Source organism: Streptomyces sp. NPDC005263, assembly GCF_042872365.1.
Taxonomy (GTDB): Bacteria; Actinomycetota; Actinomycetes; order Streptomycetales; family Streptomycetaceae; genus Streptomyces.
In genome coordinates this window covers 1-56,721 of record NZ_JBIAKJ010000007.1, presented here as the reverse complement: position 1 = coordinate 56,721, position 56,721 = coordinate 1, and the positions used below count along the sequence as shown (strand labels likewise).

The 56,721-nt window shown below is 70.3% G+C and carries 51 protein-coding genes and 2 pseudogenes (1 of these 53 only partly in view); 29 read left to right on the top strand and 24 right to left on the bottom strand.

What is annotated here, in order from left to right; all coding sequences use genetic code 11:
- The 3 genes from ACFYRY_RS28890 to thrS all read right to left on the bottom strand — a co-directional run.
- A protein-coding gene (locus ACFYRY_RS28890) for a hypothetical protein (RefSeq protein WP_389151799.1) crosses the window boundary here: on the bottom strand, window positions 1–162 show its 5' portion. 216 nt of this gene lie to the left of the window's left edge; 162 of the gene's 378 nt are visible here — the first part of the coding sequence; the start codon lies at window positions 160–162; the stop codon falls past the left edge of the window.
- Between the two features lie 258 nt (window positions 163–420).
- Window positions 421–1,383 (bottom strand): nucleoside hydrolase, encoded by a 963-nt coding sequence (locus tag ACFYRY_RS28885; RefSeq protein ID WP_389151796.1) that lies wholly within the window; start codon window positions 1,381–1,383, stop codon window positions 421–423.
- Between the two features lie 125 nt (window positions 1,384–1,508).
- Window positions 1,509–2,732 carry a threonine--tRNA ligase gene (gene thrS, locus ACFYRY_RS28880; RefSeq protein ID WP_389151793.1) on the bottom strand — a complete coding sequence of 408 codons (1,224 nt, stop codon included), beginning with the start codon at window positions 2,730–2,732 and terminating at the stop codon, window positions 1,509–1,511.
- A 338-nt stretch (window positions 2,733–3,070) separates the two neighbouring features.
- On the opposite strand from thrS, the gene ACFYRY_RS28875 reads away from it, so the two are divergent.
- Entirely contained in the window at window positions 3,071–3,850 is a 780-nt protein-coding gene (locus ACFYRY_RS28875) for a hypothetical protein (protein ID WP_389151790.1), read from the top strand.
- A gap of 177 nt (window positions 3,851–4,027) precedes the next feature.
- Here the strand turns inward: ACFYRY_RS28875 and ACFYRY_RS28870 are convergent, their stop codons facing one another.
- On the bottom strand, window positions 4,028–4,864 hold the full coding sequence (locus ACFYRY_RS28870; protein WP_389151787.1) for a GAF and ANTAR domain-containing protein: 837 nt from the start codon (window positions 4,862–4,864) through the stop codon (window positions 4,028–4,030).
- A gap of 194 nt (window positions 4,865–5,058) precedes the next feature.
- A complete protein-coding gene (locus ACFYRY_RS28865; RefSeq protein WP_389151784.1) occupies window positions 5,059–6,402 on the bottom strand; it encodes a tetratricopeptide repeat protein in 1,344 nt (447 codons plus the stop codon).
- A 130-nt stretch (window positions 6,403–6,532) separates the two neighbouring features.
- Here ACFYRY_RS28865 and ACFYRY_RS28860 point away from each other — a divergent pair, with 130 nt between their 5' ends.
- Window positions 6,533–6,721 carry a hypothetical protein gene (locus tag ACFYRY_RS28860; protein WP_389151781.1) on the top strand — a complete coding sequence of 63 codons (189 nt, stop codon included), beginning with the start codon at window positions 6,533–6,535 and terminating at the stop codon, window positions 6,719–6,721.
- An 88-nt stretch (window positions 6,722–6,809) separates the two neighbouring features.
- Here ACFYRY_RS28860 and ACFYRY_RS28855 read toward each other — a convergent pair whose 3' ends face one another.
- A complete protein-coding gene (locus tag ACFYRY_RS28855; protein ID WP_389151778.1) occupies window positions 6,810–7,355 on the bottom strand; it encodes a tellurite resistance TerB family protein in 546 nt (181 codons plus the stop codon).
- A gap of 112 nt (window positions 7,356–7,467) precedes the next feature.
- On the bottom strand, window positions 7,468–8,895 hold the full coding sequence (locus ACFYRY_RS28850; RefSeq protein WP_389151776.1) for a hypothetical protein: 1,428 nt from the start codon (window positions 8,893–8,895) through the stop codon (window positions 7,468–7,470).
- A gap of 218 nt (window positions 8,896–9,113) precedes the next feature.
- On the opposite strand from ACFYRY_RS28850, the gene ACFYRY_RS28845 reads away from it, so the two are divergent.
- Both ACFYRY_RS28845 and ACFYRY_RS28840 read left to right on the top strand, forming a co-directional pair.
- Window positions 9,114–9,599: a hypothetical protein gene (locus tag ACFYRY_RS28845; RefSeq protein ID WP_389151773.1), complete on the top strand. Its 486-nt coding sequence runs from the start codon at window positions 9,114–9,116 to the stop codon at window positions 9,597–9,599.
- A gap of 393 nt (window positions 9,600–9,992) precedes the next feature.
- Window positions 9,993–10,889, top strand: a complete 897-nt coding sequence (locus tag ACFYRY_RS28840) for a hypothetical protein (protein WP_389151770.1) — start codon at window positions 9,993–9,995, stop codon at window positions 10,887–10,889.
- Here the strand turns inward: ACFYRY_RS28840 and ACFYRY_RS28835 are convergent.
- Window positions 10,795–12,135: a PLP-dependent aminotransferase family protein gene (locus tag ACFYRY_RS28835; protein ID WP_389151767.1), complete on the bottom strand. Its 1,341-nt coding sequence runs from the start codon at window positions 12,133–12,135 to the stop codon at window positions 10,795–10,797. The two genes, ACFYRY_RS28840 and ACFYRY_RS28835, sit on opposite strands and share 95 nt — an antisense overlap.
- 99 nt (window positions 12,136–12,234) lie before the next feature.
- On the opposite strand from ACFYRY_RS28835, the gene ACFYRY_RS28830 reads away from it, so the two are divergent.
- Window positions 12,235–13,029 (top strand): alpha/beta fold hydrolase, encoded by a 795-nt coding sequence (locus ACFYRY_RS28830; protein WP_389151764.1) that lies wholly within the window; start codon window positions 12,235–12,237, stop codon window positions 13,027–13,029.
- 10 nt (window positions 13,030–13,039) lie between these two features.
- The gene (locus ACFYRY_RS28825) at window positions 13,040–13,996 is read left to right on the top strand and encodes an endonuclease/exonuclease/phosphatase family protein (RefSeq protein WP_389151761.1); all 957 of its coding nucleotides are present in this window, start codon (window positions 13,040–13,042) and stop codon (window positions 13,994–13,996) included.
- Between the two features lie 71 nt (window positions 13,997–14,067).
- Here the strand turns inward: ACFYRY_RS28825 and ACFYRY_RS28820 are convergent, their stop codons facing one another.
- Window positions 14,068–16,164, bottom strand: coding sequence for a PhoX family protein (locus tag ACFYRY_RS28820; protein WP_389151758.1), 2,097 nt, complete (start codon window positions 16,162–16,164; stop codon window positions 14,068–14,070).
- Window positions 16,165–16,423: 259 nt separating this feature from the next.
- On the opposite strand from ACFYRY_RS28820, the gene ACFYRY_RS28815 reads away from it, so the two are divergent.
- The 3 genes from ACFYRY_RS28815 (at window position 16,424) to ACFYRY_RS28805 (ending at window position 20,775) form a co-directional block, all read left to right on the top strand.
- Window positions 16,424–18,328, top strand: coding sequence for a VWA domain-containing protein (locus ACFYRY_RS28815; RefSeq protein ID WP_389151755.1), 1,905 nt, complete (start codon window positions 16,424–16,426; stop codon window positions 18,326–18,328).
- A gap of 140 nt (window positions 18,329–18,468) precedes the next feature.
- Complete coding sequence (gene metG / locus ACFYRY_RS28810) at window positions 18,469–20,184, top strand: methionine--tRNA ligase (protein WP_389151752.1); 1,716 nt, start codon at window positions 18,469–18,471, stop codon at window positions 20,182–20,184.
- Between the two features lie 114 nt (window positions 20,185–20,298).
- Window positions 20,299–20,775, top strand: coding sequence for a hypothetical protein (locus ACFYRY_RS28805; RefSeq protein ID WP_389152954.1), 477 nt, complete (start codon window positions 20,299–20,301; stop codon window positions 20,773–20,775).
- Between the two features lie 64 nt (window positions 20,776–20,839).
- Here the strand turns inward: ACFYRY_RS28805 and ACFYRY_RS28800 are convergent, their stop codons facing one another.
- Complete coding sequence (locus ACFYRY_RS28800) at window positions 20,840–21,676, bottom strand: helix-turn-helix domain-containing protein (RefSeq protein WP_389151749.1); 837 nt, start codon at window positions 21,674–21,676, stop codon at window positions 20,840–20,842.
- A gap of 112 nt (window positions 21,677–21,788) precedes the next feature.
- On the opposite strand from ACFYRY_RS28800, the gene ACFYRY_RS28795 reads away from it, so the two are divergent.
- The 3 genes from ACFYRY_RS28795 (at window position 21,789) to ACFYRY_RS28785 (ending at window position 24,727) form a co-directional block, all read left to right on the top strand.
- Entirely contained in the window at window positions 21,789–22,385 is a 597-nt protein-coding gene (locus ACFYRY_RS28795; protein ID WP_389152951.1) for an NADPH-dependent FMN reductase, read from the top strand.
- A 584-nt stretch (window positions 22,386–22,969) separates the two neighbouring features.
- On the top strand, window positions 22,970–23,830 hold the full coding sequence (locus ACFYRY_RS28790; RefSeq protein WP_389151746.1) for a helix-turn-helix domain-containing protein: 861 nt from the start codon (window positions 22,970–22,972) through the stop codon (window positions 23,828–23,830).
- A 15-nt stretch (window positions 23,831–23,845) separates the two neighbouring features.
- Window positions 23,846–24,727, top strand: a complete 882-nt coding sequence (locus ACFYRY_RS28785; protein ID WP_389151743.1) for a hypothetical protein — start codon at window positions 23,846–23,848, stop codon at window positions 24,725–24,727.
- A gap of 90 nt (window positions 24,728–24,817) precedes the next feature.
- Here ACFYRY_RS28785 and ACFYRY_RS28780 read toward each other — a convergent pair.
- A pseudogene (locus ACFYRY_RS28780) lies at window positions 24,818–25,009 on the bottom strand (MFS transporter); the annotation flags it as partial.
- A 130-nt stretch (window positions 25,010–25,139) separates the two neighbouring features.
- Between ACFYRY_RS28780 and ACFYRY_RS28775 the strand changes: the two are divergent.
- Window positions 25,140–25,751 carry a hypothetical protein gene (locus ACFYRY_RS28775; protein WP_389151741.1) on the top strand — a complete coding sequence of 204 codons (612 nt, stop codon included), beginning with the start codon at window positions 25,140–25,142 and terminating at the stop codon, window positions 25,749–25,751.
- Between the two features lie 215 nt (window positions 25,752–25,966).
- Here the strand turns inward: ACFYRY_RS28775 and ACFYRY_RS28770 are convergent, their stop codons facing one another.
- The gene (locus ACFYRY_RS28770; protein ID WP_389151738.1) at window positions 25,967–27,313 is read right to left on the bottom strand and encodes a polysaccharide lyase family 1 protein; all 1,347 of its coding nucleotides are present in this window, start codon (window positions 27,311–27,313) and stop codon (window positions 25,967–25,969) included.
- Window positions 27,314–27,516: 203 nt separating this feature from the next.
- Between ACFYRY_RS28770 and ACFYRY_RS28765 the strand changes: the two genes are divergently transcribed.
- Window positions 27,517–27,882, top strand: coding sequence for a PH domain-containing protein (locus ACFYRY_RS28765; protein ID WP_389151736.1), 366 nt, complete (start codon window positions 27,517–27,519; stop codon window positions 27,880–27,882).
- 46 nt (window positions 27,883–27,928) lie between these two features.
- Here ACFYRY_RS28765 and ACFYRY_RS28760 read toward each other — a convergent pair whose 3' ends face one another.
- The gene (locus ACFYRY_RS28760) at window positions 27,929–28,111 is read right to left on the bottom strand and encodes a DUF397 domain-containing protein (RefSeq protein WP_389151734.1); all 183 of its coding nucleotides are present in this window, start codon (window positions 28,109–28,111) and stop codon (window positions 27,929–27,931) included.
- Between the two features lie 2 nt (window positions 28,112–28,113).
- Window positions 28,114–28,962, bottom strand: a complete 849-nt coding sequence (locus tag ACFYRY_RS28755) for a helix-turn-helix domain-containing protein (RefSeq protein ID WP_389151732.1) — start codon at window positions 28,960–28,962, stop codon at window positions 28,114–28,116.
- Window positions 28,963–29,169: 207 nt separating this feature from the next.
- On the opposite strand from ACFYRY_RS28755, the gene ACFYRY_RS28750 reads away from it, so the two are divergent.
- A complete protein-coding gene (locus ACFYRY_RS28750; RefSeq protein ID WP_389151730.1) occupies window positions 29,170–29,586 on the top strand; it encodes an ATP-binding protein in 417 nt (138 codons plus the stop codon).
- A gap of 85 nt (window positions 29,587–29,671) precedes the next feature.
- Here ACFYRY_RS28750 and ACFYRY_RS28745 read toward each other — a convergent pair whose 3' ends face one another.
- Window positions 29,672–30,091, bottom strand: coding sequence for a hypothetical protein (locus tag ACFYRY_RS28745; RefSeq protein ID WP_389151728.1), 420 nt, complete (start codon window positions 30,089–30,091; stop codon window positions 29,672–29,674).
- Between the two features lie 187 nt (window positions 30,092–30,278).
- On the opposite strand from ACFYRY_RS28745, the gene ACFYRY_RS28740 reads away from it, so the two are divergent.
- Window positions 30,279–31,715 (top strand): FG-GAP repeat protein, encoded by a 1,437-nt coding sequence (locus ACFYRY_RS28740; protein WP_389151725.1) that lies wholly within the window; start codon window positions 30,279–30,281, stop codon window positions 31,713–31,715.
- A gap of 80 nt (window positions 31,716–31,795) precedes the next feature.
- Here ACFYRY_RS28740 and ACFYRY_RS28735 read toward each other — a convergent pair whose 3' ends face one another.
- The 3 genes from ACFYRY_RS28735 to aspS form a co-directional block, all read right to left on the bottom strand.
- Entirely contained in the window at window positions 31,796–33,139 is a 1,344-nt protein-coding gene (locus tag ACFYRY_RS28735; protein WP_389151723.1) for an MFS transporter, read from the bottom strand.
- A gap of 164 nt (window positions 33,140–33,303) precedes the next feature.
- Window positions 33,304–34,254, bottom strand: a complete 951-nt coding sequence (locus ACFYRY_RS28730) for an intradiol ring-cleavage dioxygenase (RefSeq protein WP_389151720.1) — start codon at window positions 34,252–34,254, stop codon at window positions 33,304–33,306.
- Window positions 34,255–34,371: 117 nt separating this feature from the next.
- Entirely contained in the window at window positions 34,372–36,135 is a 1,764-nt protein-coding gene (gene aspS / locus ACFYRY_RS28725) for an aspartate--tRNA ligase (RefSeq protein WP_389151718.1), read from the bottom strand.
- Window positions 36,136–36,340: 205 nt separating this feature from the next.
- Between aspS and ACFYRY_RS28720 the strand changes: the two genes are divergently transcribed.
- Window positions 36,341–38,572, top strand: coding sequence for a SpoIIE family protein phosphatase (locus ACFYRY_RS28720; RefSeq protein WP_389151715.1), 2,232 nt, complete (start codon window positions 36,341–36,343; stop codon window positions 38,570–38,572).
- Here ACFYRY_RS28720 and ACFYRY_RS28715 read toward each other — a convergent pair.
- Window positions 38,569–39,600: pseudogene (locus ACFYRY_RS28715) on the bottom strand (AI-2E family transporter); the annotation flags it as partial. The gene ACFYRY_RS28720 and the pseudogene ACFYRY_RS28715 overlap by 4 nt on opposite strands.
- Window positions 39,601–39,763: 163 nt before the next feature.
- Between ACFYRY_RS28715 and ACFYRY_RS28710 the strand changes: the two are divergent.
- A complete protein-coding gene (locus ACFYRY_RS28710; RefSeq protein ID WP_389151712.1) occupies window positions 39,764–40,705 on the top strand; it encodes a Bro-N domain-containing protein in 942 nt (313 codons plus the stop codon).
- An 85-nt stretch (window positions 40,706–40,790) separates the two neighbouring features.
- Here ACFYRY_RS28710 and ACFYRY_RS28705 read toward each other — a convergent pair whose 3' ends face one another.
- Together ACFYRY_RS28705 and ACFYRY_RS28700 are read right to left on the bottom strand one after the other, a co-directional pair.
- Window positions 40,791–41,762 carry a pirin family protein gene (locus ACFYRY_RS28705; protein ID WP_389151710.1) on the bottom strand — a complete coding sequence of 324 codons (972 nt, stop codon included), beginning with the start codon at window positions 41,760–41,762 and terminating at the stop codon, window positions 40,791–40,793.
- Window positions 41,763–42,002: 240 nt separating this feature from the next.
- Window positions 42,003–42,473, bottom strand: coding sequence for an SseB family protein (locus ACFYRY_RS28700; protein WP_389151707.1), 471 nt, complete (start codon window positions 42,471–42,473; stop codon window positions 42,003–42,005).
- Between the two features lie 153 nt (window positions 42,474–42,626).
- Between ACFYRY_RS28700 and ACFYRY_RS28695 the strand changes: the two genes are divergently transcribed.
- The 6 genes from ACFYRY_RS28695 (at window position 42,627) to ACFYRY_RS28670 (ending at window position 48,793) form a co-directional block, all read left to right on the top strand.
- Window positions 42,627–44,468 carry an acyl-CoA dehydrogenase gene (locus ACFYRY_RS28695; RefSeq protein ID WP_389151704.1) on the top strand — a complete coding sequence of 614 codons (1,842 nt, stop codon included), beginning with the start codon at window positions 42,627–42,629 and terminating at the stop codon, window positions 44,466–44,468.
- A 273-nt stretch (window positions 44,469–44,741) separates the two neighbouring features.
- Window positions 44,742–46,067, top strand: coding sequence for a M18 family aminopeptidase (locus ACFYRY_RS28690; protein WP_389151701.1), 1,326 nt, complete (start codon window positions 44,742–44,744; stop codon window positions 46,065–46,067).
- A gap of 99 nt (window positions 46,068–46,166) precedes the next feature.
- On the top strand, window positions 46,167–46,412 hold the full coding sequence (locus ACFYRY_RS28685) for a DUF6458 family protein (RefSeq protein WP_356775742.1): 246 nt from the start codon (window positions 46,167–46,169) through the stop codon (window positions 46,410–46,412).
- Between the two features lie 422 nt (window positions 46,413–46,834).
- Window positions 46,835–47,887, top strand: coding sequence for a glycosyltransferase (locus tag ACFYRY_RS28680; protein WP_389152948.1), 1,053 nt, complete (start codon window positions 46,835–46,837; stop codon window positions 47,885–47,887).
- A 45-nt stretch (window positions 47,888–47,932) separates the two neighbouring features.
- The gene (locus ACFYRY_RS28675) at window positions 47,933–48,097 is read left to right on the top strand and encodes a hypothetical protein (protein ID WP_389151699.1); all 165 of its coding nucleotides are present in this window, start codon (window positions 47,933–47,935) and stop codon (window positions 48,095–48,097) included.
- A 186-nt stretch (window positions 48,098–48,283) separates the two neighbouring features.
- Window positions 48,284–48,793, top strand: coding sequence for an LURP-one-related/scramblase family protein (locus ACFYRY_RS28670; protein WP_389151696.1), 510 nt, complete (start codon window positions 48,284–48,286; stop codon window positions 48,791–48,793).
- A 26-nt stretch (window positions 48,794–48,819) separates the two neighbouring features.
- Here the strand turns inward: ACFYRY_RS28670 and ACFYRY_RS28665 are convergent, their stop codons facing one another.
- Window positions 48,820–49,593 carry a carbon-nitrogen family hydrolase gene (locus ACFYRY_RS28665; RefSeq protein WP_389151693.1) on the bottom strand — a complete coding sequence of 258 codons (774 nt, stop codon included), beginning with the start codon at window positions 49,591–49,593 and terminating at the stop codon, window positions 48,820–48,822.
- A gap of 181 nt (window positions 49,594–49,774) precedes the next feature.
- On the opposite strand from ACFYRY_RS28665, the gene ACFYRY_RS28660 reads away from it, so the two are divergent.
- The gene (locus tag ACFYRY_RS28660; protein WP_389151690.1) at window positions 49,775–50,599 is read left to right on the top strand and encodes a maleylpyruvate isomerase family mycothiol-dependent enzyme; all 825 of its coding nucleotides are present in this window, start codon (window positions 49,775–49,777) and stop codon (window positions 50,597–50,599) included.
- A 128-nt stretch (window positions 50,600–50,727) separates the two neighbouring features.
- Here the strand turns inward: ACFYRY_RS28660 and ACFYRY_RS28655 are convergent, their stop codons facing one another.
- Complete coding sequence (locus tag ACFYRY_RS28655; RefSeq protein WP_389151687.1) at window positions 50,728–52,038, bottom strand: nitrate/nitrite transporter; 1,311 nt, start codon at window positions 52,036–52,038, stop codon at window positions 50,728–50,730.
- Window positions 52,035–52,685 carry a GntR family transcriptional regulator gene (locus tag ACFYRY_RS28650; RefSeq protein WP_389151684.1) on the bottom strand — a complete coding sequence of 217 codons (651 nt, stop codon included), beginning with the start codon at window positions 52,683–52,685 and terminating at the stop codon, window positions 52,035–52,037. Before ACFYRY_RS28650 ends, ACFYRY_RS28655 begins: the two co-directional genes overlap by 4 nt.
- A 246-nt stretch (window positions 52,686–52,931) precedes the next feature.
- Here ACFYRY_RS28650 and ACFYRY_RS28645 point away from each other — a divergent pair, with 246 nt between their 5' ends.
- The 4 genes from ACFYRY_RS28645 to ACFYRY_RS28630 form a co-directional block, all read left to right on the top strand.
- Window positions 52,932–53,834 (top strand): D-alanyl-D-alanine carboxypeptidase family protein, encoded by a 903-nt coding sequence (locus tag ACFYRY_RS28645; RefSeq protein ID WP_389152945.1) that lies wholly within the window; start codon window positions 52,932–52,934, stop codon window positions 53,832–53,834.
- A gap of 153 nt (window positions 53,835–53,987) precedes the next feature.
- Window positions 53,988–54,641 (top strand): class I SAM-dependent methyltransferase, encoded by a 654-nt coding sequence (locus ACFYRY_RS28640; RefSeq protein WP_389151681.1) that lies wholly within the window; start codon window positions 53,988–53,990, stop codon window positions 54,639–54,641.
- A 41-nt stretch (window positions 54,642–54,682) separates the two neighbouring features.
- Window positions 54,683–56,263: a PQQ-binding-like beta-propeller repeat protein gene (locus tag ACFYRY_RS28635; RefSeq protein ID WP_389151677.1), complete on the top strand. Its 1,581-nt coding sequence runs from the start codon at window positions 54,683–54,685 to the stop codon at window positions 56,261–56,263.
- A 367-nt stretch (window positions 56,264–56,630) separates the two neighbouring features.
- A partial coding sequence (locus ACFYRY_RS28630; protein WP_389152943.1) for a helix-turn-helix domain-containing protein occupies window positions 56,631–56,721 on the top strand: 91 nt, incomplete at its 3' end.

Below are 56,721 nucleotides of genomic sequence, written 5' to 3'. Positions count from 1 at the left end.
CGCATCCAGCGCTCCGCCCATCTCCCCCGGAGCGATCGGGGACTGGAATGCCCGCACCCTGCCCCGCAGTCCGTCCTCATGACGCAACCAGTCCCTCAAAGAGCGCAGTTCGTCTTCCGAACCTGATACGCGCAACCACAGTTCCCGTTCGCCTTCGCTCATCACAAGTCCATCCTGGCCCATGTTCCGTCCCGTCAGTCCCGGACTACGGAAAAGTGGATCAGCGAGGTCGGAGGGTGGACATACGGGCCAGGAACTGTCCACGACCGGGCGACGCTTGATCCCGGCGTGCCCCTCAAAGACGACTGCGGTCCGTACACGGCTGCGACTTCGCCCCGTGCGCCGTGATCATCACGCGATTCCGTCTCTTGCCGGCCGCCATGAACACCAGGCCCCGCAAGGGCGGCTAGCGGGGTGTGTCTAGGCCCCTTCCACCGTCGTCAGCCACAGCTTCACGTAACGTTCCACGTCGACGCCCAACGCCACGTCCACCAGGGGCTGTTCGCGGTGGCCCTCGTGGATCTCGGACTCGCCGGGGCGTGGGCGGCGGTCGACGATGGTCTGGCCGCGGGCGGGGCCGGAGGTCAGGTTGACCTCGACCGGGAGGGGTTCGGTGGTGATGCCCGCCGGGTCGACGACCGAGCAGACCGCGCCCGCGTCGCCGAGGCCGCCCGTGGGGGTGGGGTCGCCGGAGGTGGCCGGGTCGCGGTGGGCGAGGAGTTCGCCGGCCAGCCGGAGCCGGGGTTCCGAACTGGCGCGCAGCCGCTGGACGTCGGCGGCCGGGACGAGAACCTGCTTGAACACGTCGAGGCCGTACATGGTGATCGGTACGCCCGCGGTGAGCAGGACCGCCGCCGCCTCCGGGTCGTGCCACACGTTGAACTCCGCGACCGGTGTGGCGTTCCCGGTGGCCACCGCGCCGCCCATGAACACGATCCGCTCGATGTTGCGCACCACCTCGGGGTGGGTGCGCAGCAGGAGGGCGATGTTCGTCAGGGGCGCCGTCGGGATGAGCGTGACCGGGCGCGGGGAGGCGAGGATCTCGCGGCGCAGCAGCGTCACCGCGTCCACGTCCACCGGGACCCGGGTCGGCGCGGGCAGCCCCAGGTCGCCCATCCCGTCCTCGCCGTGCACATGCCGGGCCGTGCGGAGGGGCTCGATCAGCGGGCGTTCGGCGCCCCGGGCGACCGGTATCCCGGGGGCACCCGCCTGTTCCAGCACGGTCAGGGTGTTGCGGACGACCCCGTCCACGTCGGTGTTCCCGGCCACGCAGGTCACCGCGCGCAGGTCGAGCGCGGGGTGCCGTACGGCGAACAGGAGGGCCAGGGCGTCGTCGACACCGGTGTCGCAGTCGATGATCACCGGGATGGGCTGACCGGTCATGGCTGGATCCTCTCGCCGGGCTGGAAATCCGACCTTACGCAGCCGAACTCACGCAGCCGAACTCACACAGCCGACCTTACGCAGCCGAACTTACGCGCCCCACGTCCGCGACCGGGGGCCCGGCCTTACGCGGCGTCCGCCCACAGTTCCGCCCCGCGATCACCGACCCGGGCGGCGATCCGGTCCAGCAGCTCCTGGACGGGCACCGCTCCGGGGCGCCTGCCGTCCCTCAGCCGTACGGCGGCCAACGCGTCGTCGGCCTCCCGTTGCCCGATCACCGCCTGGTACGGCACCAGCCGCGCCGCGCGGATCCGGGCGGCGAGAGTGCCCTCGCCGGGGCTGTGGAGTTCCGCCCGCAGCCCCCGGGCCACGGCCTGCCGTACGACCTCGTCGGCCTGCTCCTCCTGCGCCTCGGCCACCGGCAGCACCGCCAGCTGCACGGGGGCCAGCCAGGCCGGGAACGCACCGCCGTGTTCCTCGATGAGGTGCGCGACCGCCCGTTCCACGCTGCCGATGATGCTGCGGTGCACCATGACGGGCCGGTGTTTCGCCCCGTCGGCGCCGATGTAGTGCAGGTCGAAGCGTTCGGGCTGGTGGAAGTCGATCTGGACGGTGGAGAGGGTGGACTCACGGCCGGACGGATCGGTGATCTGCACGTCGATCTTGGGGCCGTAGAAGGCGGCCTCACCCTCGACGGCCTCGTACTCCACGCCGGACGCGTCGAGCACCTCCCTCAGCAACGCGGTGGCCCGCTGCCACAGGTGCGGGTCGGCGACGTACTTGCCGCCCTCGCCGGGGAGGGAGAGGCGGTGGCGGGCGGCTCGGATGCCGAGGTCGGCGTAGGCCCGGCCGATCAGCTCCAGGGCGGCCCCGGCCTCCGCCACGGCCTGGTCCAGGGTGCAGAAGATGTGGGCGTCGTTGAGCTGGATGGACCGCACACGGGTCAGGCCGCCGAGCACCCCGGACGGCTCGGAACGGTACATGCCGCCCAACTCCGCGATCCGCAAGGGTAGTTCGCGGTAACTGTGGGAGCGGGAACGGTAGATGAGCGCGTGGTGGGGACAGAGGCTGGGCCGCAGCACGACCTCCTCCGCGCCCAGCGCCATCGGCGGGAACATGTCGTCGCTGTAGTGGGACCAGTGGCCCGAGATCTCGTACAACTCCCGCTTGCCGAGGACGGGCGAGTACACGTGCCGGTACCCGGCGGCGCGCTCGGCCTCCCGGACGTACTCCTCCAGGGCGTGCCGTACGGCGGCCCCGTCGGGCAGCCAGTACGGCAGCCCCGCGCCCATCAGCGGGTCGGTGTCGAACAGGTCGAGATCACGGCCGAGTCGTCGGTGGTCGTACACGGTGGGCTCTCCTCACGGTCGCCCGGACCGAGCACCCACACGACAAAGCCCCGGGGCACTCGCCCCGGGGCTCGGAAACTGACTCGTTGATCAGCGCGCCGGGACACTGTCCGGCGTCGTCGTGGAAGACGGGCGTACTGCGTGGGCGCGCTGCATGCGGGGACGGTAACAACGGGGCGGGGGCCCGGCAACGGGATTTCGGCCCACCTCGGGCTCCCCGTCGGGGCAGCGGGCCGGTCCCTCACCCGGACGGCCCGGCTCGCTGGTGGAGCGTCGGCGGGGGTGGTGCCGTAAGAGGGCGTACTCGACCTTGGACGCCGCCCCAAGGAGGCACCCCCGTGACCCCGTCCCCGGCCCGCGCCCGCTCCCTCGCCGCCTCCGCTCTCGCCCTGGGTGCCCTCCTCGGCACCGCCTCCTGCGACGCCCTCAGCACCCCGCCCACCGCAGAGAAGCCCGACTACGCCGCCACGACCGCCGCGCCCACGGCGTCGCCGGGCGGCACCCCCGCGCTCACCCAGGCGCAGGCGCAGGCCGCCCTCGTCACGGCGGCCGACCTGGGGGAGCAGTGGACGCCCACGCAGGGAGTGGCGACCTGGCACGACGGGTTGCTGAAGGCGACGGCCCAGCGGCCCGACTGTCGGCGCCTGCTCGACACCCTCTACGCCGAGGACCTGTTCGGCGCGAACACCCGCGCCCATGCGGTGATCGGCCTCGACGACGTCTGGAACGGCTCCCAGCTGCGCTATCAGGTCGTCACCCAGAGCCCGGCCGACGTGGACCGCACCGTGGCCTGGCTGAAGACCCTCCCCGCGAAGTGCGCCGAGTTCACGGTGACCACGGCCCACGGCACTGTGCAGAACGTCCAGGTCACCGACGCGGGCCTGCCGGGGGTGGGGGACGCGCGGCAGGGGCTGCGGATCACCCTGTCGGGCGCGACGTTGAACGACGAACCGGTTCTGCTCACCCTGGACGTCGCCGTCGTCCGGGTCGGCGACGACGCGATCGGGCTCACCCACGGCGGCCTCGGCGACGTCTCGCCCGACGTCACCCAGGCTGCCGTACAGCTGGGGGCCCAGCGCCTGGCGGAGGTCCGCAAGACCGGACGGGCACAGATCTGATCCCGGCCGGCGCCAGCGCCGGGGTCTGTCGCAGCAGATACTCACGATTCACCGTCGATGCTCGCGATCCCCCGTCGATGCTCGCGATTCACCGTCGACACTCGCGGTCGCCCGTCGATGCTCGCGATTCACCGTCGGCACTCGCGGTCGCCGGTCACCGGTTATGGCGGTCGCCCGTCACCAGTCCCGGTCGAATCTCTCCCGGTGCGCGACCACGTCGCGCGCCGCCTCCAGGGCGGTGCGGTCGTGCGCGAAGGCGTGGGCCCGCAGCCGGGCCAGCGCCTCCTCCGAGGCGACACCGAGCTGCGCCATGATCATGCCGATGGCCTGGTGGACCTCGTCATGCTCGGTGGCCAGGCCGCTCAACCAGGGTTCCTCTCCTCCATAGCCGTTCTCCTCCCCCCGGGGCAGCGCCATCAGGGCCGCCGTCATGACGTCGGCGACGAGCTGAGCGGTGCGCACTTCCTCGGCGGTGAGCCCGCCCGGGGCACGTCGGTAGAAGTCGATCGTTCCCACGCACACGGCGTCCTGTGAGAGGGGGAGCGAGTACACGGCCTGCACCCCGGCGGCCGTCGCCTGTTGGGCGAAGACCGGCCAGCGCAGGGCGTCCCGCCCGTCGGTGAGGTCGGCGGCGAGCACCGGGGCGCCGGTCTCGGCCGCGTACGTGCAGGGTCCCTCGCCCAGGGTGGCCTGGACCTCCGAGAGGTGGGCGGCCTGGTCGCTGCTCGCGCTCAGCTGGATGGGCATGCCGTCACTGCGCAGCGACACGCTCGCGCCGACGACCGGCAGCAGCTCGACCGCGACCTCGCACAGCCGTCCGGGGATCTCCACGGGTGCCGCGCCCCGCACGCATCCCGCGATCGCGTCGGCCGCCCCCACCTGCTCATGTTCCCGGCCCTGTTCCGGTGCACGGTTCTGCTCGTGAGGGGCGTGGGGGTCGGTCTGCCCGGGATCGCCGCCGCTCGACGCGCCGGACGGACCGGGCTCGTCGCCCTCGGGGGTCCTGGGCCGCACGCCCACCGCCTCCTTCGATCAGCGCGGCCATCGTCGTCCGTGGTCTCCCGCTGCGGGCGCATCCGAGGCAGGGTCACCAGTCGTGGCGCCCGCGCGGGGCGCAGCCCGACTACCCTTCGCCCGAGGGGCGAAACACACCGCGCGCACGGTGAGCCGCGGGCCGACGGGACGGGCTGTGCGCCGTCCCGGTCATGTCACACCGAAGGCTGCGCGGGCGCGGGTCCCAGGGTGGTCGTCCCGGGGGCCGTACGGTGCCCCAGTCCCGTCCGGTAGGCGTCCAGCGCCGCCTCCACGCGTCCGGTACGTCGCAGCAGGTCTCCCAGCAGCCGGCACAGGTCCGCCAGGTCACCGGCGGCGCCCGCGCGTTCCAGCAGGCTGAGCGCGCGGACGTAGTGCTCCTCGGCGGCGTCGGTGTCCCGGGCGTCCTCGGCGATGATGCCGAGGAGACGATGGGCGGCGGCGGAGTGCAGGGCGCCGCGTTCGGGGCTGAGGTCGCTGAGCACGTCGTGCAGCAGGGCGGAGGCCTCCTCGGACTTGCCGCGCCGGTGCAGTACGTCGGCGAGCTCGACGGCGGCCTGGCTGGAGTAGAGGGCGGCGCGGCGGGCCGAGAGCATGGTGAGCGCCTGCCTCAACTCGTCCTCGGCGCGCTCCAGTTGGCCGTTCTGCGCGTACACGTAACCGCGCATCCAGTGGCAGTTGGCCAGCTCGGTACGGAGTTGCAGCTGCCGGTACAGCTCGGCGGCCTTGGCCAGTGAGGCGTCGGCCTCGGCGACCCGGCCCTCGGCGATCAGGGTGCGGGCGACGGCGCGGTGCATCCGGGCGACCAGGGCGGGGTCGCCGGACTGCGGGGCGAGGGCGAGGGCGAACTCGGCGGCCTGGGCGGCCCGGGCGTGCGCGCCCATGTCCATGTACGGGCCGATGACGCTGGCGTAGAGGAGGAGCAGGGCGTCCGGGTCGTGCAGGCCGGTGCGGTTGAGCTCGTCGATCGTGGACTCCAGCAGGTAGACCGAGTACCGGAGTTCACCCGCCAGGTAGTGCGACACGGCCCGGCCGCGCAGGGCCGGGACGCGGACCGGTAACGGGACGTCCCCGAACGCCTCCCCGGCCCGCTCGAAGTAGCGGCGCCCCTCGTCCAGCTCGCCGGTCTCCAGGGCGCATTCGCCGAGCCCGAGCAGGGCCGCGGCGCGCATCTCCCCGAGGTCGAGCGACTCGGCCTCGGCGAGCAGGCGGGCGTACTGCTCGGCGGCGGCCTCGGCCTCCCCGGTGGCGAGGGTGCGCTGGGCCTCGGTGAGCCCGAGCCGCATCTCGGTCACCAGCCGGGCCGGCCGACCGGTCGCCAGTTCCTCGAAACCGACGCCGAGCCGGTCGGAGAGATGCCGGAGCGCGTCGTCGGAGGGGCGGACCCGGCCGGCCTCCAGGGTGGAGATGTACGCCGGGGTGTAGGCGGGCTCGGCCAACTGTTTCTGGGTCAGCCCGCGTTCCACGCGCAGCAGCTGCACCCTGCGCCCGATCTTCACCGGGTCGTCGCGCTCCGACATCGCCCAACTCCCCTTGTCCCTCTTGCCGTTCACCTCTGACAGCCCCTAGGTTAAACGGCGTATTAAGCGTGCTTAAGTTGTCGCTGAGCTGTTCTGCGCTGTTGTGAGCTGTCGTCGCTGCGAGGTCGCCGTGCTTGAACGCCCCAGCACCACCCGGCGTTACACCCGAGGCGTGGCTGCGGCCGTGATCGCGGTCGCCGCCCTGGTCCTGGCGGCGAACGCCGGCCCGGCGCGGGCGGTGGAGCCGACGCAGGTCCAGGGACAGCATGCCGCCCCTGACACGGACCCGTCCGCCCGTTCGACAAGTCAGCGGTCGTAATCGGTTCTTTCACCGAGCCCGGGCCCAGATCTGAGCCCGGGCCCGGGCCCGGGCCTGGCCTGCCGGGCCTCGACCGCCGTGGTACGGATCAGAGCTGGAACTCCGCCGGCGACACCCCCAGTGCCGCGCAGGCCTCCCTGAGGACCGTCTGCTCGGCCTGGGAGAGGTGGCCGTCGGCGCCGGCGATGACGATGCCGGTCTGGATCACCGCGCGTGCCTCGGTCGGCTTCTTGGCGGCCTTGGCGATCTCCTGCATCGCCTCCGCCCTGCCCTGCTGGAAGTCCCGGGTGAGCTGGCTGACGTGCTTGTGGAAGCGCTGCCGCAGCTGCTCCGGCGGGAAGTTCTGCAGCACCTCGTTGCGGAGGATCAGCGACTCCACCTGCTGCTGCTCGGTCGCGTCCACGTGCCCGTCGGCGGCCGCGACCAGCGCGCACATCGCCATGCTCGCGTCCCGGTAGGCGCCGCTCTTCAGCTCGGTCTTGAGCGTGCCGAGCTGCGTCTTCAGCACTCCGACCAGCTGGGCGCGCGAACCGCCGGACCCCGCGCCGCTCCGCCCGCCGGTCGTCGGGCCGCGCCCGCCCTGAGACTGCTGCAGTGTCTTGGCCTGGTCCTTGAGCTTGTCCCACAGCGGCATTGCCGTCACCTCGGTCGTAGTCGGAGCCATCACCCGACCAACGGCCGCCCCAAGGTAAAGGTTCCACAAAGCCCGCCCGTTCCTCCCGAAGGGTGACCGGCGCCGGGCCCTGCTAACTCTGTGTCTGCAGCTGCCGCAGCTGGCGGTGGATGTTCTCCAGCGCGCCCTGCCGACGCCCGGGCACCCGGCCCCGCAACTCCGCGAGCAGGGAGCCGAGTTCACGAGCGGCCGCCAGGTCGCGGATCTGGCTCCACTGGTGGTGGGCCCGGTCGACGGCCGCCTCCACGGCAGGCGAGTCGGACGTCTGCCCAGCGGTCAGCCGAGCCCCGGCCACCGCCAGCCAGGTACGGCAGCTGCGCACCGGATCACCGGCGAACATCGCCAGGTCCGCCCGCACCTCCGCCCAGTGCAGGGCCTGCTCGGAGCCGGGCCCATGCGCACGCACGGCGGCCTGCTCGTGCTCGGCGGCGAGCGCGTCGGCGTCATGGTGCCGACCGGACTGGACGGCTTCGGTGATGTAGGCGTGGGGGTCGTCGTCGGCCGTTCCCGGACGACGGTCGGGGGTTTTCGGCGCGGCGTCGGGGTCCGGGCGCCGGTCGGGTGCTTTCAGCTGGTCGTCAGTGACGGGGGGCGGGGCAGAGGCAATCAGCCCGTCGTCAGCGTCCGATCGCCGGTCCCGGTCCGCTGCCCGCAGCCCGTCCTCAGCATCCGGTCGCCGGTCAGGTGCGGTCACTTCCAGCCCGTCCGGCGTTTGAGGACGAGGCCGTTCAGGCCGATACGGGGGTCTGGGGGCGGAGCCCCCATAGGCCGGCACCACAACCTGCGGCGCCGCAGGTGAAACGGGCACCTCGCCCGCCGGGGCCGGCACCACAACCTGCCGCACCGGAGGAGGAACCGGCACCCCGCCCCCAGGAACCGGCACCGTCACCACCAGGTCCCCGTACGCCTCGCTGCCCAGCCGGGCCAACGCCTGCTGATGCAGCTCCAGCAGGTCGGGCCGACGCCCGCTGCGCAGGATCGTCGCGATCGCCTTCATGTACGCCGGCGCCGCCACCGTCCGCCGTGACGGCGGCGGCGCGATCCGCCCGTACACCGCGATGCCCCTGCCGCAGTCCAGGGGGTTGGCCCGCAGCCACGCCCAGGTCTCCGCGTCCGCGTGCAGATCGAGGAACAGGGCCGTCGACCCGGGCGCGCGCAGCCGCAGTTCCTCGCGGATCCAGTGCCAGGGGAAGGCGGTGTAGCGGGCGGTGGACGTGGTGGTGCGGGCCAGCGCCAGGTGCGGCAGGTGCTGACGGCGGTCGAGCAGGAGCTGGCCGGTGAGGAACACGGTCAGCGGTCCGGGCGCGGTCGCGGCGGCCCGCAGGCGGGTGAGGACGGCCTGCGGTTCCAGCGGGTCGGCGAGCTCGACGACGTTCGCCGTGTCGGTCCCCGACAGCACCGCGGGCGACACCGCCGCCAGAACGGGAAGCACGGACGCCGCGTCCACCAGACAGCCCTTGCCCACCGGTGCGGCGGCGAGCAGCAGCACGGTCCCCGGCATCGGTCCCTCCCCATCCCCCGTCGATCACGTACCTCAGCACCGTAACCGCTGCGGCTGCAAAGGAGGACCTCAGGACTGCAAACGTCCCTTTCGGGCGGTCTCCCGCCGGACGTCAAGCCGGCCGCTTCCCCGAATTGAAGCGTCCCGCCGACTTGCCAGCGCCTGTCTCCAGGTGTGCTCTGGAAAGGCGGGCGGGGCGAGGAGAGAGGAGCCCCCTCATGACTCATGCGGCACCCGCGTCCGGCGGCACGCGCGGAACACTCAGCATCCGCAGAGCCCACGCGAGGAACCGGATGGTCAGGCCGGTTCACACGCCCGACGTCTTCGACGAGCGGGTCCACCGGATCGCACGGGTCGCGATCCCGGTGGCGCTCGGACTCGTCTACGGCTACTGGGCCGCGGCCAACCGACGCGCCGGCGGCCCCATCACCGGCTGGAACATCCTGTTCGGCTTCATGACCGCTCTCGCGTTCATCGTGCTGTGCCTGGCGGTGGCGACCTGGGCCCCGCTGCTGAAGCGCGAACTGCACTCGGGCGTGAAGTCCGCTTTCGCGGGCGCGTCCATCGGCTTCCTCTACAGCCAGAGCGGCGACAGTGTCCTGCGCTCCGCGGTCCTGGGCCTGCTGGTCGGCGCGGCCATATACGTCGTGTTCTTCTACCGCTACTACACACGCGAGGACGCGGAGGGCAACCGCGTCCGCTGACTGGCGCTGTGCCCCTGCAACACGACGTGAGGCAAAACCACGTTGGTCAACACCACGTTGGTCGACACCACGTGGGCCAACACCACGTAGAGCAACGCCACGTGGACCCCGGCGATACGGCCGGGGCCCACGTGCTTCCCTCATCCCTCCACTCACCGGCCGACCAGGACCAGGTCCCGGCCACCCGACGAGGTTCCGGCGACGCTCTCACGGGGCCACTTTCTTCCCCTCACATCCAGGAAACACCCGTTCGGGCGAACCCTCCACCGGAGGGCGGACTCCCCAGCTCCGCCAAGGGTCGTGGCGGGCCACCGGCCCGTTCGGGGCGCGCTCCGCACCCCGGATGCAGTCACCCGGCTCGCGGCTCACGTGCCCCGGGTCTTGCCTGGAAGGGTGCTCATACCTCTCCGCAACGCCCTGTCGGCCGCGCTGATAGCCGTGGCCTGTCTCCTCGTGCCGTTCGGCGCGCTGGCCGCCTGGGCGACGTACGGGCTGGCCGACACGGGCCGGTACGTCAGCGCGATGGCGCCGCTCGCCTCCGACCCGGCCGTGCGGGACGCCGTCGCGGACGAGGTCGGCGCCGAAATCACCCACGAGGTACGCATAGCCCGGTCGATGCGCCCCTTCGTCAAGGACGCGGTCCGCTCGTTCACCCGCACCGAGGCCTTCCGGACGGTCTGGGACTCGGGCAACCGGGCCGTCCACGACGCGGTGCTGCGGGCGGTGCGCGAGGGCGACGAGCACGCGGTGATCGTGGACCTCGCTCCCGTCACCGCGCAGGTGAAGGAGCAACTGGCCGACGCCAACATGCCGTTGGCGCGGCGCATCCCGGTCCGCCACACCGAGGTCGCGGTGCTCCCCGCCGCGGACCTGGCCCGGCTCCGGAAGGGGTACGACGTGCTCGACGTCGCCGCTTTCTGGCTGCCCGCCGGGGCGGCCGTCCTCGCCGTCGCCGGGATCGCCGTCGCGGCCTGCCGCCGTCGCGCGGTCACCGCGACCGCGCTCGGCACCGCGCTCGGCGGCGTGCTCCTCGGCGTCGCGGTCGCGATCGGCCGCCGGCTCACCCTCGCCGACCTGCCCGATCCGGCCCACCGGCCGGCTGCCGGCGCGATCTACGACGCCCTGACGGCCACCTTGCGCACGGTCTCCTGGCTGCTGATGGCGCTCGGCCTCACGGTGGCCCTGGCCTGCTGGCTCACCGGCCGCTACGGCCTCGTAGCGCGACGTCGGCGAGCGTCCGCAGCGCTCGCCGCAGATCCGGCTCGGCGGCCGACCCGAGTGCGAGCCTGACCGCGTCCGGGGTGCGGCTGGGATCCACGGCGAAGGCGGGCCCCGGGGTGACGGCGATCCCGTGCGCCGCCGCGGCGGCCGTGAAGGTGTCCGCGCGCCACGGGGCGGGCAGCTCCCACCAGGCGTAGTAGGCGCGCGGATCGGACCGTATCCGGAAGCCGTGCCCGTGCAGCTCCCGGGCGAGGATCCGCTGCCGGTGCGCCGCGTCCGCCCGCTTCGCGGCGACCAGCCGGGTGACCGTGCCGTCCCCGGCCCAGCGCACCGCCGCCTCCAGCGCGAACCGCCCCGCGCTCCACCCGCCGGACCGCACGGCGGCGGCCACCGCGTCCACCCGGTGCGGCGGTACGACGAGGAAGCCGACGGTGAGGCCGGGCGCGACCCGCTTGGAGAGACCGTCGACGACATGGGTGAGAGCGGGCGCGTGCACGGCCAGCGGGGTGCCCGGACCGGCTAGGAAGGACCAGACGCGGTCCTCGACGACCGGGATCCGCAAGGCGACGATCGTGGCCGCGAGGTGGCGCTTGCGCTCGTCGCTCGTGGTCAGGGACGTCGGGTTGTGCAGGGTCGGCTGGAGGTAGAGGGCGGACAGCGGCGTGGCGCGGTGGGCGGACGCGACGGACTCCGGACGGACACCTTCCGCGTCCGAGAGCAACGGCACCAGCGTGATGCCGAGCCGGGCCGCGATCTCCTTGACCATGGGATACGTCAGCGCCTCGACGCCGACCCGGCCGCCCGGCCTGACCAGGGAGGCCAGGGCGGCGGCGATCGCCTGACGGGTGTTCCCGGCGAACAGGAACTGGTCGGGCGCGGGACGCCAGCCGGGTCCGGTCAGGACATCGGCGGCGGCCTCCCGGGCGGCGCGGATGCCGGTTGCGGCGGCCGGACGGAGCGCCTCGGTCAGCACGTCGGGCCGGAGCAGGGGCGCGAGCGTCGGGGCCAGCAGTTCCGACTGGCCCGGCGCGGACGGGTAGTTGAGCTCCAGGTTGACCGGAGCGGACGAGATCGGTTCGGTCAGCGCCCGGCCCGTGGGCGCGGCCGGAGCCGCCCGCACGAATGTCCCGCGCCCCACCTCGCCGACGACCAGTCCCCGGCGCACGAGTTCGCCGTAGACCCGCCCGGCCGTGGACCCGGCGATCCCGCACCGACGGGCGAACACCCGCTGCGGGGGCAGCCGTTCACCGGGCGCGAGCCGTCCGGCGGCGATGTCGTCGGCGAGCCGGTCGGCGATATGCCGGTAGTCGTTCATCAAGTCCCCTCATGTCCCCCGTGGAGCTGTCCCGGCTGATTGCACCGAGAGCAAAGATCTTATTGCACCGAGGAGTTGGGGCGCCCTAAGGTCACTCACATGACCTCTTTCCAGGAGTTCCTCGCATATGACGACAAAGGCTCCGATTCCTCCCTGGCTCCCCTGGTTCTGGTCCACGGTCATCCCTTCGACCGCACGATGTGGGCCCCGCAGATCGCGGAGTTCTCCGCCACCCGCCGGGTGATCGCCCCCGACCTGCGCGGCTACGGCGCCTCCCCGCACACCCCAGGCGTCACCCGCTTCACGCACTTCGCCCAGGACATCGAGGAGTTGCTGGACCACCTCGAGGTGGAGACCTTCGTCCTCGCCGGGCTCTCCATGGGCGGCCAGATCGCGATGGACGGCTACCGCCGGTTCGGCGACCGGGTCCGCGGTCTGGTCCTCGCGGACACCTTCCCGGCGGCGGAGACCCCGGACGGCAGGCGAACGCGCAACGCGATGGCGGACCGTCTCCTCGAGGAGGGCATGCGGGGGTACGCCGACGAGGTCCTGGACAAGATGGTCGCCCCGTACGCCGATGCCGAGGTCAGGGCCCACGTCCACCGCATGATGACGTCCGCGCCCCCGCGCGGCGCCGCGGCCGCCCTGCGGGCCCGCGCCGAACGCGCCGACCAGCGCGACCTGCTGACCCGGGTCACCGTCCCCGCGCTGGTCGTGGTGGGCGCCGACGACACCTACACCCCGGTCTCCGACGCCCAGGACATGCACGCGGCCCTCCCCCACTCCACGCTCCGGGTCATCGAGGGCGCGGCCCACCTGCCGAACCTGGAGCGCCCCGCGGAGTTCAACGAGGCGCTACGGGAGTTCCTGGCGCGGGTGGACGCCACCTCGTAGCCTCAGGACGGTGAACGACCAGCGGGGACGGCGACTCGGCGGCTGGACCGCCGCCCTGCTGTTCGCCGGGGTCAGCGTGGTCGTCGGGTGCCGGGCCGCCGACACCGACGGCATCACCCCCGTCCCCCAGCTCCTCGCCTTCCTCCCCTGGCTGCTGGCGCCCGCCGGACTGGGTCTGGCCCTCGCGCTGCTCGCCCGGTGGTGGACCGGGGTGGTGTGGGGGGTCGTGGTCCTGGGAGCGCTGGCCTGGTTCATCGAGCCGTACGGCAAGACCTCCGTCCCCGGCGGACCACCACTCGCCACGTTCCGCGTGCTCACCTCGAACGTCGAGTTCGGGCGGGCCACCACCGCCCTGGTCGCCGCCGTCCGCCGTGAGCGGCCGGACGTGGTGTTCGTGGAGGAGTGCGAGTACACCTGCGACGCCACCCTGCGGCGGGACCTCGCCACCGCCTACCCCTACCGGCGGGCCGCGGCCGCGGGCGGCTCGAAGGGCTCCGTCATCCTCAGCCGCTTCCCCCTGGAGGGCACCGACGGCGTGCCCGGCACCATGGGCATGCCCGGGGCCCTCGCCGACGTGAACGGGCACCCCGTACAGCTGCAACTCGCGCACCCCATGCCCCCGCTGCCCGGCCAGCTCGACCTCTGGCGGCGGGAGCTGGGCGCCCTGCGCGACTTCGCCGCCGACCGCGCGGACACCCCGACCGTCCTGGCCGGCGACTTCAACGCCTCCCAGGACCACGCCGCCTTCCGCCGCGTCCTCGACACCGGCCTGCTTGACACCGCCCGCCTCGCCGGAGCCGACCGCACCGCCACCTGGCCCGCCCGCACCGCGCCCACCCTCGGCGCGCAGATCGACCACGTCCTGGTGTCCGAGGACTTCTCCGCACGCGACGCCCGCCTCCTCGACCTGGCCGACACCGACCACCGGGCCCTGATCGTCGAGGTCACGCTGCACGGGCGGCAGTGAAAGAGAGGTTGCACGGGCGGCAGTGAAAGAGAGGGGGCGGCCCCACGACGGGCGCCACCCCCTCTCGCACGTCACACGCCGATGTCGTCACCGTCCGCGCGCCACACCGCCACCACCGCGGGGCGGACGATCTTCCCGGGGCCGTCGGGCCAGGCGCTGGCCGGCTTCTCCACGGTGGCGCCGCTGATCTCACCCGGGTGCTGTACGGACACCAGCACCCGCCGGTCCTGGACGATCGGGCCGCAGGTCTCCGCGCCGACCGGCATGGTCAGGAACTGCTTGAGCTCACCGCGCCGTTCGCCCTTCGTGGCGACACCGAAGAGGCCGTCGTGGGAGCCGAGCTGGGCGCCGTCGGTGGATATCCACAGGTTGCCGTGCGGGTCGAAGGCCACGTTGTCCGGGCAGGAGATCGGGGAGACCTTGTCCTTCGGGAAACCGGCGAAGTACGTCGCCGGGTCCTTCGGGTCGCCCGCCACCAGGAACAGCGTCCAGGCGAACCGGGTGCTGTCGGCACGGTTCCAGCGTTCGGTGAGCTCCAGGATGTGCCCGTGCTTGTTGGCGTTGCGAGGGTTCGCCTCGTCGACGGGGGCGTTGGCACCGACACCGCGGTTGGTGTTGTTGGTGAGGGCGACGTACACCTTGCCGGTGTGCGGGTTCGGCTCGATGTCCTCGGGCCGGTCCATCTTGGTCGCGCCGACCTTGTCACCGGCGAGCCGGGTGAAGACGAAGACCTCGTCGGCGGTCATGCCCTTGACGTGCGAGACGGCACCCTTGCTGGTCGCGGTGGCCAGCGGGATCCACTCACCGCCGCCGTCGAACTCCCCGTCGGCGGGCAGCTTGCCGCTCCCGTCGATCTCGACGGCGGGGGAGTCGCCGGTGAGCCGGGCGACGTACAGCGTCCCCTCGTCGAGCAGGGAGAGGTTGTGCTCGCGCACCGCCCTGGACGTCCCGTGCTTCATCTTCTTGCTGCCGACGAACTTGTAGAAGTAGTCGAAGCGCTCGTCGTCACCGGTGTAGACGACCGGACGCCCGTCGTGCGTGAGCCGCACGGTCGCGCCCTCGTGCTTGAACCGGCCCAGCGCGGTGTGCTTGCGGGGCGTGGAGTGCGGGTCGTACGGGTCGAGCTCGACGACGTACCCGAAGCGGTGCGCCTCGTTCGGCTCCTGGGCGACGTCGAACCGCTTGTCGAACCGTTCCCACTTGCGCTCGCTCGCGCCCGTACCGATGCCGTAGCGCTTGTCCGTGTCCCGGCTCGCGTTGGCGAAGTACTGGTTGAAGTTCTCCTCGCCGTGCAGGGTCGTGCCCCACGGGGTGGTCCCGCCCGAGCAGTTGTTGAGGGTGCCGAGGACCTTGCGGCCGGTCGGGTCGGCGGACGTCCTGAGCAGCGCCGACCCGGCGGCGGGCCCGGTCAGCCGGAACTCGGTGGTGGCGGTGACGCGCCGGTTGAGGTGGTGCCGGGGCACGGGGGTGAGCCGTCCGCTCCTCCGGTCCTCCTCCACGACGACGGCGGACAGCCCGTGAGCCGCCCAGGCGATCTCGACCTGCTCACGGGTCGGGGCGGCGGCGTCGTACCCACGGAACATGAGCACCTCATCGGTGTACTCGTGGTTCGCGACGAGCACCTGCCGTCCACGCTCGCCCGGCAGCGGCAGCAGCGCGAGGAAGTCGTTGTTGTACCCGAACTGACCGGCCTGGGCGGCGGCGGTCTGCTTCTGCGGGTCGAACGCGGGCGCACCGCGCAGGATGGGCTCGCCCCAGCGGATGACCACGTTCTGCCGGTAGCCGTCCGGGATGGTCACGGCATCGGCGGTGTTCGGCGCGACGGCGGTGAACCGCAGCCCACGCGCGCCCTTGCTTCCCTTGCTGCCCTTGCTGCTGTTGGTGCCGCTGGTGCTGTTGGTGCCGCTGCCGCTTTCGGCCGCCGCGACCGGCGAGGCGAGAGCGGCCCCCGCCGCACCGGCCACGGTGACGACGGCGGCGCCCCGCATCATCGAGCGACGGCTCAGCGCACCGGCGATGACATCGCCCACGTACGGGTTGGCGGAGGTGTTGGGCGCCGGATGGAAACAGGCGTCACCACACCGGAAACGGCACGTCAGGGCGGACCGCCCGCCAGGATGCGCATCGGACGACGTGGAGTTCGTGATCAACGGCAACTGCCTACGCACTTTGCTCTCCCCTTGCTTCCCCTTGAATCCAGCGTTACGGACGGTAGGGGCGCGTCCGTGCGGGAACGGGGCGTGGCGATGAACGACGGGTGAACCTGAGGTGGCTGTAGGTCGGTCGCCGGTGACCGGATGTGAGCCTTGACGCCGGCGGCACCATGTGGGCGGACCCGGCCTAAGATCGGCCACAAGGGCCGCTAACCTTACGTGTCCGTCCTGGCCAGGGATTGACGGGCTACAACTCACGCGAAGGGTTGCGCACATGGGCATTCTCACTCTCCTGCGGAATGCGTTGGGCAGGTCCCGCAAGGGGCGGACCGCCGATGCAGAGGGTGCGGAACGGACTCCTTCGCAGGAAGCCGAGCAGATTTCCGCACCGGAGGCGGACCGGGCTCCGTCCCAGGAGACGGTGCCTTCAGCGCCGTCTCCGGCGACCGACCCGGCCCCCGAGCAGCGGCCGACGGCCGCCACGACGACACCGGCACCGAAGCCGGCGGAGCCCCGCAGGTCCCGGCTCACCGCGCAGGAAGAGCACGACCTGGTCGCCGCCGCCTTCGACAACGTCGCCGTCCCGAAGCAGGACGCCCCGACGCCGGCCACCCAGGCACCCTCCGCCGACCGGCCGACGCCGACGAAGACAGCGACCTCCGAGGAAACGCCCGCGGAGAAGCCGGACACGGCGGAGCCGACGGCGAAGGCGGAGCCGGTCGCCGAGGCGGAAGCGAAGGCTGAGCCGGAGCCGGTCACCGAGGCGGAAGCCAAGCCCGAGACGAAGCCCGCCGCCGAAGCGGAAGCAAAGGCCGAGACGAAGCCCGCCGCCGAAGCGGAAGCAAAGGCCGAGACGAAGCCGGAGCCGGTCGAGGCAGAACCGGCGGCAGAGCCGGTCGCCGAGGCGAAGCCCGAGCCCGTGGCCGAGACGAAGCCGGAGCCGGAGCCTGAGCCTGAGACGGAGCCCGCCGCCGAGACGGAAGCCAAGGCCGAGACGAAGCCGGAGCCGGTCGAGGCAGAACCGGCGGCAGAGCCGGTCGCCGAGGCGAAGCCCGAGCCCGTGGCTGAGACGAAGCCGGAGCCGGTCGAGGCAGAACCGGCGGCAGAGCCGGTCGCCGAGACGAAGCCCGTGGCCGAGACGAAGCCGGAGCCGAAGGCTGAGACGAAGCCCGCCGCCGAGGCGGAGCCGAAGGCCACCGCCGAAGTCGCTCCTCAGCCCGAGCCCGAGCAGAAGGCAGCGGTAGAGACCGCCGCCGAGCCTCCGGCCACCAAGGACGCGGAGCAGCCGCAGCCGCAGGAGTCGAGCGCCGAGGTCACCGCGGAACCGACCCCCGAGCCCGCAGCCGCGGCCGCCGACGGCGAGGACGCCCCACAGGGGCCACCCGCAGCCGACGACGAACCCGTCACGGGTGGTGCGGGTGGGAACACCCCGGCCGAAGGCGAAGCCGAGGCCCCGGCCGAGCCCGCAGCCGCGGCCGCGGCCGCCGACGGCGAGGACGCCCCACAGGGGAACACCCCCGCCGAAGGCGAAGCCGAGACCGTCCCCCCAACCCTCCGCACCGCCTACACCGCCGCCGCCACCACCCTCACCGCCAAGAAAATCACCGGCACCACCGCGAAGGTCTACCTCGTCCTCGACCGCTCCGCGTCCATGCGCGGGTACTACAAGGACGGCTCCGCCCAGGCCCTCGCCGAGCAGACCCTCGCCCTCGCCGCCCACCTCGACCCCGCGGCCCCGGACGCCAAGGTCCACGTCACGTTCTTCTCCACGGAGGTGGACGGCACCGGCGAGCTGACCCTCACCGACCACGACAACAAGATCGACGAGCTCCACGCGGGCCTCGGCCGCATGGGCCGTACCAGCTACCACGTCGCGGTCGCGGAGGTCCTCGCCCACCACGACAAGGAAGCCCCCGGCACCCCCGCCCTGGTCGTCTTCCAGACGGACGGCGCCCCGGACGCGAAGACCCCCGCCACCCAGTCCCTCACGGACGCGGCGGCCAGCCACCCCTCGGTCTTCTTCTCCTTCGTCGCCTTCGGTGAGCACGACAACAAGGCCTTCGACTACCTCCGGAAACTGAAGACCGACAACACGTCCTTCTTCCACGCCGGCCCGACCCCCCGCGAGCTCACGGACAACGAGCTCTACGAGGGCGTCCTGGCGACCTGGCGCCCGTAACCCAGCGCCGTAACCCGCCACCACACCCGTACGACAAGCGGCCGCCCCCTTCCCACCCGTAAAACGGGAAGCGGGCGGCCCACCCATGTCGGCTACGATTTCAAGGTTCGTAAGACGACCCGACCTGGGAGCAGCCCCCGATGGCTCGACACCTCATCACCAGCGCCCTTCCGTACATCAACGGAATCAAGCACCTGGGCAACATGGTGGGGTCCATGCTCCCGGCGGACGTGTACTCCCGGTACCTCCGCCAGCGCGGCCACGACGTGCTCTACATCTGCGCGACGGACGAGCACGGCACCCCCGCCGAGCTGGCCGCGAAGGAGCAGGGCATCCCCGTAGCGGAGTTCTGCGCGCAGGCGCACGAGGCCCAGAAGGCGGTCTACGACGGCTTCAGCCTGGCCTTCGACCACTTCGGCCGCAGCTCGTCCCCCCAGAACCGCGAGATCACGCAGGAGATCGCGCGCGAGCTGAAGACGAACGGGTTCATCGAGGAGCGGGCCATCCGCCAGGTGTACTCGAACGCGGACGGCCGCTTCCTGCCGGACCGCTACATCATCGGCACGTGCCCGCACTGCGGCTACGACAAGGCCCGTGGCGACCAGTGCGAGAACTGCACGCGCGTACTCGACCCGACGGACCTCATCGAGCCCCGTTCGGCGATCAGCGGCAGCAGCGACCTGGAGATCCGCGAGACCAAGCACCTCTTCCTCCTCCAGTCCGCGCTGGCCGGCGAGGTCGAGTCGTGGGTCGACGAGCGCGCCGACAACTGGCCGGTGCTCGCGTCCTCGATCGCCCGCAAGTGGCTCACCGAGGGCCTGCACGACCGCGCGATCACCCGCGACCTGGACTGGGGCGTCCCGGTCCCGGCCGACACCTGGCCCGACCTGGCGGCCGACGGCAAGGTCTTCTACGTCTGGTTCGACGCCCCGATCGAGTACATCGGCTCGACGAAGGAGTGGGCGGACCAGGACCCGGCCAACCGTGACTGGCGTTCGTGGTGGTGGGAGTCGGACAAGGACGTCCACTACACGCAGTTCATGGGCAAGGACAACGTCCCCTTCCACAGCGTGATGTTCCCGGCGACCCTGCTGGGCACGCGCGCGCCGTGGAAGAAGGTCGACGTCATCAAGGCCTTCAACTGGCTGAACTACTACGGCGGCAAGTTCTCCACCTCGCAGCGGCGCGGTGTCTTCACGCACGACGCCCTCGAGATCCTCCCCGCCGACTACTGGCGTTACTTCATGATGGCGAACGCCCCCGAGTCGGACGACTCGTCCTTCACCTGGGAGCACTTCACGGCCACGGTGAACAAGGACCTGGCGGACACCCTCGGCAACTTCGTCAACCGCGTCCTGTCCTTCTCCCGCAAGCGCTTCGGCGACGACGTCCCGGCGGGCGGAGAGCCCGGCGAGGCGGAGGCGAAGCTCGGCGAGCAGATCACCGAGCTCCTCGCCGAGTACGAGTCCCAGATGGAGGCCATCCAGTTCCGCAAGGCGGCGGCAGCGCTGCGCGCCCTGTGGTCGGCGGGCAACTCCTACCTGGAGGAGAAGGCTCCCTGGCTGGAGATCAAGACCAACCCGGAGGGCGCCGCCCTGACCCTCCGCACGGCGATGAACCTCATTCACCTGTACTCGGTCATCTCCGAACCCTTCATCCCGTCCTCGGCGAAGGTGATGCGCTCGGCGTTCACCCTGCCGGACGACACGGCCGCGTGGGTCACGCCGGACGAGGCCCGCGCCCTGCCCCTGGTCCCGGCCGGAACCCCGTTCACGGTCCCCCCGGTCCTCTTCGCCAAGCTGACGGACGACGACCTGGCCGCGTACAAGGAGCGTTTCGGCGGCGAACCGGCGTAGCCGGCCGGAAGAACGAAGGGCCCGGGAAAGGCGCCACCGCGCGCCACTTCCCGGGCCCCTGCCGTACCCCCTGCCAAAACATCCACGCCAGACCGTATGGTTTCCGCCATGGCAATGGCAGTTCCCGAGGTCATTCCGATCGCCTACGCACCCAGAAGCCACACCGAGAGCATCGGCCGGTACGCGAACGGTCAGTTCCTGGCGTCGATCACGTATGCCTTCCCCGAAGGGTTCCGTCCCGACGAGGGCTGGGAAGAGCGCAAACGCCTCTACACGGTGCTCCACACCTTCGACGCCGAGGGCCACTACCGGGACTCGGAGATCTGGTGCGCGGGCACCTGGGCCGAACAGCAGCGCGCGCCCTCGGGTGACGACTCGGTCCTCGGCCGCGCCCGGATCCACCTGGCGAAACTCCTGCGCAGCCTCCCCCGCCGCTCCTACACCCACATCGCCATCCGCCCCTTCCAGGTCACCCTCGACGGCGTCCGTTTCGGCCTGGTGATCCGCGAGGCGGAGGGCGAGACCTGGGCGGAGCTCTACCCCGACCGCCTCGAATTCGCCGAACCGTGGGACGGCCGGTACGAGACCTGAGCCGGGCCCCTCGCCGACCGCTGGGGCGCCCGACCTCCCGGGCTGGTGAGCGGCTCAGTGCGGGTCAGGATATGGCCCGGAGACCGCCGTGGGACCGACGGCTGAGTTGGTCGACAGCCTGCGCCGTTTCTTCGTCCACGGGGAGGAAGACGACCAGTTGTTGGGCGTCCGAGGAGAGTTCGAGTGTCTCGCGGAGCAGCCGAAGCTGGCATCCGGACGGGTGGTTGAGGCGAAGTTCTCCACGTCGCGGAACCACGTGGCGGTTCAGGCGGCCCGTGAAGTCGGGACCGGCGGTGGGGGCGAGTTCCGCGGTGAACCACTCCGAGCTCTCGACGGAGGGGGCGAGCCACAGATCGAAGACCTGCTCGTCCGCGACGTCGTCCCAGTCCGCGAAGAACGCCTGGGCGCGGGAGTCGGTGAAGAGGTAGCGGGTGAGGTTCGGGATGTCGGCGTCGAGCAGTCCGGTCCCGCTGGTCACCGACTCGTAGCCGCTGGTGTGGGCGAGGATGTCGCCGAGCCGGTTGGTCACCACGGCGATGCCCGGTTCCAGGAGGCGGAGTGTCTGCAGGACCGACGGACGGACGGTGCGGGGCGGTGGTGCGGGCCGGGTGTGAGCGGAACATGCGCCGCCGGTGATCTTCGTGAGGTAGCGCAGGTGGTTGCGTTCCGACGGGTCGAGGCTGAGCGCATCGGCAAGCGCGTTCACCACGGCCACCGACGGATTGCGGTCACGGCCCTGTTCAAGGCGGGTCAGGTATTCGACGCTGATGCCCGCCCGCGCGGCGAGATCCACCCGCCGTAGACCCGGTGACCTGCGGCGGCCGTGATCCGGCAGCCCCAGCGATTGAGGCTGGGTGCTGTCGCGCTTGGCCCGGATGAAGTCCCCTAACGGCGTACCCATGTGGGGAGCATACGGCGCCGACTGCTGATCGCCGACTGCTCAGGCTGGCCCTGCTGGGGCCAGCCTGAGCACGGTCTGGCTGGCGCCACGGTGCGGGCTGATCGTGGTGGGCATGGAGAAGAACAAGCACAAGCTGGTGATCATCATCGGAAGCGTCCGGGAAGGACGATTCGGCCCGACAGTGGCCTCATGGGTCGCCGAACAGGCCGGTGTCCAGGGTGGTTTCGATGTCGAAGTCGTCGATCTGGCCGAGATCGACATCCCATTGGCGCTTCCCGCGGTGTCGCCGAAGTACGCCGGCGATGATTACCCCCGTCCCGCCGGGATGGCGGCACTGACGTCGGCTCTGGAGGGCGCTGACGCGTTCATCGTGGTCACGCCGGAGTACAACCACAGCTACCCCGCGTCGTTGAAGGCGGCCATCGACTGGCACTTCACCCAGTGGACAGCCAAGCCCGTCGCCTTCGTCAGCTACGGCGGTGCGGCAGGCGGCCGGCACGCGGTGCTGCACCTGGAGAACGTGCTGACCGAGTTGCACGCGGTGACGATTCGCGATGGTCTCGCCTTCCCGAACTACTTCACGGCGTGGCAGGACGGCCGTCCCCTTGCCCCTGAGACCTTCGGGTACGCCAAGACGCTGCTCGACCAACTGGCCTGGTGGGCGGGCGCGCTCCGCTCTGCACGCGACGCCACTCCCTACCCGGTGTGACCGTGACAACGTCGCGGCCCGGCCCGCAGCCGCAGGCCTCCCGCCTGGGACGCGAGGGCCGGGAGGCTCGTGGTCACCCGGCCCGCGCGCGTCTTTTGTGCTACTTGAGCTCGCCCGCTCCCGTCGTCGTCTCCAGGGACGTCGGCAGGTTCGTCGGGGATCCGTGGGACGGCCAGTACGAGACCTGAGCCGGGTCTCGAGGGGTGCGGATGCCCCGGCCTCGAGGCCCTCGTCGACCGCTGAGGCCCCGACCTCCCGGCCCCGTCCCGCGCAAGCCCGTCCGGCCCGAACTGAACCTTCACAAACCGGAGCATGACGAACCATGCTCCGGTGCGACCGGCGGTCTTTTTCAAGAACCACGGGGAGAAAGAACCCCACCAAGCCCCACCCCTCCCGCCCGCAGCGCAAACTCACTCCCGCGAGTGAATATGCCCAACTCGGCTGGATTCGGGACCGGTTGTCTGCCGTACGCTCAGCGCGACACAGAGCACAACCGCGACATGCGGCAGAAAATGCGACGGCCCCCGCCGGGAGTGCAATCCCAGTGCGAGGGCCTGACCACCGAGGAAGAGGAAAGCTTCCCGATGGACACCGAAAACCCTAGCGCGCCGCCGCGCGCCCAGTCCCGTATCCCGGGCAAAAACCACCCCCACAGGCGCCCTCATTCCGGCGTCGTGCACGACAACGCCCGTCACACCACCCGCTTCACGGTGATCGGCAACCACCTCGCCCAGCACCCGGAGCTGTCCGGACTCGCGATCGGACTTGGCGTCCACATCCAGTCCCTCCCCACCGGCGCACCCGCCGACATCAAGACCCTGGCCGCCCGCTTCCCCGAGGGCCCGACCCGCATCGCCGCCGCCCTGCGCGAGCTGGAGACCCACGGCTACCTGCGGCGCACCCGCGAACGCACACCCGACGGCCGCATCGTCACCCGCACGGTCTCCTGCAACCAGCCCGGCCACCAGGGAACGGCATCCGACAACGCACGGACACCCGCCCGACGGCCCGCCCCGCCGAACCGACCACCCCGCAAGAAACTCCCGGCGGTCCCCAGGCCCACGCACATGTCCCCCACCCTCCTCCAGGCAGCCACCGACCTCCTCGCCGGCCTGCGTCGCGCGGACCCCCGCCTCCTCCTCTCCGCCACCGATGCCCAGCACCTCGCGCCCGGAGTTGCCGCCTGGCTGGAACGCGACCTCACTCCCACCGCCGTACGCGCCGCCCTCACCACGAACCTCCCCCAAGAGCCCCTGCACCGCCCGGCCGCCTTCCTGGCCCACCGCCTGGCCGCCCAGCTCCCACCCCCGCCCCCGTTCCGAGCCCCCTCACCACAACCGGCCGTCCGGCATCCACTCCGGAACTGCGAAGGCTGCGACCGCGGCTACCGCGGCCCGGAGCCAGGCGTGTGCGGCGACTGCCTAGCCGCCCGCCAACGCCCTTGAGTACGAGGGAAACCCATGGTCAGCTCGCCCCACGAGGCGATGCACCGCATCTTCCAGGAGCACCCGGACCTCTTTTCCCGGGTCTCCGAGGTGCTCGGCGTCGACTTCCCCCCACCGACCTCGGTCACCGTCCTGCCCAACGACCTCACCGACACCCGCCCGATCGAACGTCGCGTCGACACCTTGCTGCGGCTGGAGACGGAAGACGACGAGCCACTTCTTCTCGCCATCGAGGCCCAGGGCAAGAAGGACCCGGACAAGCTCGCGAGCTGGGCGTACTACGCGTCGCACCTGCTCACGAAGTACCGGCTACAGCCGATGCTGCTGGTCGTCTGCCAGGAACGCGCGACTGCCGAATGGGCAGCGCAACCGGTCCACTTCGGCCCCCGACAGTGGCCCTTGCTCACCCTGCGCCCGCTGGTCGCGGGCCCGCACAACATGCCGTTGATCACCGACCCCACCGAGGTCCGCAAGGACCTCGCGCTCGCCACACTGTCCGCGATCACACACGGCAAGAGCCCGGACATCGGGGCCATGCTCAAAGCGATGACGACGGTTCTGCGCGACACTGAGGACACCATCAAGAACCCCATCATCGAATTCGTCTCTCAGGGCCTGGGTAGCCTGCCTGCCGCAGCGCAATGGAGGAAACTGGTGGCCGTGGACCTTTCTTTCTACAAGTCGGCCCTCTTCGAGGAAGTCCGCGACGAAGCCCGGGCCGAGGGCGAGACGCGCCGCGCCGCCGAGGACGTCCTGGCTGTCCTGGCCGAGCGTGGCATCGACGTCCGTGAGGACACCCGGGAGCGCATCACCGACTGCGGAGACCCGGAGATCCTTAGTTGCTGGCTTCGGCGCGCCGTCACCGCCCCAACAGCCGAGGACATCTTCGAGGACTGACAGCTGGGCGGCAGCGTTGTCAGACTGCCCGACCGGAACGACCTCTCACCCGGGGTTGAAAGAGGCCGTGTTGGTCAGGTGTTGTCCGGCCATGACGGAAGCGGCTTCTGGGGTGTCGGGGGTCGCCTTGGTGAACCAGGTCTGGGAGGAGACGGGGACTGCCCCGTATGCCACGCCCCAGACGATGAGGAGAGCGATGGCTCCGGCTTTCCACTGGCCGAGACCGGGCAGGAGCAGCGTGGCGGCCGTGATCATGCCGGCGGCGGTGCCGAAGGTGGCCCGTGAGTCGCCGGTTGGATCCGGGGCGCGGGGATTGGATGGGCGACAAGGCCTCGGACGTCGGGGACGGTATTTCCGACGGGGCGAAGAGGCTGGGCAGCGCCCTCAACCCGTTCGACTGGCGAGGAACAACATGCACACGACCATCAGCCCGTTCACGCTCAGGTACTGGAAGGAAAAACAGCCCGTCGGGCGAACGAAGTTCGGCTGGGAGGGCACTTCACCGGAGCTCGGCGACATGCGGGTGGTATACCCGGCGGGCCGGGACGTGCCGAATGCAATCGTCACGGATGTGCGCGGTGCCCTGATCCCCACGGCCACGTTCGAGACGCGTGGAGCGCACACGGACGTCGTGTCGATGCCGACCCTCAACCGCGCAACGCTCCGGGTGGGCGACGGGCTCGTCCGGATGAACCGGACACGGTGGGCGCTTACGCACCAGGGGCGCTCCCTGCACATGACCTACCTGGGCGACGCGTACAGGCTCACCGCGATCAACCGCCGGGCGTACAAGCTGTCCCGGCAGCCCGACGCCGAAGACCCTGGTGTCGTCATCACGGTGCGGCAGTCGGGTATCGGCAGCGGCAGGAAAGTAGCCGTGCAGGCGGCGGGCCGAGTCCTGCCCGCCGATGTCTCCCTCGCGGTTCTCTTCTCCGGCGTCGACAGGTCCGTGCTCACGCGGCGCGGCGCCGTCCGGGCGGGCTTCTCGAGAATCTTCAACTTCTGGGCCGATTCCCAGTCCTGAGCGACTACCAGGTGAGCTCATCGGTGAGGAGCACGTCGTAGCGCACGAGGCCTGGCCCCGGGCAGTCCGAGGCCGAGGGCCGCACGCCAGCCGCGCAAGCCGCGCCAGGCCTGACTCGAGCCTGGCGCCTCGCGTGATTCGCGTGCTCGGGCTTCCCGCCTGGGACGCGAGGGCCGGGAGGCTCGTGGTATCCCGGCCCTCGCGCGTTTTGGGTGTTACTTGAGGACGCCTGCTCCGGTCGTCGTCCCCAGGGACGTCGGCAGGTTCGTCGCGGAGGTCTCCAGGCCCGCCGTCAGGGTCGGGGTCCAGTTGACCGTGGTCTTCAGGTCCTTTGACGAGGCGGCGTTGTACGCGGCGACGACGTCGGTGGCCGTGCCGTTGACGAGGTTGCCGGAGCCCTTGACCGCGCCGGTTCCGTCGCCGCTCAGCAGCTTGGCGACCTTTCCGTCCGACGGGAGCTTCCAGTAGTTGTTCTGCGCGACGACCTGGGCCTTGGCGCGGGAGTTGATGCTGTACTGCGTCGCGTAGCCGTTGAGGGTCGTGACGTCGTAGTAGTTGTTGTAGATGTGGATCTGGCCGATGCGGGCCAGCGGCGCGCGCTGGACGATGCCCTTCCACACGTTGTGGTGGATGGAGACCCGCAGCTTGCCGACGCTGTCGGTGTCGCTGCTGCCGATCAGCATCGTCTTGTCGTGGTTGGTGAACTGGTTGCGCGAGACGGTCACCAGGTCGGAGCCCTTGGTGATGTCGAGGGACCCGTCGTGGATCTGGTACTCGCGGCCGTAGTACTTCGGGTTGGCGCTGTCGAGGTGGGGCGCGTCGGTGAACGTGTTGTGGTCCGCCCAGACGTGACTCGCGCCGCGCAGGGTGACGGAGTCGTAGTTGGAGTTCCAGTTGCCGTCGTCGCCGTCGGTCGGGTCCCACTGCGGGAAGCAGTCCTCGGTGGCGGCGAAGGTGAGGTTGCGGACGATGACGTTGTCCACGCTCTGGATCTGGAGCATGCCGCCGGTGATGCCCGCCTTGGTGCCGGGTAAGCCGACGACGGTGGTGTTGGCCGGCACCTTGAAGACGATGTTCTTCGCCTGCTTGGACTGGGCGGCGGCGCGGGCCGTCTCCTGGGTACCGGACGGGAGCTTGGAGCGGCCGTAGGTGGCGGGGTCGAACGCCTTCAGGTACGCCGACAGCGAGTACCCCGTACCCGCCGCGTAGTCCGCGCAGGTCAGCTTCTTGCCCGCGTCGTCGGTGTTGGCGTCGATCGTGCCGTTGACCTTGATGATCCGCGGGGTGGTGTCGGAGGCGGACCCCAGCGCCTTCACCAGCTGCGCGCGCGTGCTGACGGTGAAGGTGTGCGCGGCGTCGGCCTTCGTACCGCCGGTGGTTCCGGTGCCGGAGGACGCCCAGCCGTCCTTCGCGGCGAGCGTCTGGTGGTACAGGTCGACGGCATCCGCGTTCGCGTTCATCACGAAGAAGGAGGCACCGAGGCCGGCGGCCGCGACGGCGGCGGCGGAGACCACGAGGGTGCGTCGCTTGCGGAGGGACCGGCGGTGTGAGGGGGTGGCCACGAAGGGGGGTCCTTAGGGTGCGTGGGACGTACTGTCACCCCGTCAGTGGCCGCGGGTCCCGAAAGGGTTGCCGCTCGCGATCACATCTCTCGCACCCCTGTACACACTTGCCCCTCGAACGGTATACAGCACGAAGATCATGTGAAGCCGGGGCGTAACGGGACGCGCCCGGCCACATGAGCCAACCACATGGGGGGATCCACATGGGAATGTTCGGAAACGCACACACCGTCGACCCGAGCCAGGCGCAGCAGGACTACGCGCGGCTGCTGGGCGCGGGTGAGCAGGTGCAGGCCGCCTACCAACTGGTGCGCGACGTCATCCTGTTCACCGACCGCCGCCTGATCCTGGTCGACAAGCAGGGCATCACCGGCAAGAAGGTGGAGTACCACTCCATCCCGTACCGCAGCATCACCCACTTCGCGGTGGAGACGGCCGGCACCTTCGACCTCGACGCCGAGCTGAAGATCTGGGTCTCGGGCAACTCCGTCCCGATCGAGAAGACCTTCACCAAGGGCGTCGACATCTACGAGGTCCAGGCGATCCTCACGCAGTTCGTGGCGCGGTAGTGCGACACCGCCCGGGTGGTGACGCCCGGGCGGTTCGTGACGGGGGTCAACGGGTGGGAGCGTCGCGGAGGTGGTCCAGGAGGGCGGCGAGGGTGGCGGGGGCGACGGTGAGTATTCGGGCCGGAGCGTCGCTTTCACGGAGGAGCAACGAGGCTTCTCCGGGGGCGAGTTCGACGCATTCGTTACCGTCCGCTCCGCCGGAATACGTGGACTTCTGCCACTGGATCACGTCTACAGCTCCTTCGCCAGACGGTGGATGAAGTCCCGCGACTGAGCAGGATCGAGGGACGCCGACTCCACCTTACGGAAGAGTGTTCGCATGGCGAGAAGCTGAGCAGCGGCATCCAGGAAGGCCGATCCGTAGGGGGTGTCCCGCTGCACCGTGTCCAACGCGGGCACGCGTCCGCCCGCGTACACCAGCGCCGAACTGGCCCCGCCGAATCCGTCGACGTCGAACGGGATCAACCGTAGGGAGACGTTCGGCCGCTCGGACTGCTTGAGCAGCTCACCGAGCTGCGCGAGCGCGACCCGCCGGTCGGCGACGCGGGTCCGCAGCACGGACTCATGCAGGACCGCCTCGTACGGCACCGCGTCCTCGCGAGACACGACCACTTGGCGACGCATGCGGTAAGCAACACGCAACTCGATCTCATCCGGGGGAAGTTCCGGAACCCAGTACCTGAACACGGCCCTCGCGTAGTCCTCGGTCTGGAGCAGCCCCGGCACATGAGCGGTCGCGATCACCTTGAGGAAACGCGCGTGATGTTCCAGCTCCGCCAAGTCGAGGAAGGTGGGCGCGAGCAGGTCCCGGTACTCCTCCCACCATCCGCGCGTACGGTCAGTCGCCAACTCCACCAGCGCGTCGATCAACTCCCGCTCCGAGCAGGCGTACTGAGTCGCCATCCGTCGTAGCCGCGCCTCACTGACGCCGGTGACGCCAGACTCGATCCGACTCATCGTCACCGAGATCGTGCCCAGCATCTGAGCTGCCTCCCGGGCCGACAGCCCCGCCGCCTCGCGCAGTTTGCGCAACTCGCGCCCGAGCCGCTCCTGCCGCACCGTCGGCTGCTTGCGTGGCACCCCGCCTCCCCACTTCCATGACAACGAGTTACCAGATTACGACAACGAGTTGCGCCAGGCTAATTTTTCACTCTACCGTCAGTGACGCGACGCACACTCTGCGGAACCGGGACCCCGGAAGCGCATCGCTCCGCCCTGCCATGGCGGACGCGGCAATGCCACCGCCCGCGGACGCCGCCCCCCACCGTCACCGAACGGAGTCCACCCATGCCCGAACCCGAAACCGAACCCTGGGAGTACACGCTGTACATCCCCCAGGACCCCCGAGCCGTCACCATCAGCCGCCGCACACTCCGCCTCATCCTCACGATGCACGGCCTCATCGGCCTCGTCGACACCGCCGAACTCCTCGCGTCGGAGCTGGTCGGCAACGCCGTACGCCACACCAAGGGCCCCGCCGCCCTCCGCGTCCGATGGTCGGCCGGGGTCCTGCGGATCGGCGCGTGGGACGCCGACCCGGAACCACCCGAACCACCGGATGAGTTGGCGTGCCTCACCGACGCCGAAGAGGGCCGCGGCCTCGCCCTCGTCCGCGCCTGCGCCGACGTATGGGGCTGGCAGCCACTGTCGAGGCACGGGAACCGGGGGAAGTACGTGTGGTGCGAACTGGGCGTGACGGCTTGAACGTCGCTGCGACACGCGAAACGGTGATCGCCATCCGTCGGCCGGTCCTCGTCCCCCTCTCTTGGGGCGGCGGGCACCGCGCGTTCTACGTAGCTGATCCGGCTCGGGGGACGTCCCCGGCAACGGGCCTTCCGAAGTCGAGCCCGAGGGCGGTCCGGGCCTCGCTGACGTGCTGGAGTCCTTCCACGGCAGTGCGTTTCACCTGGGCGTACTCCGTACCGGAGCGGGCGGTGGCGAGTTGGGCGCGGGCGGTGCGGAGCCGTTCGGTGGCGTCCGTCAGGGACTGGACGGCGTGACGGTCGGCGCCTGCCAGGGTCCGTACGTCGAGGGCGGACAGGCTGCCGCCGAGCCGTACCACCCACCGGTTGGCCTCGGCCTCCCCGTCCAGGGCGGACAGCTCGGACAGGTCGGGCAGGGCGTCCGGCCGGTGGGCGCGGCGCGCCGCGACGGCCGCGCCCACCGCACCGGCGATCAGCAGCAGGGAGAGCAGAACTGCGAATGTCACGGTTTCCACCTCCGGCGACTCCGGGTCGTACGCGAGTCGTACGGCTGTCGTGTTCCCCATGAGACCGCTTACCCCTGTGCGTCCCCCGCGAGAAATCTGTGCGGCGCCCATGAGGTGCCCGGCCTTAGGATCCGCGTGTGACGTCGGCGCACACCAGGTGCGTCTGAGGCGGAGGGGGCTCACTCACATGAACGGCGCTTTATCCAGAGGCGGTTGGAGACCGGCCGCCGTCCTGCTCGCAGGACTGATGGGGGCCTCGCTGCTGGTCGCCTCCCCCGCTGCGGCCGTGCACGGAGCCGTGCCAGGTGACTTCAACGGCGACGGCTACCGCGACGCCGTGCTGCCCGCGCCGGGCGCGAACGTGTCCGGCAAGGAGGCGGCGGGAGCGGTGGTCGTGCTGTACGGGTCGGCCGCCGGCCTGTCGGCGCCCCGGCGCAAGACCATCACGCAGAACTCCGCGGGCGTACCGGGCACGGCCGAGGCCCACGACGGCTTCGGCACCGCCACCGCGACGGCAGACCTGAACCGGGACGGATATGCCGACCTGGTGGTGTCGTCGCCGAACGAGGACAGCACGAAGGGCACCGACGCCGGCGCGGTCACGGTTCTGTGGGGGAGCAGGAACGGGCTGACCAGCGGCACGGACCTGCCGACGCCGGCCACGGCATCCGACGATCCCACGTACTACGGCCTCGATGTCGCCGCGCTCAGCACAGGACCGGGCACGAAGACACGTGTCGCGGTCGCCGGCTACGACGGTTCCGTGTTCTTCAGCGGACCGTTCAGCCGGACGGGCACCTTCGGTTCCGTCGCGTACAACCGGGAGACTCCCTCCACCGAGGCCGTCGCCCTCGGCGACTTCGACGGCGACACCGTCCCCGAGCCGACCGTCGCCACCACGCGGCTGCAGGGCCTGAGCGGCGGCCAGGTGTACGCGAACCCGGCCATCGGAGAGGAACTCCAGCAGGGCAACGGCCTGATCACCGCCACCGGCGACCTCAATGGCGACGGGTACGCCGATCTGGTGGCGGGCGACCCCGACGATCCCGACGTCGCGGGCGTCGACGGCACGCTGGGTGGTCGCGTCCTGGTGTGGTACGGCTCGAAACGCGGCATCGAGACCGACTCGAAGCCCGTGCAGATCACGCAGAACACCGCGGGGATACCCGGCGCGAGCGAGAAGGACGACAACTTCGGCGGCGCGCTGGCCGTGGCCGACCTGAACCGGGACGGCCTCGGCGACATCGTGGTCGGCTCGCCGTACGAGGACCTCGCCAAGGCCGACGCGGGCCAGGTGACCGTCGTCCCGGGCCGCCGTTCGGGGGCGCTCGGCACCGGCGCATACTCCTTCTCCCAGGACACCGCGGGCGTCCCGGGGGCTTCCGAGGCCTACGACCACTTCGGCGGGACGGTCTCGGCCGGGGACATCAACAAGGACGGCAAGCCCGAGCTGTTCGTCGGGGCGCCCGGCGAGAACAACTACACCGGGGCCGTCTGGGTGTTCCCCGGTGCCGGCTCCCGCCCGACCGCCACCGGAAGCCGCCTGTTCTCGGCATCCTCGGTCGGCCTCACCCAACGGGACAGCACGTACCTCGGCGGCAACGGCCTGCTCTGGATCATCTGACGGACGCCCGCGTCCGGCCACATCGTGACGAAGGCGCCCGGGGTGCGATCCCCCGGGCGCCCTCTCGTGTCTTCCGGTGTTCAGGAGACGGCCGGTCGCGCACCCGGCTCCGGGACGGTGGTCCGCGCGGGGGCGTCGGACATCCCCCGGGTGTTCCTGATGAAGACCACCCCGATCACCGCGAGCAGTGACGCCGCGGAGAGGGTGTACAGGCCGCCGTTCGTGCTGCCGGTGGTGTCCTTGAGGTAGCCGAAGAGCGTGGGGGAGACGAAGCCGCCCAGGTTTCCGATGGAGTTGACGACGGCCAGTCCCGGTGCGGCGATCTTGAGGTCGAGTCCGGACTGGGCCATCGGCCAGTACAGGGTGGCCGCGCACTTCCCGCCGACCGCGGCGAGGGTGAGCGCGGCGAGTCCGAACCAGGGGGAGCCCAGGGTGGCGAGGAAGGTGCCCACGGCCGACAGGACCAGGGCGATCGCCAGGTAGGGGCGGCGGTCGGGCGCCTTGTCGGTGTAGTGGCTCACCGTGTACATCGCGATCACCGCGCAGATCCACGGGATGGCCGTGAGCAGCCCGACCTGGAAGGGGGAGAGCCCGCCGATGTCGTCGACCAGGCTCGGCAGCCAGAAGGTGATCGCGTAGCCGGTGAGGGCCATCGCGAAGAAGACGCCGGTCAGCAGGGCGACCTGCGGATGGAGAATGAGCTTGAGGCGGGACACCTTGGGGGCGCGTGCGCGGGCCTCCTCGTCACGGGCGACCGCCGCGCTCAGCGCGTCCTTCTCCTCCCGGCTGAGCCAGCGGGCGTCCTCGATCCGGGAGACGAGGAAGAACCCGGCGATGACACCGACGAGGATCGAGAAGGCGCCCTCCAGGGCGAACATCCAGCGCCAGCCGGCGAAGCCGCCCGCTCCGTGCAGTTCGAGCAGCGCGCCCGTGATGGGCCCCGTCACGATGTACGCCGTGGCCGAACCGCCCAGGAAGATCGCGCTCGCCCGGCCCCGGCTGGAGTCGGGCAGCCACTGGGTGAAGTAGAGGAGCACTCCGGGGAAGAAGCCCGCCTCCGCGACACCGAGGAGGAAACGCAGGACGTAGAACATCGTGACGTTGTGGATGAAGCACATCGCCACGATCACCAGACCCCAGGTGATCATGATGCGGGTGAGCCAGACCCGGGCGCCGAAGCGCTCCAGGAGCATGTTGCTCGGCACCTCGAACAGCGCGTACCCGATGAAGAAGAGGCCGGCGCCGAGACCGTACGCGGTGGCGCTCACCCCGACATCGGCCCGCAGTTCGTCCTGGACGAACCCGACGTTCGTCCGGTCCATCTGGTTGACCAGCAGCATCAGGACCAGGATCGGCAGCATGCGGCGCAGGAACTTGCCGACGGCTCGGCGCTCGGCGTCGGGTGGAGTGACGGGCTCCGACATCGTTGTCTCCCCTCGGTGCACATACGTGAACTGCAATCACGCACGCGGGCACTGAGGGACGTTACGGAGGCTGATCTTCCGGGTCAATGGGTTGGTACGAGGTTCACATATGGGAACCAGGTGAACCGGGTAAACCATGCGATACCCATTGACCCGGGCGATGATCAGGTGCCGTCGTTCGTCTCGTCCGGCGCGACGCCCATCGTGAGGGTGCCGAGAACGCCCCGGGCGATGTTCTTCTTGTTGTACTTCAGCTTGAGCAGACCGCCCTGGGTGCCACTCTGGTCGTAGATGGTGTCCTCGGTGAGCGTGGTGCGCTCGGTGGTGCTGGTGGAGTACGGCTCGACCTCGGCGGCGGCGAGCACGGACGCCTCGTCGAAGAAGAACTGACCGGTGTGGCAGGCGTGCCCGCCCTCGTAGCCGGCGTCCGTCCACTCACCGTCCACGTGCACCTTGGTGTGGATGTGGACGCAACGGCCCCGGTACCAGCCCGGGAAGATCGTCTTGAAGGTGACCTGTCCCTGCTTGTCGGTCTTCCAGGTGCCGCGCAGATACCGCTCGTCGTCGGTGGGCTCCTGGTGGCCCCCGCCACCGCCGGGTCCGCCGGACGGCCCGCCGGACGGCGGCTCACCCGTCGGGGTGCCGGTGGGCGTGCCGGTGGGCGTGCCGGTGGGGGCGTCGGTCGGGGCGCTGCCGCCGCCGGTCGACTGGCTCTTGTAGCCGGAGTAGATGCCCAGCGCGTCGCAGTGCCAGATGTCGACGGCCGCGTTCCTGATCGGCTTGCAGGTCTCGGAGTCGATCACCTTGAGGGTGAGGGTGAGCGGGATGCCCTCCTTGTCCTCGGTGATGTCCCGGCGGAGCTTGTCGGCGTCGATGTAGTAGGGGCCCTCGGTGGTCTCCGAGGTGAGCTTGTAACACGTCTCCGCGGCGGTCGACGTACTCGACGCCTTGCCCGCCGCGGTCGCTGCCGTGGACGCCTCGTCCGCGGAGGCCGACATGGCGAGGACGCTTCCGGCGCCCACGGCGGCCACCGCCGCGCCACCCGCCACAACGACCTTGCGGCGCGTCAGATCCCTTTTGTGCTGAGGCCCATCGGCCTGCTGGTTTCCGGTCATGACAAGGGAAGCTAGGGACGGCGCCTGTCAGGAACATGGGTAAGAGCTGAGTGAGAGCCCTGTGTACGAAAGTGGCTCGGAACCGATGTCGGTTCCGAGCCACCCTCGCTGTCGAAGCTACTTCGGCTGCGGCTTGCGCACCGACAGATGCAGCTCCCTGAGCCGCGTCTCGTCCAGCTCCGTCGGCGCGCCCATCATCAGGTCCTGGGCGTTGCCGTTGAGCGGGAAGGCGATCGTCTCGCGGATGTTCGGCTCGTCCGCCAGCAGCATCACGATGCGGTCGACGCCGGGCGCGATGCCGCCGTGCGGCGGGGCGCCGAAGCGGAACGCGCGCAGCATGCCGGCGAACTCGCGCTCGACGGTCTCCTCGTCGTAACCCGCGATCCCGAACGCCTTGAGCATGATGTCCGGCTCATGGTTCCGGATCGCGCCGGAGGACAGCTCGACGCCGTTGCAGACGATGTCGTACTGCCAGGCCAGGATGTCCAGCGGGTCCTGGTTCTCCAAGGCGTCCATGCCGCCCTGGGGCATCGAGAACGGGTTGTGCGAGAAGTCGATCTTCCCGGTGTCCTCGTCCTTCTCGAACATCGGGAAGTCGACGATCCAGCAGAACCGGAAGACGTTCTCCTCGAAGTGCCCGGCGCGCTGTGCGGCCTCGACCCGCACCGCGCCCATGATCTTCGAGACCTCGTCGAACTCGCCCGCGCCGAAGAACACGGCGTGGCCGGCGGCCAGGGACAGCCGCTTGGTGAGCTCGGCGACGTTCTCCTCGGTGAGGAACTTGGCGATCGGGCCGGAGAGCGAACCGTCCTCGGCGACGCGCACCCAAGCCAGGCCCTTGGCGCCCTGCGAGACGGCGTAGTCACCGAGCTGGTCGAAGAACTTGCGGGGCTGCGCCGAGACGTCCGGCACCGGCAGCGCGCGCACGTGCTTGCCGGCGAACGCCTTGAACTCCGAGCCCGCGAAGATGTCGGTGATGTCGACGAGCTCCAGCTTGGCGCGCAGGTCCGGCTTGTCGGAGCCGTACTTCAGCATCGCCTCGCGGAACGGGATGCGCGGGAACGGCGAGGTGACCTCGCGGCCGCCGCCGAACTCCGTGAACAGCTCGGTCATCAGCTGCTCGATCGGCTGGAACACGTCCTCCTGCTCGACGAAGCTCATCTCGACGTCGAGCTGGTAGAACTCGCCCGGCGAACGGTCCGCGCGCGCGTCCTCGTCCCGGAAGCAGGGCGCGATCTGGAAGTAGCGGTCGAAGCCGGAGATCATCAGCAGCTGCTTGAACTGCTGCGGCGCCTGCGGCAGGGCGTAGAACCGGCCCGCGTGCAGACGGGAGGGGACGACGAAGTCGCGGGCGCCCTCGGGGGAGGTCGCCGTCAGGATCGGCGTCGCCATCTCGTTGAAGCCGAGGGTGACCATCTTGTGCCGGATCGCGGAGATGACCGCGGTGCGCAGCATGATGTTGCGGTGCATGCGCTCGCGGCGCAGATCCAGGAAGCGGTACTCCAGGCGCCGTTCCTCGTTGACGCCGTCCTCGGCGTTGATGGTGAAGGGGAGCGGCTGGGCGGCACCGAGCAGCTCGACCTCGCTCACCTCGACCTCGACCTCACCGGTCGGCAGGTCCGGGTTCACGTTCTCCGTGCCACGGGAGACGACCTGGCCGTCCACGCGGACCGTGGACTCCTTGGTCAGCCCGTCGAGGGCCTCGTAGGCGGGCGTGCCGGGACGGGCGACGAGCTGCGTGATGCCGTAGTGGTCGCGCAGATCGATGAAGAGGATGCCGCCCAGGTCGCGCCGATTGTGCAGCCAGCCACTCAGCCGGACGTCGGTGCCGACGTCAGTGGCGCGGAGCTCGCCGCAGGTATGGGACCTGTACCGGTGCATCGTCGTTTCATCCAGTCTTCGCGGATCGGGGTCTGTCGCACACGCCGCACGCGTCTGTCGCACGCGTCCGTTGCACGCTTGTGTTTCGCGCGGCTGTTTCACGTGAAACTCCGCCAAGCGTACCGGGCACCCCGAGATCGACTCCCCACCATTTAGGTCCGCGGATCAGTGGCAGTCTCCGACCGCCTCTCCATAAAGTGGGCCAATGCGTACTGGAGAGCCCCTGCCCGCCGTGGGGGAGGCCCTCGTCGCTCTCGCGACTGGCCTGTGGCGCTGGGACAACGACGCGGGGCTCGTCATCTTGGACGCCGAGGCCGCGCGGCTGGTCGGGTTGCCCGCCCGGCCGATCACCCTCACCGAGGGTGCCATGCGCTCCCGCTTCCACCCCATCGACTGGAACGAGATCGACGGCATAGTCCGGCTCGCCGCCGCCGAGGGGACCCTCGCGGAGGCCCGGCTGCGGATCATGGACGAACGCGGCCGTGTCATCCGTACCGTGCGCAGCCGCTCCAAGCCGCTCGTCGACCCGACCACCGGCGAGTACGAGCTGATCGGCACCCTCCAGGAGGTCGCCGAGCCGCCGCCGGGTACCGCCGCGCGCACCCCGGTCACCGGCGACTGGCGCCGCTCCCGCGAGGCGTTCCTGCTGGACGCGGGCCGTGCGCTGGCCGAGGCCCGGTCCACTGCGGAGGTCCTGCGGGTCGCGGCCGGCCTGTCCATGCCGGGTTTCTCCCCGGACGGCCTGTCCGTCTTCGGGGTGCAGGGCGACCGCCTCACGATCATCGGCCAGCACGGCCAGCAGCCCGGCGACGAGAGCCCCTTCTCCCACATGGCCCTCGCCACGGACTACCCGGCGGCCGAGGTGGTCCGCACCGGCCGTGCCGTCTACCTCTCCACGCCCCAGGCCTACAAGTCCCGCTACCCGGCCGCCTGGCCGCTCGCCCAGCACTTCGGCCGTCACTCCTGGGCGTTCCTTCCCCTGACGGTGGCCGGCCGCACGATGGGCGCGTGGATGGCGGCCTTCGCCTACCCGGTGGCGTTCACGCCGGACGAGCGCTCGGTCCTGACGACCGTGGCGAGAATGCTCGCGCAGGCGCTGTCCCGGGCGGGCCTGGCGGAGTCGGAACGGGAGCTGACGGACGGCCTCCAGCGGTCGATGCTCCCCTCCCTCGGTCCCGGGATCCCGGGGATGAGCGTCGCGGCCCGCTATGTGCCCACCGGCGGCGGTCTCCAGGTCGGCGGCGACTGGTACGACATGATCCCGCTGCCCAACGGCCGTTTCGCCCTGGTCATCGGTGACGTCCAGGGTCATGACGTGCGGGCGGCGGGCGTGATGGGCCAGCTCCGCATCGCGCTGCGCGCGTACGCGTCGGAGGGTCACCGCCCCGACGCGGTCCTCTCCCGCGCGTCCCGCTTTCTGCACGGGATCAGCTACGGCGACCCGGACACCGCCGACCTGCGTTTCGCGACCTGCCTGTACGTGGAGGCGGATCCGACGACCGGGATCCTGGACGTCGCCCGGGCCGGCCATCCCGACCCGGCGATCCGTATGGCCGACGGCACGGTCCTGGCCCGCCCGACGGCCGGCGGCCTTCCGCTGGGCATCGACCCGGACGCCGACTACCCCACCACCCGGATCACCCTGGAACCCGGCGAGACGCTCCTGCTGTGCACCGACGGCCTGATCGAGACCGGCGGCCATGACATCGAGACCGGCTGGAAACGCATCCGCGGGATCCTCGAGGAACACGAGGGTGACCTGGAGGAACTGGCCGACGCCCTGGTCCAGGGCGTCCACGGGCCGTCCTCCCACCACACCACCGGCTCGCTGGCCGACCGTCGCGAGGACGACATCGCGGTACTCCTGCTGTGCCGGCAGGGGGAGGGCTGCGGCTGCGGCGACACGGTGGTCATACGCCCCATGGTCCGGCGCACGATGCTGTCGGTGGCCCAGGCGGAACCGGAACGGGTGGCGGTGGCCCGCCATCAGCTGCGGGAGCTGCTGCACGACTGGAGGTCGGCGGACCAGGTCGACTCGGCGGTGCTGCTGTTGTCCGAGCTGCTGACCAACGTCCTGGTGCACACCGACGCGGACGCGCTGCTGCTGGCCGAGGTGCGGGGCGGGCCGGACGGGCCGGACGGGCCGGGTCGGCGCCGGGTGCGGGTGGAGGTCACCGACACCAGCGACGACCTCCCGCACCGGCGCAGCCCGGGCGAGCTGGCCTCCTCCGGACGCGGTCTGATGCTGATCGAACTGCTCGCGGACGCGTGGGGGGTGGATCCGCGGGGCGAGGGGAAGAGCATCTGGTTCGAGCTCTACGAGGCGCCGGACGTGCCATTGGACGGGTCACCGGACGGGCCCTCGGACGGACCTTCGGACGGGCCCGAAGGAGGCTCGTCCGGCGAGTTCGCCGAAGACTCCACCGGGACTCCGTAACGCGTCCGCAGTTCGTGTATGACGCCGAAGGCGGCGGCGGTCAACGGCACGGCGAGCAGCATCCCCAGGATCCCCGCCACCGAGGCTCCCGCCGTGATGGCGAGCATCACCATCGCCGGATGCATCTGCACGGTCCGGCTCTGGATCGCCGGCTGCAGCACGTGCCCCTCCAGCACCTGCACCGCGACCACCACCCCGAGCACCCACAACGCGATCACAAACCCGCGGTCGGCGAACGCGACGAGCACGGCGAGCGCGCCGGAGAGGAACGCGCCGAGATAGGGGATGTAGGCCCCCACGAAGACGAGCGCGCCCAGACCGACGGCGCCCGGCACATCGAGGATGAGCAGCCCGACAGTGATGCAGACGGCGTCGATGAAGGCGATCAGCGTGGTCCCCCGCATGAACCCCTCGACCGCCTCGAAGGCCCGCCGGGCCATGGCATCGATGAGGTCACCACTGTGCCGCGGGGCGACGGACCGCAGGGCGTCGGCGGCCCTGTCGGAGTCCCGCAGGAAGAAGAAGACGAGCAGCAGCGCGAGCACGGCCATGGCGATGGTCTCGCCGACGACACTGACCCCGCTGATGACACCGGAGGCCGCCGTCCCCCCGAACTTGCCGAGGAGTTCCCGCGCGTTGGAGGCGAGGTCGTCCAGCGAGGTCCCGGCCGCCCCGAAGTGCTCCGCGACTCCCTGCGCCGCGCTCTTGAGCGAGTTGACGATCTCGTCCCCGGTGTCGATGAGCGCGGCCACCACGATGTACACGGCTCCACCGACGACGCAGACCACCGCGACACAGGTGAGCCCGGCGGCGAGGGACCGGTTGACCTTCGCCTTCACCAGCCGCCGGTGCAGCGGCCTGAGCAGAGCGGTCCCGAGCAGGGCGAGCAGGACGGGCACGACCGCCGTACGGAACTCCACGCAGAGCCGGATCCCGACGTAGACGACCCCGGCGACCAGCAGGACGACGGCACACCAGGCACCGAGCCGCCGGACGGGATCGGGGAGGAGCGGTCGGGGTGCGTGCACGCTCCTATCTGGCCATATGTCAGGTTCGGTGTCGCGCTGCGGCCCGCCGAATGGATTCAGGTGCGCATGTTCGACACCTTGATCCACTTTCGAGTGAACATCCTTGCTGTAAACGCGAGTTGCGCGGGCCTGTGCCTACCTTCCGAAGCGGAGGTGATGCTCGATGTACGAGCAGAACAACACACCGCCGGACCAGCCGGCGGAGCGGAAGCAGGACGCGATCGACATCAACGACTTCGTGTTCGCGGCCACGGGGGCGCGGGTGCGGAGGATGACCTTGCCGGATGGGACGCACTGGTTTCCGGCAGTGGACGTGGCCACTGAACTCGGCTACACGAACACCCGGGATGCACTGCGTCACGGCGTCGCGCAAGAACACACAGCATCTCTTGACGATCTTGCACGAACCGTCGACAGGATCGACGGTTCGAGCAAGATTGCAGGTCACGGGCTCAAGAAGCACATGAAGTTGGTCAACCTTCGCGGCCTCATCCAGCTCGTCAACGGCTGCACGAAGCCGGAGTCCCAGCCCTTCAAGGCATGGGTCTCCGACGTCATCACCACCGTCCAGCGCGAAGGCACCTACTCCCTGGAGCCGGCCCCCGTACCCCTCCCCGCCACCGGCGGCACCGCTTACCTGATGCCCCAGCAGGTCGCCGACGCCATCATGCGACTCGAAGATCGCAATTTGGCGGCGGACGAGATGCTGGCGGCCTCCGCCGGGGAGCGCAATGATCTGCTCCGGCAGATCAGCCTCAGTCAGGACAGAATCGCCGACGCGCTGCAGAGCCTCGCTCAGTCTCTCCACCGACGGCCCACCGAAAGCACCGGCTCCACTCCGGAACCGAGGTTGACGGCCCAACAACTCCTCGCCGCCTGGAAGGCGAAGAACCTCGTCATCACCGACGACGTCCACTCGGTCGCGGCCTGCCTCGCCCCGGCGCTGGTACAGGGCGAGACCACTCCTCGCATCGAGGAGATCGCCAACCGCACGGGCCTGCCCCAAGACCGCGTCCACGACTGCCTGCGGATGCTGCTGAAGAGGGGGTGCATGCGACAGGTGGGATGCAGCCGGGAGGGAGCGCCGATCTACGTACTGCCGTAACGCCGTAAGGCCACCGGAGCGAGACAGGGCCCGAAGCCGCAAAACAAGGTTGCGGCTTCGGGCCCTGTCGTACCGTACCGGAGATCTACAGCCCGCCCTCGGTCATCCCGTGAACCGCCGGGATCGTCCCCAGCAGTCCCTTCTGGAAGTCGTCGAACGCCTGCTGGAGTTCGTCACGTGTGTTCATGACGAACGGGCCGTAGTGGGCCATCGGCTCACGGATCGGCCGGCCGCCGAGGAGGACGACCTCAAGGTCCGGGGTGTGGGAGTCCTGCTTCTCGTCCGCGCGGACGGTCAGCGAGGAACCGGCGCCGAAGACCGCGGTCTGCCCCAGGTGGATCGGACGTCGCTCCGCGCCCACCGCGCCCTTGCCCGCGAGCACGTACGCCAGACCGTTGAAGTCCTCGCGCCACGGCAGGGTGAGCTCCGCACCCGGCGCCAGCGTCGCGTGGACCATCGTGATCGGGGTGTGGGTGACACCGGGACCGTCGTGACCGTCCAGCTCGCCCGCGATGACGCGCAGGAGCGCGCCGCCGTCGGGGCTGGTGAGCAGCTGGACGTTGCCGCCGCGGATGTCCTGGTAGCGCGGGGGCATCATCTTGTCCTTGGCCGGCAGGTTCACCCACAGCTGGAGCCCGTGGAAGAGACCGCCGGACGTGACGAGGTGCTCCGGCGGGGCCTCGATGTGCAGCAGGCCCGAGCCGGCCGTCATCCACTGGGTGTCGCCGTTGGTGATGGTGCCGCCGCCACCCTGGCTGTCCTGGTGGTCGAAGATCCCGTCGATGATGTAGGTGACGGTCTCGAAGCCGCGGTGCGGATGCCACGGGGTGCCCTTCGGCTCCCCTGGCGCGTAGTCCACCTCGCCCATCTGGTCCATCATGATGAACGGGTCCAGGTGGCGATAGTTGATCCCGGCGAACGCCCGGCGCACCGGGAAGCCCTCACCTTCGAAACCGCTCGGCGCGGTCGTGACAGTGAGTACGGGACGGGCCACGGCGTCCGCGGGTGCGGCGACTCGCGGCAGCGTCAGCGGGTTCTCGACGGTCACTGCAGGCATGTCGGTACCTCCTTGTGCTCCGAGTTTAGTTGAGCGTTGAACTTTCTGCCACCCCTAACCGGCACAGCGGTGCAGGAATTCCCACCGGGTTCCGGGAGGGGGCGACGGACGCGGACAACGCCAGGAGGCCGGTGCCCCGCGCGGGGCACCGGCCTCCTGTGACCACTCAACCAGGCTCAGGCGATCAACTCGGCCTTCTTGGCCGAGCCTCAAGGGCGGCTACGCCGATGCCAGGGGCTTCTAGCCGTACATCCGCCGCATGGCGAACTCGACCATCTGCTCCACGGCCTTCGCGTCGAACACCATCCGGTGCTCGCCCTCCATGTCGAGGACGAAGCCGTACCCGGTCGGGAGCAGGTCGATCACCTCGGAGCCGGTGATCACGAAGTACTTGGACTCCTTGCCCGCGTACCGGCGCAGCTCCTTGAGGGAGGTGAACATCGGGATCACCGGCTGCTGGGTGTTGTGCAGGGCGAGGAAGCCGGGGTTGTCGCCGCGCGGACAGTAGACCTTCGAGGTCGCGAAGACCTGCTGGAAGTCCTCCGCGGTCACCTGGCCGGTGGTGAAGGCGCGCACCGCGTCGGCGAGCGAGGGCGGGGACGGCTCCGGGTAGGCCGGCGACTGCTGTCCGTAGCCGCCCGCGCCGGACATGGGCTGCTGCGGCGGGGCGTACTGCTGCTGAGCACCGACGTTCTGGTCGTAGCCGTACATGCGCGCAAGCGTACCGACTAGACCCTTCTCACACTTGGCCGGTTGGGGGTTGCTTCTTATTACCGACGGGTAGCATCATCGGAGCTACTTATTGGTACGTGAACTAGGTTGCGAGGAGTCAGTGCCTCGCCGATCCCTTACGGAGCCGTCGCCATGGGGCACTACAAGTCGAATCTCCGCGACATCGAGTTCAACCTCTTCGAGGTGCTCGGGCGCGACAAGCTGTACGGGACCGGCCCGTTCGCGGAGATGGACACGGACACCGCGAAGAGCATCCTGGAGGAGCTGACCCGCCTCTCGGAGAACGAGCTGGCGGAGTCCTTCACCGACGCCGACCGCAACCCGCCGGTCTTCGACCCGGAGACCAACACCGCACCCGTACCGGCGTCCTTCAAGAAGAGCTACCAGGCCTTCATGGACTCCGAGTACTGGCGCCTCGGCCTGCCCGAGGAGATCGGCGGCACGACCGCACCCCGCTCCCTGATCTGGGCCTACGCGGAGCTGATCCTCGGCGCCAACCCGGCCGTGTGGATGTACTCCTCCGGCCCCGCCTTCGCGGGCATCCTCTTCGACGAGGGCAACGACGTACAGAAGAAGATCGCGCAGATCGCCGTCGACAAGCAGTGGGGCTCGACGATGGTGCTCACCGAGCCCGACGCGGGTTCCGACGTGGGCGCCGGCCGCACCAAGGCGGTCCAGCAGGAGGACGGCTCCTGGCACATCGAGGGCGTGAAGCGGTTCATCACGTCCGGTGAGCACGACATGTCGGAGAACATCCTCCACTACGTGCTGGCCAGGCCGGAGGGTGCCGGACCCGGCACCAAGGGGCTCTCGCTCTTCCTGGTCCCCAAGTACCTCTTCGACTTCGAGACCGGCGAGCTCGGCGAGCGCAACGGCGCCTACGCCACCAATGTCGAGCACAAGATGGGCCTGAAGGCCTCCAACACCTGCGAGATGACCTTCGGCGACCGGCACCCCGCCAAGGGCTGGCTGATCGGCGACAAGCACGACGGCATCCGCCAGATGTTCCGGATCATCGAGTTCGCCCGGATGATGGTCGGCACGAAGGCGATCTCCACGCTGTCCACGGGCTACCTGAACGCGCTGGAGTACGCCAAGGAGCGTGTCCAGGGCCCCGACCTGGCGAACTTCATGGACAAGGCCGCGCCCAAGGTCACCATCACGCACCACCCCGACGTGCGCCGCTCGCTGATGACGCAGAAGGCGTACGCGGAGGGCATGCGCGCCCTGGTGATGTACACCGCCGCCGTCCAGGACGAGATCCAGGTCAAGGAGACGAACGGCGAGGACGCCGCCACCGAGCACGCCCTCAACGACCTCCTCCTGCCGATCGTGAAGGGCTACGGCTCCGAGAAGGCGTACGAGCTGCTCGCCCAGTCGCTGCAGACCTTCGGCGGCTCCGGCTTCCTGCAGGAGTACCCGATCGAGCAGTACATCCGCGACGCGAAGATCGACACCCTGTACGAGGGCACCACCGCGATCCAGGGCCAGGACTTCTTCTTCCGGAAGATCGTCCGGAACCAGGGCGCGGCCCTGAACTCCCTCGCCGAGGACATCAAGAAGTTCCTGGCGCTGGGCACCGGCGGCGAGGAGCTCTCCGCGGCCCGCGAGCACCTCGCCAAGGCGGCCGTGGAGCTGGAGGCGATCGTCGGTCTGATGCTGACCGACCTCGCGGCCACCGAGCAGGACGTCAAGAACATCTACAAGGTGGGCCTGAACACCACCCGCCTGCTGCTGGCCTCCGGTGACGTGGTCGTCGGCTACCTGCTCCTCAAGGGCGCCGCGATCGCCGCCGAGAAGCTGGAGACGGCCTCCACGAAGGCCGTGTCCGCCAAGGACGTGGCCTTCTACACCGGCAAGATCGCGGCGGCGAAGTTCTTCGCGGCCAACGTCCTGCCCGGCGTGACCCTGGCCCGCAAGATCGCCGAGGGTGTCGAGCTGGACCTGATGGAGCTGGACGAGGCCGCGTTCTAGGGGGTGTCCGCAAAGTCGCGTCGTCCGCCCGAAGGGCGGGCCCTGCGGCGTCCGGTGCGTGCTCTCGGCGTGCCGGGCGGACGCCCGCGTACTGGTCGTACTCGGGTGTTCGCCCGGTGCGGCGAGAGGGCGTGCCGGGCGTCGCAGGGCAGGCGGGACTTTGCGGACACCCCCTAGGCCGGTTCCAGGATCCGTCCACCGCCACACAGCCCCTACGAAGGCCCGCTCCCGCGCGATGGGGAGCGGGCCTTCGCCCGTCGTTAAGGTGAACCCATGACCGAACCCTCCCGCTTCGACCGCGGACTCACCGATGACCTGATGTCCTTCCTCGCGGCCAGCCCGTCGCCCTACCACGCGGTGGCGAACGCCGCCGCGCGGCTGGAGAAGGCCGGCTTCAGGCAGGTCTCGGAGACGGACGCCTGGGACGGGACGAGCGGCGGCAGGTACGTGCTGCGCGGCGGGGCGATCGTCGCCTGGTACGTCCCCGAGGGCGCCGCCGCGCACACCCCGTTCCGGATCGTCGGCGCGCACACCGACTCCCCCAACCTCCGGGTCAAGCCGCGACCGGACATGGGGGCGCAGGGCTGGCGGCAGGTGGCCGTGGAGATCTACGGCGGGCCGCTGCTGAACACCTGGCTCGACCGCGACCTGGGGCTGGCCGGCCGGCTGACCCTGCGGGACGGTTCGACGCGCCTGGTGAACGTCGACCGGCCGCTGCTGCGGGTGCCCCAACTCGCCATCCACCTGGACCGTTCCGTGTCGGCCGAGGGCCTCAAGCTGGACAAGCAGCGGCATCTGCAGCCCGTCTGGGGCCTGGGCGGCGATGTGCGCGACGGCGACCTGATCGCCTTCCTGGAGGAGGAGACCGGGCTCGGCGCGGGCGAGGTGACCGGCTGGGACCTGATGACCCACTCCGTGGAACCGCCGGCCTACCTCGGCCGCGACCAGGACCTGGTCGCCGGACCCCGTATGGACAACCTGCTGTCGGTGCACGCCGGGGTGACCGCGCTGGCGGCGCTGGCCGGGGACCTCGGCAACGACTCGGCGGCCGCGCGGCAGGGAGCCGGCCCGTACATCCCGGTGCTGGCCGCCTTCGACCACGAGGAGACCGGCTCGCAGTCGGACACCGGCGCGGACGGTCCGCTGCTCGGCGGTGTGCTGGAGCGTTCGGTGTTCGCGCGCGGAGGGTCGTACGAGGACCGGGCGCGGGCCTTCGCGGGCACCGTCTGCCTGTCCTCCGACACCGGCCACGCGGTGCACCCCAACTACGCGGAGCGGCACGACCCCACGCACCACCCGCGGGTCAACGGCGGTCCGATCCTCAAGGTCAACGTCAACAACCGCTACGCCACGGACGGTTCGGGCCGGGCGGTGTTCGCCGCCGCCTGCGAGAAGGCCGGCGTGCCGTTCCAGTCCTTCGTGTCCAACAACTCCATGCCCTGCGGCACCACGATCGGCCCGATCACCGCGGCCCGGCACGGCATCCACACCGTCGACATCGGTGTCGCCATCCTGTCCATGCACAGCGCCCGCGAGTTGTGCGGCGCCGACGACCCGTATCTGCTGGCGAACGCGCTGGTGGCGTTCCTGCGGGGATAGGGACCGCTCCGGAACGGCTCGGCGCTGCATGGGGGTTGACAACCGGGGTACCCGCAGTCATGGACCGGAACGACCGGACCGGACAGGGAGGCAACAGCCATGGGCCTCGGCGGATGCATCATCCTCATCGCCGTGGGAGCCATCCTCACGTTCGCGACCGACTGGGACATGCAGGGGGTAAACCTCGACCTGGTCGGCATCATCCTGATGATCGTGGGACTGATCGGCGTCTCGACGTTCAGCAGCATCGCGCGGCGCAGGCGGGTCGTGGCACCGCCCACGACCACGGTCGTCGAGGAACGGCACCACACCCGCGACGGATACAGCGACGGCTACGGCGTCTGACACGGCGTCTGACGGCGGCAGCCGCATGGTCGGAGACCGGATTTCGGGCACGGGCGGTTGTGGGCCGAAGTCCTTCCGGTCGCCGGCGTCTCGGTCACGAGCATTTCGGGCACGAGCATTTCGGACACAAGCACCGGAGCGGCACAGGACCCCCGGCACGGTATGCACAGGGTAAGAACCGACAACCTTGAGCATTCCGTGACCTGGGGTGTCTTGTGTGGTTGTGTGAGTGTCGTGAAAACTCTGGGTTCTGAAGCCCGGAGGTGGAGGCAGTACCGGGCCCTACCACTGCACCTCGGGGGGTCCACGTGCTCGACCTCGCTTCCCCTGCGGCGACCGCCCCGGCCGGCGACCCGTACCCACGCCGCCACGGCCGGCACGCCGCCCGCCGGGCCCACGCCGCCCCCGAGGCCCCCGGCCCCGTGCCGCGGCTCGCGGTGCTGATACCGGCCCACAACGAGCACGACCGCATCGCCGCCGCCATCCAGGGCCTGTGGGACCAGACCAGGCGCCCGGACCTCGTCGTGGTCGTCGCCGACAACTGCACCGACGACACCGCGGCGATCGCCGAGGCGTACAGCGCGCAGGTCTTCCACACGCACGGCAACACCCACAAAAAGGCCGGTGCTCTCAACCAGGCCATCGCCTGGCTCCTGCCCCACCTGGACGACCTGGACCTGCTGCTGGTGCAGGACGCCGACACCGTTCTCGACCCCACGTTCGCCGAGACCGCTCTCGCCACCGTCAACCGCAAGGTCGGCGCCGTCGGCGGCGTCTTCTACGGCGAGCCGGGCGGCGGCCTCCTCGGTCTGCTCCAACGCATGGAGTTCCACCGCTACGCCTGGGAACTGGAACGCACCGGCGGCAAGGCCCAGGTCCTCACCGGAACCGGGACCATGTTCCGCGCCCGGGTGCTGCGCGAGGTGCGCACCGCCCGGCGCGACGGGGTGATCGGCGGCGGCACGAGCTACTACAGCCTCGCCTCGCTCACCGAGGACGACGAGATGACCAAGGCCGTCAAGACCCTCGGCTACCGCACCATGTCACCGGCCGGCTGCGCGGTCACCACCGAGGTCATGCCCACCCTGGGCAAGCTGTGGCACCAGCGTATGCGCTGGCAGCGCGGCGCCCTGGAGAACCTGCGCGACTACGGCTGGACCCGGGTCACCGCCCGCTACTTCGTCCAGCAGTTCCTGATGGGCTTCGGCGCGCTGTCCTTCCTCGTCTACCTGACCTTCATGGCCACGTACACCACGTTGTACGGCTGGCCCGGCTTCTCCCCGTTCTGGACCGCGATCGGCCTGATCTTCCTGGTCGAGAAGACCGTCTCGGTGCGCCGCGCCGGCCCCCGGGCCGTCCTGGTGGCGGCGTTGATGATCCCGGAGATGCTCTACGACCTGTTCCAACACGCCGTCTACTTCTCCTCCCTGTGGGGTCTGCTGCGCCGCAGCGAGGAGAAGTGGGTGGCCACCTGAACCGCCCCCCACGCCGCAACGCACAACCCTCCTAGGAGAACGACCATGTACGGAAGAGTGATCGGCGCCGGTACCACGGGCGCGGGCGGTGCCACCCTCGCCGCCACCGGCATGTGGCTGAACAGCATGGCGCTGATGGTCACGGCCACCACGCTGGTGGCCGCGGGCTTCGCCCTGTACAAGCTGGCGCCGCGCCCGCGCCGGCGCTGACCACGACGCCCGAAAGGCGCCCGGGCCTTCCGCACCGAGGAGCCGGGCGCCGTGGCGTGCCGTCGGTGCCGGGTCGGCCGGCGCGTGGCCCCGTTGTCGCGTCCACGTGCTCCGGCGCGAGACCGGGCTCAGCCCGTCGGCCTACCGGCGGCGTTTCGGACCCGCCGCCGGGGAAGCGGTGACGGTATGAGATTCCTCGTACGCGACCGGCTCCTCGGCATCGGTGACGACTACTGGATCGAGGACGACCACGGCAACAAGGTCTTCCTCGTCGACGGCAAGGCCATGCGCCTGCGGGACACCTTCGAGCTGAAGGACACCCAGGGGCGGGTCCTCATCGACATCCACCAGAAGATGTTCGCGCTCCGGGACACGATGGTGATCGAACGGGACGGCGAACCGCTGGCCCGCATCAGGCGCAAACGACTGTCGCTGCTGCGCAACCACTACCGGGTGTCGCTGGCGGACGGCAGCACGGAACTCGACGTCAGCGGCAAGATCCTGGACCGCGAGTTCGCCGTCGAGTACGACGGTGAGCTGCTCGCCGTCATCTCCCGGCGGTGGCTGCACGTGCGGGAGACCTACGGCCTGGACGTCGTACGGGAGGACGCGGACCCGGCGCTGCTGATCGCGGTGGCGGTGTGCGTGATCCACCTGGCGGAGAAGGAGCGGGAGGGAGATGGGGACGAGGACTGAGCCGGGGCGGTCCTGCGTGGGGAGAGCTAGAGAACCCGGTCCTTGAGGGCGGGGAACTGCTCCCGGGTCGTCGCGACCTTCCCGGGGTCGAAGTCGACGGTGAGGATCTCCTCGTCCGGGCCCGCCTCCGCGAGGACCTCGCCCCAGGGATCGACCACGATCGAGTGACCGGCCTGCGGAACTCCCGCATGGGTCCCGGCCGTTCCACACGCGAGCACGAACGCCTGGTTCTCCACCGCCCGCGCCTGGGCCAGCAGCGTCCAGTGCGCCCGGCGGCGCTCCGGCCAGCCCGCCGGAATGACCAGGGTCTCGGCGCCGGCGTCGACGAGACCGCGGAAGAGTTCGGGGAAACGGAGGTCGTAGCAGGTGGCCACACCGAGGACGGTCTCCGGCAGACGGACCGTCACCAGGTCCCGGCCCGCGCCCATCAGCACGGCCTCGCCCTTGTCGAAGCCGAAGCGGTGGATCTTGCGGTAGGCGGCGGCCGGCTCACCGGAGGGTGAGAAGACGAGGGAGGTGTTGTAGAGGGAGCCGTCGGGGGCACGTTCGGGAATCGAGCCCGCGTGCAGCCACACACCCGCGTCGCTCGCCGCCTTGGCCATCGCCTCGTACGTCGGTCCTTCGAGGGGCTCGGCCTCGCGCCCGAAGTCCTCGTAGGCGAAGGCTCCGGTGGTCCACAGCTCCGGCAGTACGACGAGGTCCGCCCCGGCCTGGCCCCGGACCGACGCGGCCACCCGACGTCGTCGGGATTCCACCGATTCGCCCTCGCCCACGGCGATCTGGATCAGAGAGGCGCGCACACTACCACCGTCCTGGCGTTCAAGCCGTCCATACGGGCCTACGATCGTCACACGAAAGCACTGCCGGGGTGCCTCTTAGCAGCGTAACTTAGCGTTCCAAGACACCCGCCGACAGCCACCTCCCGCAGGCAACGCCGCCGCCACAACCGCCCGAGTACCGAACGCCGAGGGGTCCCGTTCCGTGAGTCTGCATCCCACTCTCCAGCCCTACGCCGACGCCTGGACCCACTCCATCGATGCGATATCCGAGCTGGTGCAGCCCCTCGTGGAGGGGGAGTGGAACCGGCGCACCCCGTGCCCCGGATGGTCGGTGCGTGACGTGGTCTCGCACGTCATCGGCCTGGACTGCGAGATGCTCGGCGACCCGCGTCCCATCCACTCGCTGCCCCGCGACCTGTTCCACGTCACCAACGAGCACCAGCGCTACATGGAGATGCAGGTCGACGTCCGCCGCCACCACACGGCGCCCGAGATGACCTCCGAGCTGGAGTACGTGATCATCCGGCGCAACCGCCAGCTGCGCAACGAGTCACGCGACCCCGGCACGAAGGTGCGCGGCCCGCTCAGCACGGAGCACACGCTCGAAGCGTCCATGCGCGCGCACGCGTTCCACGTGTGGGTGCACGAACAGGACCTGCGCACCGCCCTCGGCCGCCCCGGCAACCTCGACTCCCCCGGCGCGTACGTCGCCCGTGACGTGCTGCTCGACGAACTCCCCGAGGTCGTCGCGGTCAAGGCCGACGCCCCGCGCAGCTCGGCGATCGTCTTCGACGTGCACGGCCCCATCGAGTTCCTGCGCACGATCCGCGTCGACATCCAGGGCCGCGGCACCCTCGAATCCACCCCCGCTCTCGGCCCCGCCGCCACCCTCTCCCTCGACTGGGAGACGTACGTGCGTCTGGCCTGCGGGCGCGTGACCCCGGAACAGGTGAAGGACCGCCTGAAGACGGAGGGGGACCCCACCCTCACCGGGGCGATCCTGCGGAACTTCGCGGTGACTTCGTAGCGGCGGGCGGTCGGGCCGTCGGCGCCGCGCGGGTGGGCTCCGGTGGACGGTGCGGCCCGGGGGACGCGGGCGGCGCCCCGCGGTGCCGGTCCGCGCGAGACCTCCCACCAGCGCACCGGCCCGGGGGACTAGGCGGGGACGTGCACCGTCTCCACCCGGCTCGCGACCAACCGTTCCCGCTCCCGGCGCGCCGCCCGCTTGCGCAACCGCAGGATCTGGCTGACGCCCACCGCCTGCAGGACGAACACCACGGAGAACGCGACGCGGTAGTCGTCCCCGGTCGCGTCCAGCAGGACCCCGATCGCGAACAGCGTCGTCATCGAGGCGACGAAGCCGCCCATGTTCGTGATCCCGGACGCGGTCCCCTGCCGCTCCGGCGGATTCGCCGGCCGCGCGAAGTCGAACCCGAGCATCGACGCCGGTCCGCACGCCCCCAGCACCGCGCACAGCACCACCAGCAGCCACATCGGTGCCCGCCCACCGGGATACGTCAGCGTGAGGGCCCACATCAGCGCCGTCGCCGCCACGGTGCCCAGCGCCAGGGGCAGCCGCGCCTCGTGATGCCGGGCGACGACCTGCCCGTACACCAGCCCGACGACCATGTTGGACAGCACGACCAGGGTCAGCAGTTCGCCGGCCGTCGCCCGGGACAGTCCCTGCGCCTCGACCAGGAACGGCAGCCCCCACAGCAGCAGGAACACCATGGCCGGGAACTGGGTCGTGAAGTGCACCCACAACCCGAGCCGGGTCCCCGGCTCCCGCCAGGACGCGGCGATCTGCCGCCGGACGTACGCCGCGCCGTGGTGCGGGAACGGCTCCGGTTCGTGCCCCCGCGGATGGTCCTTGAGGAACAGAAGCACCAGCAGGAGTACGACGGCACCGGCGAGCGCGCTGCCCGCGAAGGCGGCCGTCCAGCCGATGCCGTGCAGCAGCCTGGCCAGGACCAGGGTGGAGACCAGGTTGCCCGCCATGCCGATCAGCCCGGCGAACTGCGCGACCATCGGTCCGCGCCGGGCCGGGAACCAGCGGCTGCCGAGACGCAGTACGGCGATGAAGGTCATCGCGTCTCCGCAGCCCAGCAGCCCACGCGAGGCGAGGGCCATCCCGTACGACGGGGAGAACGCGAACCCGAGCTGTCCGGCCGTGAAGAGCACGGCCCCCAGACTCAGCACCTTCTTCGTGCCGAGCCGGTCGACCAGCAGTCCGACGGGTATCTGCATGCCCGCGTAGACGAGGAGCTGGAGGATGGAGAAGGTCGACAGCGCGGAGGCGCCCACGTGGAAGCGGTCGGCCGCGTCGAGGCCGGCCACCCCCAGGGACGTACGGAAGATGACGGCGACGAAGTAGACGGAGACGCCGACGCCCCACACGGCCATCGCGCGGCGTCCGCCCGGCGGATCGCCCGGCAGCGAGACCGAGGCAGCCGAGGAGGAGCTCATCGGACCTCACCCCGGGCCAGGTGCGAGAACCAGCCGACGTGCCGTCGGACGAGGCCGACCGCGGCCTCCGCGTCGCCCGAGCGCAGCGCTTCGAGGATCTCCTCGTGCTCGACGAGGGTCTTGGCGATCCGCTCGGGGTTGGAGTGCATGAGGGCGACACCCATCCGCAACTGGCGGTCGCGGAGCTGGTCGTAGAGCCGGGAGAGGATCTCGTTGCCGCCGCTGCGGACGATCTCGGCGTGGAAGCAGCGGTCGGTGACGGCGGCCGCGGCCAGATCACCGGCGGCGGCCTGCTCCTTCTGCCTCGCCAGCAGTCCCTCCAGGCGCTCGATCAGCCCGGCGGGGGCCGGTACGGCCTTGCGGGCCGCGTGTTCCTCGACCAGGAGCCGGGTCTCGACCACGTCCGCGATCTCCTGGGCGGAGACCGGCAGGACGAGCGCCCCCTTTTTCGGATACAGCTTGATGAGTCCCTCGACCTCGAGCCGCAGCAGCGCCTCACGGACCGGCGTCCGGGAGACGCCGACGGCCTCCGCGAGTTCGCCCTCGGTGAGGAGGATGCCGCCTTCGTAACGACGGTCCAGGACACCCTGCTTGACGTGGGCGTAGACACGGTCGGCGGCGGGAGGTTGCTTCACGGCCAGGCTCATGCCGACATCATAGATACAACAGGTACCCATGGTGCGGGCCGGTCCGGCATACGGAACGGTAGTGATGCCTTCGCCACACGGACGGGGGATCTTCCGGCAAATAACCCCACCCCGGTCCAGCGGCCGCACAACCTTCTGTGCTACTTACGTGTCACACACCTGCGGCCCCACTTTCTTCGCACCATCTCAACCGGCCGCATCTCAGGGGCATTCGAGACAATCGGGGTATCTCAGTTGATAATCGGCATCAAGGACGGCTTCCAGGTTGTCCGCTTCCGCCGAGCCGCCGCCGTCGCCGTGACCGCCGGCGCCGTCCTGGCGACCGGAGCCCTCACCGCGGCGCCCGCGCAGGCCGTCACCGCGCCCACGATCGTCGCCAAGGGCGGCTACGTGATGAACAACGCGAACGGCGCGGGGCTGTACAGCAAGGCCGCGAACACCAAGCGCTCCACCGGCTCCACGACGAAGATCATGACCGCCAAGGTCGTGCTCGCGCAGTCGAACCTGAACCTGGACGCCAAGGTCACCATCCAGAAGGCCTACAGCGACTACATAGTGTCGAAGGGCGCCTCGTCGGCGCGTCTGATCGTCGGTGACAAGGTCACCGTGCGTCAGCTGCTGTACGGGCTGATGCTGCCGTCCGGCTGCGACGCCGCGTACGCGCTGGCCGACAAGTTCGGCTCGGGCTCGACGCGGGCGGCGCGCGTGAAGTCGTTCATCGGCAAGATGAACGCCAGCGCCAAGAGCCTCGGCCTGACGAACACGCACTTCGACTCGTTCGACGGCATCGGCAACGGCGCGAACTACTCGACGCCGAAGGACCTGACGAAGCTCGCCAGCAGCGCGATGAAGAGTTCCACGTTCCGCACGGTCGTGAAGACGAAGGCGTACACGGCGAAGACCATCACCAAGACGGGCAGCACCCGCACGATGGCCACCTGGAACAACACGAACACGCTGCTCAGCAACTACAGCGGCACGATCGGCGTGAAGACCGGTTCGGGTGACGAGGCCGGGTACTGCCTGGTCTTCGCCGCCACCCGCAACGGCAAGACGGTCTACGGCACCGTCCTCTCCTCCACCAGCGCCCCCCAGCGTGAGACGGACGCGAAGAAGCTCCTCAACTACGGCTTCGCCAAGCTCGCCTGACGCCACAGCGGGTAACACGGGTAACACATGGACAACGGGCCCCTCGCCGACGGCGGGGGGCCTTCACCATGTGGTCGTGACGATCCTCCCGCCGCCCCGCGCCCCGCTCTGCACGCCTCTCGACGACCCGCGTACGCACCCAGGAGGCGGACGATGACCGAGGCCTCGTATCTCGCCGCGGTGCGCACGTCCTACGACACCGTCGCCGACGCCTACACGGAACTGGTCAAGCGGCCCGCGGACCTGGACCCGTTGTCCCGCGCGCTGCTGGCCGCGTTCGCGGAGACCGTGCGGTCGGCGGGGATCGGGCCGGTGGCGGACCTGGGCTGCGGTCCCGGTCTCGTGACCGCGCACCTGGCCGAACTGGGCGTGCCGGCGTTCGGCGTCGACCTGTCCCCCAGGATGGTGGAGCTGGCCCGGCGCGCCCACCCCACCCTGACGTTCAGCGTCGGCTCGCTCACCGCCCTGGACATCGAGGACGACACCCTCGGCGGCATCCTGGCCTACTACTCCACCCACCACACCCCACCCGAGCTCCTGCCCCGCGTCTACGCCGAGTTCCACCGCGCCCTCGCCCCCGGCGGCCACCTGATGCTCGCCGGTTACGTGGGAGACGGCGAACAGCTGCGCCCCACGCAGGCTTACGGCGGCCTTCCGGTGTCGTACGAGTCCCACCTCGTGCCGATGGACCACCTCGCCGAACTCCTCGGCCGCACTGGACTGGTGGTCAGCGCGCGGATGGTGCAGGAACCTGCCCACGGGGTGAAGAGGCACATCGCCACCCTGCTGGCCCACAAGCCCGTCTGACGCCTTTCCGACCGACGCCCGCACCTGAAGGAGAAGCCTCCATGTCCCACCCGCCCGTGCCGCCCGTGCCGCCCGAGCCGCACGGTCAGCCACAGCAGCAGTCCGGGCCGTACGGGCAGCCGTACCCGCACCAACCCGGGCCGTACGGGCAGCAGATACCGCAGGGGGTGGGGTACGGCGCGCAGAATCCGTACGCGCAGCCCTACCCGCAACCTCCCCTTCAGGCCCCGGTACAGACTGGACCCGGTGGCCCGGGCGGCCCCGGCGGCCCCAGTGGCAAGCGGCGGCGTCTCGTTGTCGTGCTCGGGTCCGTGGTCGCAGCCCTCCTCGTGATCGGCGTCGGCGCGGTCGCCCTGCTGAGCGGTGACCAGGGTTCCGAGCGGGCCGACGGCAAGACGAAGGGCACGCCTCGTTCGGCTTCCCCGAAGCCCACCGGCACCAAGGGCACGGAACTGTTCCAGGTGGCCGCGCCCAAGGAGGGCGAGGACGAGTACGTGCAGACACCCGGCGCCTGGGTCACCTCCCGCTACTTCGCGTCCGGCGAGAAGAACGCCGTCACGGGATACGACCTGGCGACCGGCAGACGCGCCTGGACCATCCCCCTGTCCGGCGGCCTGTGCGGAGCCTCCCGCGACATCACCGGCAGCGGGCTGGTCGCCGTCGTCTTCCACGCGACGAAGGACACGCACAACAGCCTGTGCTCCCGGTTCGCGGTGATCGACGTGAACAAGGGCGCCACGGTGTGGGAGAAGCCGATCGTGGACAAGAGCATCAGCCTCGGTCTCGGCCTGAACGTCGCGATCAGCGACTCGGTCGCGGCGGCGGGCTGGCCCAGCGGATCGGCCGGGTTCACGACATCCGGCGGCGCCCCGCTCTGGGTCGCCCCGGCTCAGGGATGCGCCCAGGAGGAACACCTCGGCGGCCGGAAACTGCTCACTCTCGCGTACTGCCAGACCTCCGCGGGCATGCGTTTCCGGGTCGGCGAACACGACCCGCGGACCGGAAAGGCGACCTGGACCTACCAGGTGCCGAAGGCCAGGGGCGCCTGGCTCGTCTCCAGCGAACCGCTCGTGCTCGGCCTGGTGCAGAGCGAGGACGGCCTCGACGCCGAGCAACTCGTGACCGTCTCCGACCAGGGAAAGGTGGAGTCCACCGTCGAACTCGGGGACGACTACGTCGCCGGCTGCGGTGAGACCGGCGCCTGCGCCGCCACCGTCGTCGCGGGCAACACCGCCTACATCGGCACCGACCCGCACAGCTACACCACGGGCAACAAGATCACCGCCTTCGACCTGCGCACCGGCAAGCCCCTGCGGTCCTTCGACGCCACCGACAAGTCGACCTGGGTCCCGCTACGCGCCGACGGCAAGGCCCTCATCGCCCTCCAGACGGCCGAGCCCACGACGCCCGCCCGCGTCCTGCGCCTGGACCCCGGCACCAGCCAGGCCACCAAGCTGCTGGAGATGCCCAATGAACTGGCCGTCAACAGCATGCTGCACTCGATGATCAGCAAGGACGGCGAGGACCCGGCGCTGTACGAGGACGGCCAACTCTTTCTGCATGACGCCGGCGCCTACCAAGCGGCCGTCAACCCGATGACGCTGGCCTTCTCGAACCGGTGAAACCGTCCCGGTCGTCGTACACGCGCCGGTCGCGTCTCGCACCGGATTCGGTGATCCTTTCCCTCGCAATCGTGAACATCCCTGCATCGGCTGGCATATTCGATTTGCTCCGCTTTACGTTCCGCGGCGGAGGTGGTGCAGCAGGTTCTTGCGAGGAACCCCTGGGCTTCAGCTCTGGGAGGAATCGCATCCTCGTGGTCGCGGCGCGGAGCGCCGCAGTATCGCTCGCGCGTGCTGGCCGCGAAGCGGCCGAGTGTCGTGTCCGGCGGGGCCGGTGCTGCGTCCACTCGGTGGCGGGTTCACTCGGTCGGGTGGTGCGTGGTGAACGTACGGTGGGCGGTCGTACGCGCGTGTAGGTTTCGTGATCGTGAAGCTGGTGGTGCAGGTCAGGCTGCTGCCGACGCCCGTGCAGGCGGCGGCGCTGGAGGCGACCCTGCGCGCCTGCAACGAAGCGGCGA

Coding starts and splice junctions, on each gene's coding strand:
- ACFYRY_RS28885 (WP_389151796.1), bottom strand. CDS start 1,383: ATGACCGGTCAGCCCATCCCGGTGATCATCGACTGCGACACCGGTGTC.
- ACFYRY_RS28865 (WP_389151784.1), bottom strand. CDS start 6,402: ATGTCGGAGCGCGACGACCCGGTGAAGATCGGGCGCAGGGTGCAGCTG.
- ACFYRY_RS28855 (WP_389151778.1), bottom strand. CDS start 7,355: ATGCCGCTGTGGGACAAGCTCAAGGACCAGGCCAAGACACTGCAGCAG.
- ACFYRY_RS28850 (WP_389151776.1), bottom strand. CDS start 8,895: ATGCCGGGGACCGTGCTGCTGCTCGCCGCCGCACCGGTGGGCAAGGGC.
- ACFYRY_RS28845 (WP_389151773.1), top strand. CDS start 9,114: ATGACTCATGCGGCACCCGCGTCCGGCGGCACGCGCGGAACACTCAGC.
- ACFYRY_RS28835 (WP_389151767.1), bottom strand. CDS start 12,135: ATGAACGACTACCGGCATATCGCCGACCGGCTCGCCGACGACATCGCC.
- ACFYRY_RS28830 (WP_389151764.1), top strand. CDS start 12,235: ATGACCTCTTTCCAGGAGTTCCTCGCATATGACGACAAAGGCTCCGAT.
- ACFYRY_RS28815 (WP_389151755.1), top strand. CDS start 16,424: ATGGGCATTCTCACTCTCCTGCGGAATGCGTTGGGCAGGTCCCGCAAG.
- metG (WP_389151752.1), top strand. CDS start 18,469: ATGGCTCGACACCTCATCACCAGCGCCCTTCCGTACATCAACGGAATC.
- ACFYRY_RS28805 (WP_389152954.1), top strand. CDS start 20,299: ATGGCAGTTCCCGAGGTCATTCCGATCGCCTACGCACCCAGAAGCCAC.
- ACFYRY_RS28800 (WP_389151749.1), bottom strand. CDS start 21,676: ATGGGTACGCCGTTAGGGGACTTCATCCGGGCCAAGCGCGACAGCACC.
- ACFYRY_RS28795 (WP_389152951.1), top strand. CDS start 21,789: ATGGAGAAGAACAAGCACAAGCTGGTGATCATCATCGGAAGCGTCCGG.
- ACFYRY_RS28790 (WP_389151746.1), top strand. CDS start 22,970: ATGGACACCGAAAACCCTAGCGCGCCGCCGCGCGCCCAGTCCCGTATC.
- ACFYRY_RS28785 (WP_389151743.1), top strand. CDS start 23,846: ATGGTCAGCTCGCCCCACGAGGCGATGCACCGCATCTTCCAGGAGCAC.
- ACFYRY_RS28775 (WP_389151741.1), top strand. CDS start 25,140: ATGCACACGACCATCAGCCCGTTCACGCTCAGGTACTGGAAGGAAAAA.
- ACFYRY_RS28765 (WP_389151736.1), top strand. CDS start 27,517: ATGGGAATGTTCGGAAACGCACACACCGTCGACCCGAGCCAGGCGCAG.
- ACFYRY_RS28750 (WP_389151730.1), top strand. CDS start 29,170: ATGCCCGAACCCGAAACCGAACCCTGGGAGTACACGCTGTACATCCCC.
- ACFYRY_RS28740 (WP_389151725.1), top strand. CDS start 30,279: ATGAACGGCGCTTTATCCAGAGGCGGTTGGAGACCGGCCGCCGTCCTG.
- ACFYRY_RS28735 (WP_389151723.1), bottom strand. CDS start 33,139: ATGTCGGAGCCCGTCACTCCACCCGACGCCGAGCGCCGAGCCGTCGGC.
- ACFYRY_RS28730 (WP_389151720.1), bottom strand. CDS start 34,254: ATGACCGGAAACCAGCAGGCCGATGGGCCTCAGCACAAAAGGGATCTG.
- aspS (WP_389151718.1), bottom strand. CDS start 36,135: ATGCACCGGTACAGGTCCCATACCTGCGGCGAGCTCCGCGCCACTGAC.
- ACFYRY_RS28720 (WP_389151715.1), top strand. CDS start 36,341: ATGCGTACTGGAGAGCCCCTGCCCGCCGTGGGGGAGGCCCTCGTCGCT.
- ACFYRY_RS28710 (WP_389151712.1), top strand. CDS start 39,764: ATGTACGAGCAGAACAACACACCGCCGGACCAGCCGGCGGAGCGGAAG.
- ACFYRY_RS28705 (WP_389151710.1), bottom strand. CDS start 41,762: ATGCCTGCAGTGACCGTCGAGAACCCGCTGACGCTGCCGCGAGTCGCC.
- ACFYRY_RS28700 (WP_389151707.1), bottom strand. CDS start 42,473: ATGTACGGCTACGACCAGAACGTCGGTGCTCAGCAGCAGTACGCCCCG.
- ACFYRY_RS28695 (WP_389151704.1), top strand. CDS start 42,627: ATGGGGCACTACAAGTCGAATCTCCGCGACATCGAGTTCAACCTCTTC.
- ACFYRY_RS28690 (WP_389151701.1), top strand. CDS start 44,742: ATGACCGAACCCTCCCGCTTCGACCGCGGACTCACCGATGACCTGATG.
- ACFYRY_RS28685 (WP_356775742.1), top strand. CDS start 46,167: ATGGGCCTCGGCGGATGCATCATCCTCATCGCCGTGGGAGCCATCCTC.
- ACFYRY_RS28675 (WP_389151699.1), top strand. CDS start 47,933: ATGTACGGAAGAGTGATCGGCGCCGGTACCACGGGCGCGGGCGGTGCC.
- ACFYRY_RS28670 (WP_389151696.1), top strand. CDS start 48,284: ATGAGATTCCTCGTACGCGACCGGCTCCTCGGCATCGGTGACGACTAC.
- ACFYRY_RS28655 (WP_389151687.1), bottom strand. CDS start 52,038: ATGAGCTCCTCCTCGGCTGCCTCGGTCTCGCTGCCGGGCGATCCGCCG.
- ACFYRY_RS28650 (WP_389151684.1), bottom strand. CDS start 52,685: ATGAGCCTGGCCGTGAAGCAACCTCCCGCCGCCGACCGTGTCTACGCC.
- ACFYRY_RS28640 (WP_389151681.1), top strand. CDS start 53,988: ATGACCGAGGCCTCGTATCTCGCCGCGGTGCGCACGTCCTACGACACC.
- ACFYRY_RS28635 (WP_389151677.1), top strand. CDS start 54,683: ATGTCCCACCCGCCCGTGCCGCCCGTGCCGCCCGAGCCGCACGGTCAG.